Origin of the sequence: Pseudarthrobacter sp. R1 (genome assembly GCF_024494415.1) — a bacterium.
Taxonomy (GTDB): Bacteria; Actinomycetota; Actinomycetes; order Actinomycetales; family Micrococcaceae; genus Arthrobacter.
In genome coordinates, this window is record NZ_JAMKFI010000010.1 from 57,672 (window position 1) to 115,342 (window position 57,671).

Here is a 57,671-nt window from a genome sequence, read left to right on the forward strand (position 1 = left end):
CTGCAATGGTCCGGTGCGTGATCGAGCGGAGGGCCCGGTCGCCCGACGCGAAGTCAATGCCGGGTTCGCTGGCGACGTCCTGGGCCAGGCGCCAGGCGCGGGCCAGGAACTTCGCCGAACCGGACGGCGAGACGTCTGCCCAGTCGACGTCGTCCTCCGGCGGGGAGGCGAAGATCATGGTGAGGCGGACGGCGTCAACGCCGTACTTGTCCAGCTGTTCACCCAGGTCCACGCCGTTGCCCAGCGACTTGCTCATGGCCTTGCCGCCGTTGAGGACCTGCCCCTGGTTCAGCAGCGCACTGAAGGGTTCGGTGGCTTCGATCAATCCGAGATCGTTGATCACCTTGGTGAAGAACCGGGCGTACAGCAGGTGCAGGATGGCGTGCTCCACGCCGCCCACGTACTGGCCTACAGGCATCCAATCGTTGATTTTCTCCGGATCGAAGGGACCGTCCGTGTACTGCGGTGACACAAAGCGCAGGAAGTACCAGGACGAATCCACGAACGTGTCCATGGTGTCGGTGTCCCGCTTGGCCGGGCCTTGGCAGGAAGGGCAGTCGACGTTAACCCACGCTTCGGCTGCCGCCAAGGGCGAGGTGCCCTTCGGCGACAGGTCCTCACCGCGGAGGTCGGAGGGCAGCGTGACGGGCAGCTGCTCATCGGGCACGGGGACTTCTCCGCAGGACGGGCAGTGGATGATGGGGATGGGGGTGCCCCAGAACCGCTGGCGGCTGAGCAGCCAATCACGCAGCCGGAAGTTGACGAACTTCTCACCTGTGCCCTGGCGTTCCAGGATGGCGATCGCGGCCGGGATGGCCTCTGCCTTGGGCAGCCCGTCCAGGGCGCCGGAGTTGATCAGCGTGCCCTCTCCCGCGGTGGCGGTGCCGGAGACTGCGGGGTCTTCCTCGCCGGTATCCAGGACCGCCCGCACCGGGAGGTCAAACTTGCGGGCGAAGTCGAGGTCGCGCTGGTCGTGGGCCGGCACGGCCATGATGGCGCCGGTACCGTAATCGGCGAGGACGTAGTCCGCGGCCCAGACAGGAAGCTTCTCCCCGTTCAGCGGGTTCACGGCATAGCGGCCGGTGAAGACACCCGTCTTTTCGCGCTCGGTGGATTGCCGTTCGATTTCCGTGAGCGCCTTGACCTGCTCGCGGTAGTCTTCCAGGGCAGCAGCGTGTTCATCGGTGACGAGCTCCACGGCCAGCGGAGCGTCTGCGGCCACTACGAAGAATGTTGCACCGTACAGGGTGTCCGGGCGGGTGGTGAAGACCGTGACCTCTTTGGCGGGCTTGCCGCCGTCGGCCTCGATGACAAAGTTGACGTGCGCACCCTCGGACCGGCCGATCCAGTTCTTCTGCATCGCCAGGACACGCTCGGGCCAGTGGCCGCGCAGCTGTTCCATGTCATCCAGCAGACGGTCCGCGTAGTCCGTGATCTTGAAATACCACTGGTTGAGCGACTTCTTGGTGACAGTGGTGCCGCAGCGTTCGCAGGCGCCGTTGACAACCTGCTCGTTGGCCAGCACGGTCTGGTCCTTGGGGCACCAATTAACCGGAGAATCCTTCCGGTACGCCAGGCCGCGCTCGTAGAAGCGCTTGAACAGCCACTGGGTCCAGCGGTAGTACTCCGGGTCAGAGGTGTGCAGCCGGCGGGACCAGTCAGCGGAAATGGCGTAGCGCTTGAAGGACGCGGCCTGGGTTTCGATGTTGGCGTAGGTCCACTCGCTGGGGTGGGCGTTGCGCTTGATCGCGGCGTTCTCGGCGGGCAGGCCGAAAGAGTCCCAGCCGATCGGGTGCAGCACATCGAAGCCCTGCTGGCGGAGGTAGCGGGCCACAACGTCACCCATGGCAAACGCTTCGGCGTGCCCCATGTGCAGGTCGCCGGACGGGTACGGGAACATGTCAAGCACGTAGCGCCGCTCGCGGGACCCGTCATCGACAGGGGTGAAAACCTTGAGGTCTTCCCACACCTGCGGCCACTTGGCCTCCATGGCGGCAAAGCTGTACGTGCCCTCCTCGGGCACCTCCGCCGACACTGTTGCTGTTCCGGTCTCTGTCTCCGGCTGAACGCCCACTGCTGCCCTCTTCTGTTCTGTTACGGCATCTGTGCTGCCATAACGGCCTGATCCTGCTGCTGGCGGCCCGGAAACTGCCCCGGACACACAAAAGCCCCTCGCCATGGAGGGGCTGCCGCTCGGTTATCCGTCGTTTCGGATGCCGGGCGGCTAACTAAGCAGAAGGATCGCACGCATGAAACCACTTTAGCGCACGAAGCGGCCGGGCTGGTGTCGTGCCAACCTGTGCCGCCGCCGGTCCGCGTCACTAGACTTGAGCCGGGCAACCCGGCTACTTACCCGGCAGGTGACTCCTTGGGCATTGACGCGAGTGACATGGGCGATGACGCCGGTGCCGCAGTCAGCCCCAATCCCCCTCGCAGCGGCCCTTTCCTGCCGCTTGGCGGACACCTCACCCGGGCGGAGGCCGGCGGCAAGGCCGCGGCATTGTCGGACCTGAAATCCGCGGGTTTTCCCGTACCTTCCGGCTTCGTCGTCCCGCGCGCTGCCTTGGACGCACTTTTGGCTGAGGGGCAGGATACCTGGGACCGCCAATTGCAAAATGCGGCCCGGGCAGCCGGTCCCGGCCCCTATGCCGTCCGCTCCTCGGCGGCTGCCGAGGACCTGCCAGGCGCCTCCTATGCAGGGATGTATGAGAGTTATTTGGACGTGCCGGTCGAGGACCTCCCCTCGGCCGTCATCCGCTGTTTCGAATCGGCTCAAGCCGGCCGTGTCCGGACTTACCAGGAATGGCTGCCGCCGGCTGCCGCCCCGCCCGGCGGACCAAACGCCGATCCGGCCGCTGGTGACGAGGAACCCACCGGCGCCGGGCAGATGGCCGTCCTCGTCCAGCAGATGGTGGACGCCGCGGCCGCCGGCGTCGCCTTCACCGCACATCCCTTGACCGGCGCCCGGGACGAGACGGTGATCTCCGCTGTTAAAGGGCTCGGGGAAAACCTGGTGGGAGGTTCGGAACGCGGCGAAGAGTGGCTGGCGCGCGGCGGCTCAGTCGTCCCGCAGCATGGTGCCGGCGCTGTCCTCACAAAGAAAAGCGCGACGGCGGTTGCCGCCATGGCGGAGAACGTCGCACGGCATTTCGGCTGCCCCCAGGACGTGGAGTGGGTGGTGGACCGCTCCGGCCGCGTCCAGATTGTGCAGGCACGTCCGATGACAGCGGTTCCGGAGCCGGTGGTGTGGGTGGCGCCGGGAAAGGGCGCCTGGCTGCGGAACTTCCGGCTCGGAGAATGGCTGCCGGAACCGGTCACCCCGCTCTTTATGGACTGGATTGTTCCCTGCCTCGACTCCGCCTACAACGATGCCGTCTTCCGCTCGACCGGCCTTCGGGTTCCGATGGGCAATGCCACCGTCAACGGCTGGTATTACGTGGCCCCGCCGACACCCCGAGCACTCCCCCATCTGCTTTTCAGCGGCACGCCGAGCTCGCTGCCCTACTTCTTCAATTCCGTGGTCCGGCCGATGATCGATCCCGCTGGCGCAGACCATGCCGTCCTGCGGGATCTTGAGCTTGAGTGGCGCACCCAGCACCTGCCGGCATACCGCAGCCTCGTTGACAGCTACCGCGGCGTTCCGCTGCCGGCAACCCTGGCCGGGCTGACGGATCTCATTGAACAGCTGGCACGGGCCGCCGGAGGATATCTGTGGTTCTTCGCTGCCACAGGCGGGGCGGCCTGGAAGATGGAGATGGTGCTGGCCAGGTTCTGGCGCAGGCACCTTGCCACCGAATTTGCCTCCCGGCAGGAACAGGGACTGTACGACGGCGACGGCTACCAGGTGCTGCTCGGCGGCCTGTCCCCGGCCTTGCCGCCGAGGGTTCCGCACGCAGTCTACAGCCTCGACTGGTATCACCCGACGGCGACCGAGGAACCAGGCCCGGCTGAAGAGCCTGGCCCGGGTGCTCCCGTCGGCAGCAGTTCCCGGGGATCCGCTGCTGCGGCTGCCCGGCGGCGGATAACCGAAGAGGCGTGCCGCTCGATACTCAAGGACTCGCGCCTGCTGCGCCGGTTCGACCGTTTACTCGCTGTTGCCCAACACTATGCGCTGCTCCGGGAGGAACAGGTGCGGGATTTCACCCTCGGTTGGCCGTTGCTGCGCCGTTGTGCTGCAGGGATTGGGACGCAACTGGAACAGGCAAACGTCATCAGCAACAGGGACGACGTGTATTTCCTGACCTGGCAGGACCTGCGGCTCGACGCCCCGCCCCAGCAGGACACCGTGGCGGTACGCCGCGAGGACTGGCTCCGGCAACGGAAACTGGCCGCCCCGCTGATGCTGGGCAAGCTCCCGATGCTCGGCAACACGTTTGACCGGATGGCTAACACGGCACGAAGCACCGGTAACGTACCCAAAGGCGCCTTGGTTGGCCATCCAGCAAGCCCAGGCCGGGCCCGCGGCCGCATCCGCATCGTCGAAGGCCCCGAGGACTTTTCCACGTTCCAACCAGGCGAGGTGCTCGTGGCCAAGGCCACCGCACCGGCCTGGACTCCCCTCTTCGCCGACGCGGCCGCCGTCGTAACAGACGGCGGAAACCTGGCAGCCCACGCCTCCCTGATAGCCCGCGAATACGGCATCCCAGCAGTAGTAGGAACAGGCACCGCCACCCGGGACCTCTTCACCGGCCAACGTGTAACCGTAGACGGCAACACAGGAACTGTAGAACTCCACGAGGAGTAAGCGGTGGCCCACCACCGCGAGGATGGCGGCCCCACGAGGAGGTATGGTGCCCACCGCGACAAGCAAGGGAGGCGGCCCCCCGCCATGGTGTGGTGGGCACCCGTCGGGGCCCACTGCTGCGAGGGCCCCGACACGAGCTTGCGAGTGTTGGGAGCAGCAGGGGGCGGGCGGGCGGGGAGCCCCGGCCCTTTTTTGTGGCTCGTGAGAGTTACCGCACGTCCTCGTCCACCCAATCCATGGACTTCGTCACGGCCTTCTTCCACAGCCGCATCTGCCGGTCCTGCTCGGCGTGGTCCATCTGGGGTTCCCAGCGCTTGTCTTCGGACCAGTTGGATGACAGTTCGCCGAGGTCCTTCCAGAAGTCGACTGCGAGGCCGGCGGCGTAGGCGGCACCTAGGGCGGTGGTCTCCACCACCTTGGGCCGGATGACGGGAACGCCAAGGATGTCTGCCTGGAATTGCATCAGCGCGTCATTGGCCACCATGCCGCCGTCGACCTTCAACTCGGAGAGCGGTACGCCGGAGTCCGCGTTCACGGCGTCGAGCACCTCGCGGGTCTGGAACGCTGTGGCTTCCAGTGCTGCCCGTGCGATGTGGCTCTTGTTGACGAAGCGGGTGAGGCCCACGATGGCGCCGCGGGCATCGGAACGCCAGTATGGCGCGAAGAGCCCGGAAAACGCCGGAACGATGTACACCCCGCCGTTGTCCTTCACCGAAGCAGCGAGGGTTTCCACTTCCGGTGCACTGCTGATCATGCCCAGGTTGTCCCGCAACCATTGGATCAGGGAGCCGGTGACCGCGATGGAGCCTTCAAGGGCGTAATGGGGTGCCGCGCCGCCAAGCTTGTAGCCGACCGTGGTCAGCAGGCCGTTCTTGGAGTGCACGATTTCCTCGCCGGTGTTGAAAATCAGGAAGCAGCCCGTCCCGTAGGTGTTCTTGGCTTCACCGGTCTGGAACGCCGCCTGGCCGAACGTGGCTGCCTGCTGGTCGCCGAGGATGCCGGCCACGGGAACCTCGCGGAGAAGCTGCGAGGTGTGGACGGTGCCGTATACCTCCGAGGAGGACTTGATCTCCGGCATCATGGACCGCGGAACGCCGAAGACGCCCAGGATTTCCTCGTCCCACTGGAGTGTCTCCAGATCCATGAACAGCGTGCGTGAGGCATTGGTGACGTCGGTGACGTGGACCCCGCCGTCCACCCCGCCGGTGAGGTTCCACAGGACCCAGGCGTCGGTGTTGCCGAACACCAGGTCTCCGGCTTCGGCCCGCTGGCGTGCGCCGTCCACATTGTCCAGGATCCACTTGATCTTGGTGCCCGAGAAGTATGTGGCCAGCGGAAGGCCCACCTTCTGCTTGAAGCGGTCCGGTCCTCCGTCCCTGGCCAGTTCGTTCACGATGTCCTGCGTGCGCGTGTCCTGCCAGACGATGGCGTTGTAGACGGCTTCACCCGTTGTTTTGTCCCACACCACGGCGGTTTCGCGCTGGTTGGTGATGCCGACGGCGGCAATATCGTGCCGCGTCAGGTTCGCCTTCGACAGTGCTGAGGCTATGACCTCACGGGTGTTGTTCCAGATCTCGGCAGGGTTGTGCTCCACCCAGCCGGCTTTCGGGAAGATCTGTTCGTGTTCCATCTGACCGGAGGAGACGATGCTGCCGCTGTGGTCGAAGATGATGGCCCTGGTGCTGGTGGTTCCCTGGTCGATGGCGATTACGTACTGGTTCACGATGACGTCCTTGTCTTGAGGTGAGATTGTGAGCGGTGGTTAGGTGCGGGGTCAGGCTGCTGCTGTGGCGATGATTGGGACAATCCGGGCGACGAGGCCGCCCAGGGCACCGCCGACCAGCGGGCCGACTACGGGGATCCAGGAATAGCCCCAGTCGCTGGCGCCCTTGCCCTTGATGGGCAGCAGGGCGTGGGCGATGCGCGGGCCCAGGTCACGGGCGGGGTTGATGGCGTAGCCGGTGGGTCCGCCGAGTGATACGCCGATGCCGACAACGAGCAGTGCGACAGCCAGCGGCCCAAGGCCGGACGGGGTGCCGCCGAAGGTGAGGATGACGAAGACCAGCACGAAGGTGCCGATGATCTCGGTCACCAGGTTCCAGGAGCTGGAACGGATGGCCGGGCCGGTGGAGAAGACGCCCAACTTGCTGGCGGCTTCCTCTTCAACGTCAAAATGCTGCTTGTAGGCGAGCCAGCAAACCACTGCGCCGAGGAAGGCACCGAGCAGTTCTGCGCCGAAGTAGGTCAGCGTAGAGACGAAATCCACGGCAACACCGGGGGCGTATTCGCCGGCTCCGTTGGCGAGCAGTCCGAGCGTCACGGCCGGGTTCAGGTGCGCCCCGGACTGCGCGGCCACATAGACACCCGCGAAAACTGCGACACCCCACCCCCAGGTGACCATCAGGAACCCGCCGCTGTTGCCTTTCGTCCCCCGCAGGGCGACGTTGGCGACGACGCCACAACCCAGCAGGGTCAGCATCGCCGTTCCGAAGACTTCGGATAGAAAAACAATTCCAAGAGACATCTTTGACTCCTCTATTTTCTGTTGTCAGTCCTTCGCGGGTTGAAGGACCGTTGGGCCGGGACGGGTTGAGCGCCCCGGCCGACAGCCTGTCCTATGCGACCAGGCTGTGCGTTTCTACGCGGTGGAACCGCTGCAGCACGTCCTGCGCGTGCCGGATTTCCGCTGCACGTGCTGCGGCGTCCCATCCCAGCGGACCGGAGAGCACCTCCGTCACCTCGTTGAGTAGCTCGCCAGTGACGAGGCCCCGGAAGGCCAGGGAAGTGCGGCGGATAAGGACATCCACGAGGTGTCCAACCTGCTCATGGGCCGCCATGAACTCCAGTTCACGGGCACTCAGTTCCCGGGTGGAGCGCAGCAAGTGGTCCGTCCCGCCGTCGAGGTAGGCCATCACCGCCTCCGCCCTGGTTCCGTAGCGGGTGAGCAGGCCGGCGGTCCGGTCCGCGTCGCGGCCGGCAGTCATGTGGTCCTTGATCCACTTCTGCACACCCGCCTCGTCCGCGGGGAAACCGGCGCCGCCGCCGATGGCGAGCTGCGCCGTCGATACTTTGCGCTGCGCGCCCAGTTCGGCGAGGACGTCATTGGCCAGGTGTTCGGCCAGGGCCCGAAAGGTGGTCCATTTGCCACCCACCAGGCTGAGGACGACGGCGCCGGCACCGGAAGTGCTGCTCCCGGGGCCCCGGCGCTCGACCCGGTAATCCCGGGAAACGAAGCCGGGCTGGGTCGCATCGTGTCGAGGCAGCGGCCGCACGCCGGAGAAGGTGTAGACGATATGTTCGCGCTTGACGGGAACGTTCGGGAAGACGTGACCGATGAGTTCGAAGAAGTACTCGATTTCCGCGTCGGTGCAGACGGCATCCTGGGCCATGTCGGCATCAATGTCCGTGGTCCCAACAAGGACGCGGTCCCCCATTGGATAGATGAGCACGATGCGGCCGTCGGTGTGTTCAAAGAAGATTTCGCGTCCCCGGCAGGCGGCGAGGAGCTCCGGGTGGTCGAGCACGATGTGGGAACCCTTGGTGCCGCCCATAAAACTGGAAGCCGCTCCCATGGCTTCGTTGGTGAGATCCACCCAGGCGCCCGTGGTGTTAACGATGACGTCGGCAGTGAAATCGAATTCCTCACCGGTCAGCTCGTCCCGCAACCGGACGGTGCTTCCTTTGCCGGTGCCGCGGTTGGGCTCGCCGGTCATGGATTTCAGTGACAGGTAGTTACTGGCACGGGCCGTACTGCCCTGGGGGTTGGCGCCGGACGCGTGGCCTGCCTTTTCGCCGTCCTGCAGGACATCAAGGGTGAGCCGCTCGGGGTTGTGGACGGAAGCATCGAAGTAGGTGGCCGCGTACTTGACGTCGGGACGGAGGTCCGGCAGTTCAGCAAGGGCGCGTTTGTGTCCCCTGAACTGGTGGCGCGGCACCGTGCCGCCGTCGCGGGAAAACGCGTCGTACAGGCTGAGGCCGATCTTGATAAGGAAGGCGCCGCGTTCCTTGGGCTTGCCCTGCTGCTTGTGGGTGAGGAAGCGCAGGGGGGCCGCGAGCACTCCGGAAAAGGTGCTGAAGATGGGGATGGTGGTCTGCAGCGGTTTGACGTAGTGCGGTGCGATCCGGAGCAGTCTGTTGCGCTCCACCACCGACTCCCGGACCAGCCGGAACTCGCCGTTCTCCAGGTAGCGGATGCCGCCGTGGATCATGTGCGAGGAGGCGCCGCTGGCTCCCTGGCAGTAGTCACCGCGTTCCACAAGCGCCACGTCCACTCCCTGCAGGGCGAGGTCCCGGAAAGTCGCGACGCCGTTGATCCCGCCACCCACCACCAGCACTTTGGCGTGCGGCCGCAGCCGCAAATTGTGTACTGATGAGCGTTCGGCTCCCGCCTTTGGTGCGGCGGGGCGGGCGGGTGAATCCTTGGGTCCCAAAACAACTCCCTTGGGGCTTTGTGTGGCGCGGACACAGAAAAGTGATCCGCCGTTCTCAACTATTGTTTGGAGTAATGGAAAATGGAGTCAAGCACTATGCACAAACGTGCAGAATGGAGTCCAGGTGGACGCTTCCCGGCACGCTGATGCCCTTCGAGCTGCACAAATGTATTACCTGCAGGACCTCACGATGGACGCCATCGCCCGCGAACTCGGGACATCCCGCTCGACTGTTTCCCGGCTGTTGTCCTCGGCCCGGGATTCGGGGCTGGTCCAGGTCCAGATCCGCAATCCCCTGGACACTGGACCGGAGTTGGAGGGCCTGATTCGCCGCCGGTACGGAGTAGACGCACACGTTGTACCGGTGGTGGAAACACTCAACGAGGCCGAGACCCTGGACCGGGTGGCGATGCAGGCCGCCCGCACCATCGGGCCCCTGGTGGATTCCAACGCGATCATCGGGGTCGCCTGGGGTTCCACCCTCAGCGCCGTCAGCCGCCACCTGACGAGGAAAATTACCCACGACAGCGTCGTGGTGCAGCTGAACGGCGCAGGCAACATGCACACGACGGGCATTACCTACGCCAGTGACATCATGCGCCGCTTCGGCAGTGCCTACGGCGCGCGGGTGGAACAATTCCCCGTTCCGGCATTTTTCGACCACGCCGCCACCAAGACAGCCATGTGGAATGAACGCAGCGTGCAGCGGATCCTCGAACTTCAGGCAAAGATGAGCATCGCGATCTTTGGGGTCGGATCCGTCGATGCCGATTTCCCCAGCCACGTCTATGCCGGCGGTTACCTGGACGAGGGCGACCTCAACATCCTGGCAACGTCCGACGTCGTGGGTGACGTTGCGACGGTGTTCTTCCGCGCTGACGGTTCCTCCGACGGGATCGTCCTGAACGAACGGTCCACGGGCCCGGCCCTCGCCGAACTTCGGCGGGTAAGACGCAGGATCTGCGTGGTTTCCGGCGTATCCAAGATCAACGGGCTCAAGGGCGCCCTAGCGGCGCGGCTGGCTACGGACCTGATCCTCGACGAGGCCACAGCGCGCCGCCTGGTGGGTATGGAGGGCCTTGCCGTGGCGAGTAGGTAGAGTCATGGCTATGAGGACCTCCCCGCGGCTGAGCCTGAACAACGGCGTGCTGATCGACCAGCTGGGCTACGGCCTGTACAAGGTGCCGCCATCAGAGGCGGCGGGCCTTGTGGCCATGGCCCTCGGTTCCGGATACCGCCACTTCGACACTGCCGCCATGTACGGCAACGAGTCGGGGGTTGCCCGCGGCATCAGTTCCCAGCTCGGAACGCAGGCAGGCAGCGGTGGCTCCGGTGAACTTTTCCCGGCACCGGCCAGGGAGGACATCTTTGTTACCACCAAAGTATGGAACGACCACCACGGCTACGACGCCACCCTGCGTGCATTCGACAACTCCATGGTCAACCTGGGCCTCGACTATGTGGACATGTACCTCATCCACTGGCCCTGCCCCCGGCGCGGGCTGTACCCCGAAACCTACCGGGCCATGGAGACCCTCTACCGCGAGGGAAAAGTGCGGGCCATCGGCGTCAGCAACTTCCAGCCCGCCCATCTGGACCGGCTGATGCAGACCGCAGAGGTAACCCCTGCAGTCAACCAGATCGAGCTGCACCCCTGGCTCCAGCAGCTGGAGCTGCGGAAAATCCACGATGATCTCGGAATCAGGACCGAGGCGTGGAGTCCCCTGGGGCGCGGACATGTGCTTTCGGATCCTATAGTCCAGGCGTGTGCCGCCGAACACGGCAGGACGCCGGCTCAGATCATCCTCCGCTGGCACATACAACTGGGGAACATCGCCATCCCCAAGGCAAGCACCGAGGCGCGCATCCGCGAGAACCTTAACGTCTTCGGCTTTGAACTCTCGGCCAGGGACATGGATGCGCTCGCCGGCCTGGACCGGGGACAGCGGACCGGTTCCCACCCGGACAACGTCAATTAGGACTCCTATGGAAACAGCACACACCGGGCGATCCTCCACGCCCGCCTTCATCGGCCCGGACCTGGCCGGCCGCACCCATGCCTCCTCCGTGCAGCTGGCCGGCGGCAGTGTGGCTTTTTGGACCTATGAGCCAGTCCTGCAAACGGCTGAGACCCGGACCATCCTGGTGATCCACGGATTCCGCGGCGACCACCACGGACTCCTTCGGGTGGCTGACCAGCTTCCGGAGATGCGCATCATCATGCCGGACCTGCCCGGCTTCGGCAGTTCGGAAGCCTTCGCGCCAGCTGGACACACAGTTCCGGGCTACGGCGCATTCATCACGGAATTCATGGCGTCCCTCGGCCTGGGGCCGGATACGGTTCTGCTGGGGCACTCGTTCGGGTCCATCGTCGCCGCCCATTTCGTGGCCGCCCACCCCGGCGCCGTGAATCCGCTGATCCTCATCAACCCCATCGCAGCGCCTGCCCTCGAGGGCCCCAAAGGCGTGATGACCAGGCTGGCAGTGCTGTACTACCGCCTTGCCGCCCGCCTTCCCCGTCCGCTGGGGTTGGCCCTGCTGCGCAGCCCGCTGATTGTCCGGGTGATGAGCGAGGCCATGGCAAAGACACGCGACCGCGACCTTCGGCGCTTTATCCACGGCCAGCACCATGCGTACTTCAGTGCTTTTGCCAGCCGTGACAGCCTCCTCGAATCGTTTACTGCCTCAGTCAGCAGCCATGTGGCCGAGGTAGCCGGCAGCCTGGCCCTTCCGGTGCTCCTGATCGCGGGTGAGAAGGATGAAATCGCCACGCTTCCCGACCAGCACCGGCTCGTCGAACTGCTGCCGAACGGCAAACTCGAGGTCATTGCTGATGTTGGCCACTTGATCCACTACGAAACGCCGGAGCCGGCCGCCCGCTACATCCGCAGCTTCCTTAAGGACCACCCCGCGTGAAGATTGTCATCGACGCCCGGTTCACCCGGACTGACCACCACGACGGCATCAGCCGCTATGGCGCGAGCCTGATCGCGGCTGCCTCCAAGATCGCCGACGTTTCGATGCTGATCTCTGACATCCGCCAGCTGGCCCTGCTGCCGGATGTGCCGTACACATTGATCAACAGCCCCCTGTCCCCCGCGGAACTGTTCGTTGCCCGCAAGATCAACCCGCTCGGCGCGGACGTGGTGGTCTGCCCCATGCAGACGATGGGCACCTTGGGCCGCAAGTACGGCCTGGTCCTGACCCTGCACGACCTCATCTACTACGAGCACCCCGCACCTCCGGGATTCCTGCCGGCCCCGGTGCGGCTGCTCTGGCGCCTCTATCACAAGGCGTACTGGCCGCAGCGCCTCCTCCTAAACCGGGCCGACGTCGTAGCCACCATCAGCCGGACCACCGAGGCTCTGATGGCCAAGTACCGGCTGACGCGCCGTCCTGTCCGGATTATCAGCAATGCACCGCAGCCCGCCCAGGAGCCCCGCTCCCCGGAGGCCGGCGCCAAACCCTGCCTCGTGTATATGGGCTCATTCATGCCCTACAAGAATGTGGAAACCATGGTGGCGGGAATGGCTGGACTGCCCGGCTTCACGCTTCACCTGCTCAGCCGGATCACTCCTCAACGGCGTGCCGAGCTGGAGAAGCTCGTCCCGCCTGGAGCGAATGTGGAGTTCCACAACGGCGTCACTGACGAGGAATATGCCACGTTCCTGGAAACCGCAACCGCGCTGGTGAGTCTTTCCAGAGCGGAAGGGTACGGCCTGCCGCTGGTCGAGGCCATGGCGCTGGGCACGCCGGTCATCGCCAGCGACATCCCCATATTCCGGGAAGTAGGCGGCGATGCAGCCAGCTATGTTGACCCGGCATCGCCCCAGCAGTTTGCCCACGCTGTGAAGGAACTGGACGACCGTGAACGGTGGGAGGACATCTCGCGGCGCTCTGTTGCCCGTGCCCGCGAGTTCAGCTGGGAGGAATCCGCCCGCCAACTGGTGGACGTGGCACACGACATCGTCGCCCAGCGCCGGGGCAAAGTGACACAGCGCCGCGGCAGGCTTTAACAGCGGCCCCGGCAAGGAGGCTCCGCTACAGTACGTCCACTCCGTCCAGTCGCAGCTGGACGGGTTCCGCGCTTCGCTTTGCGGCCGTTGCCGCCCGGGTTGCGCGCAGGACGCGGGTCACCGCCGCTGCCTGTGCGTAGGGGAAGAAGATGAGTGTCCGGACGTCCTCCGCCGAGCGGCGGGTGGAGGGCGGACCGCTGAGAATGAGCGGCGCGGGGCCCGCGGTACGGAGGCGGACGCCTGTTTGTTCCAGTTGTGCCGCCACTGCACCTGAGAAATGCCCGACGGCGGCCCGGGGGCCGGTGATGGAGGCAATGCGCACCGCCGGTGGAAGCTGCAGTTCGGCCCGGAGGGAGAGCTCACGCTGGGCGTAACCTGCAGGATCCCATCTCAGCAGCGCGCCCACAGCTGCGGTGTCCGCTGCCGTAACCACCACGAGGCCGCCTTCGATGGCAGGCCTGACCAAGGCCCCGGCATTGAACCAGCGCCGCACTGTGTCCTCGCTGGCGCGCAGCGACTCGCGGCGCAGCAGGGAGTCACCGTCCAGCAGCAGGGCGGCGGCATATCCCCCTTCCGCTACAGGTTCGGCTCCCACTGTGGCCACCACCAGGGCCTTGCTGTTGGTTACGCGTGCCTTGACCTGGTCCCCGGAGGACGTGATGACGGTTTTGCCGGGGAAGGCCCTGCCCAGCTCCTCGGCTGTCCGGATTACGCCCGTTGCGCCCCTGCGGAGCTTCCGGCCGTTGCAGTGCGTGCAGTGCCAGTCGGGCGCCGGGGTGGAGCACCAGCGGCATTGCGGCAGGGCTGAGGTTCCGCTGGCCCCGGCCACGGCCAAAGGACCCTGGCAGGCAGCACAGCGTGCGGGCTCCCGGCAGTGGTCGCACACCAGCGACGGTGCGTAGCCGGCGCGGGCCACCTGGACCAGGACCGGTCCCCGTTCGAGTCCTTCCTTGGCGGCCCGCCAGGCAGTGCCGGGAAGGCGGGCGATCCTGGCGAGCGGGTCCCGCTCCTGTTCGAAGCTGTCGGCCGTGTTCACCACCCGGGGGACGGTGCGGCGGACCAGCGTGCGGTCCGCTTCCACGGGCAGGGCCCAGCCTGTCTCGGTGAGCCGCTGGACCTCCGTGCTGCGGGAATGGGCTGCCAAAAGGCAGGCAGCCCCGGACTGTTCGGCGCGCAGGAGCAGGACTTCGCGGGCGTGGGCGTAGGGCGCGCGCTGCTCAATGTGGAGGTCGTCGCCGTCGTCCCAGCACACCACGAGCCCCAGGTCCTTGACCGGAGCATAGGCAGCTGACCGGGTCCCGATGGCAACGCGCGCGGTTCCGGCGAGGATCCGCAGGAAGTTCTGGTAGCGGGGCGTGGGGCCGTCTTCCGCGGTGAGGCGGGCTACGGCTCGCTCCGGCAGCAGGGCTCCCACGGCCTCTTCGAGCCGGTCAAGGTCCCGGTTGTCCGGGACCACCACCACGGTTCCCCGCCCGGAAGCATGGGCTGCGGCAATGGCTTGGGCCAGCAACTGCGGCCAACCGGCGGGTCCGTAGCCTTGGAGGGGATTGAGGACCGCCCGTGGGGAACCACCGTCTTTTAGGTGGCGCAGGAAGGCCGGGCCGTTCCGGAAACTTACCCAGGCATCGTCTGCGCCGCGGTCCTTGGCTGCCGCGCTCTCAGCTGTCTCCGCCGGAGTTTCCGCGGAAGGGGGGTACGTTTTCTCCAGCCGGGCTACCCGCGGCGGGACGGCAACCCGGAGGACATCGCTGACGGTTCCCGCGTACCGGGAGGCTACGGCGGTGACCAGGGCGCGGACCTCGGGCGTCAGGACGGGAACCGGGGAAACGACTTTCGCCAGCGGCAACAGGGTGTGGCCGGCGTCGGACTCCCCCGCCCGTTCCATGATGAACCCGCTGAGGTCCTGGCCGTTGAACTTAACCTTGACCCTGACGCCGGGCTGGGCATCCTCATCCAGCCCGGCAGGAACACCGTAGTCAAAAGGCCGGTCCAAGTGGGGCAGCGAGGATTCCACCAACACCCTGGCTACCGGAAGGTGGTCCGCTAGCTGGGGGCCCGCCTGCTGTTTGCGGGAAGGGAAACCCTGCAGCAGGGACGGTTGTACCGCGGCCGGCAGATCCAGCAACGGTTGCGTGGAATCGTCAGCAACCACGTCGGCTACCTCCGTTCAGCATCACCGGGTGGACCTGGTCAGTAAACCAGCAGGCACAGACATTCCACCCGGCAACGGCATCCGCGCCCGGGTTCGGCCACGGCCACCGGCTAGGCGTTGAAGAAAGCCTTCAGGTCGTCCACACGGTCCAGGCGCTCCCAGGTGAAGTCCGGATCGTCCCGGCCGAAGTGCCCGTGGGCTGCAGTCTTGGCGTAGATGGGCCGCTTCAGGTCCAGGGCGTCGATGATGGCGCGGGGACGAAGGTCGAAGATTTCGGCGATGGCAGCGCTGATGCGGGCGGGGTCCACCGTTTCGGTGCCGAACGTCTCAACGTACGTGCCCACGGGACGCGCCTGGCCGATGGCGTAGGCAATCTGGATTTCGGCGCGTTTGGCCAAACCTGCTGCGACAACGTTTTTGGCAACCCACCGCATGGCGTATGCGGCGGAGCGGTCCACCTTGGACGGGTCCTTGCCGGAGAATGCGCCGCCGCCGTGGCGTGCCATGCCGCCATAGGTATCAACGATGATCTTCCGCCCGGTCAGGCCGGCGTCACCGACGGGGCCGCCGATAACAAATTCGCCGGCCGGGTTCAGGATGTTTGCGGCCCGGGAGATGTCCAGGTTGGCACCGGCCAGCACGGGCGCGATGACGATGGAGGCAAGGTCGGCGCGGAGCTGTTCGAGGCTTGCGCCTTCGGCGTGCTGGCTGGAGATGACCACGGTTTCGACGGAGACCGGCAGGTCCTTGTCGTAGCCTACGGTCACCTGGGTCTTGCCGTCCGGGCGGAGGTATGGCAGCTCCCCTGACTTGCGGACTTCGGTGAGCCGCTCCGAAAGGCGGTGTGCCAGCCAGATGGGCGTGGGCATGTAGGAGGGAGTTTCGTCACTCGCGTAGCCGAACATCAGGCCCTGGTCGCCTGCGCCCTGGAGGTCGTAGTCATCCTCCTGGCGGCCCTCACGGGCTTCAAGGGAGTTGAAGACGCCACCGGCGATGTCGTTGGACTGCTGGCCGATGGACACGGAAACGCCGCACCGGGCGCCGTCGAACCCGTTGGCCGAGGAGTCATAGCCGATGCCCAGGATGGTCTCGCGGACGATCTGCGGAATTTCCACGTAGGCGTCGGTGGTGACCTCACCGGCCACGTGGACCAGGCCGGTGGTGGCCATGGTCTCCACGGCGACGCGGGATTCCGGGTCCTTGTCCAGCAGGGCGTCGAGGATGGCGTCGCTGATCTGGTCGCAGATCTTGTCCGGGTGGCCTTCGGTGACCGACTCGGAGGTGAAGAGCCGGAGCGCGGAGGGCGTGGCCGCGTGGGACGGGGGAAGGTGCAGCGGTAAAGTCACTCAACTACCTTACTGGTTGGGATTCGTCCTCCCCGCAGGAGACCTCGGGAGATGTCCTCGTGCTAAGGAACGAAAGCCTGAAACACCTCAGGCGCGGGGGGAAACGTGATTCAGTTCAAAGCCGATGCGGCTGATGATGGCCGCCGAAACCTCAGTCTTGGTGCCGGCCGCCTCCTGTGGTTCGGAGCCGGACCGGGCCAGGATGACAACGGAATTCGTATCCTGGCCGAAGACCTTATCCGCGCCCACATGGTTCACCACCAGCAGGTCGCAGCCTTTACGCTCCAGCTTTGCTTTCGCGTAGGCCAGCACGTCACCGTGGCTGTCGCCGGTTTCGGCAGCGAAACCTACGATCAGCTGCTGCCTCTCCGCGTGGCCGCCGCTGTTCCGGAGTTCCACCAGTTCGTGCAGGATGTCCGGGTTGCGGACCAGCGTGATCACGGGGTCGGCGCTGTCATCGCGTTTCTTGATTTTGGTATCGGAGACTTCCGACGGGCGGAAGTCGGCCACCGCCGCGGACATAATCACGACGTCGGAATCCGCCGCTGCTGCCAGCGCGGCCTTCCGCAGCTGCAGGGCAGTCTCCACGGGCACCACTTCCACGCCTGCCGGCGGTGGAACTTCCATATGGGCTGCGAGCAGGCGGACCGTAGCGCCGGCATTGCGGGCGGCGACGGCCAGCGCCACTCCCTGCTTACCGGAGGACCTGTTGCCCAGGAACCGTACCGGGTCCAGGGGTTCGCGGGTTCCGCCGGCGCTGATGGTGACGGTGCGTCCCGCGAGCGGCAGCTGGTAGTCCGACTCGCCCTGGACCAGGGCCAGGGCGGCGTCGAAAATCACCTCGGGTTCGGGGAGCCTCCCGGGACCTGAATCAGAGCCGGTCAGCCTGCCGGTTGCCGGTTCCAGGACGGCCGCTCCGCGGCTCCGCAGCGTTTCCACGTTCGCCCGGGTAGCCGCGTGCTGCCACATCTCGGTGTGCATGGCCGGGGCGAACAGTACCGGGCCGTGGGCCATCAGCAAGGTGTTGGTGAGGAGGTCCCCGGCCTGTCCGGTAGCCGCTTTGGCCAGGAGGTCGGCAGTGGCCGGGGCGATGACCACCAGGTCCGCTTCGTGGCCCAGGCGGACGTGGTTGACCTGGTGGACGTCGTCGAAAACGCTGTTGCTGACCGGATTTCCGGACAACGCCTCCCAGGTGGCGGTGCCAACGAAGCGGGTGGCCGCCTCCGTGGGGATCACGGTGACGTGATGGCCGGCTTCAGTAAAAAGCCGGAGGAGCGATGCCACCTTGTAGGCGGCTATCCCTCCCCCGACTCCGAGGACTATGCGCACGTGACCTCCGTCAACAGCACGTCAGGCGGCAGTATTACTCTGCGGCTTCGATCGGCGTGGAGACCAGCTTGCCTTCGTTGATCTCGCGCAGGGCGATGGAAAGCGACTTTTCGTTCAGCTTGGTGTCTACCAGCGGGCCAACGTATTCGAAGAGGCCCTCGTGCAGCTGGGCGTAGTAAGCGTTGATCTGACGAGCGCGCTTGGCACCGAAGATCACCAGGCCGTACTTTGAATCCGCTGCTTCAAGCAGCGAGTCGATCGGCGGGTTGATGATGCCTTCAAGGTTCGTGGACACGAATTCTCCAAATTTCTAGCGGGCTGACCGTTCCGGCGTTCCGTGCGGATGCGGGGTCAGCCCCATGAGTGAAACAAGCTCGTCCGCTGCCCGGCGAACGTCGTCGTTAATGACGGTGTAGTCGAACTCCGGTTCAGCAGCAAGCTCCAGTTTAGCGGTTTCCAGCCGGCGCTGCTGTTCCTCGGGCGTTTCCGTGCCGCGGCCCACCAGCCGGCGGACCATTTCGTCCCAGCTCGGCGGCGCGAGGAAGACGAACTGGGCGTCCGGGACGGCAGCCTTGACCTGGCGCGCGCCCTGCAGGTCGATCTCCAGCAGTACCGACCGGCCCTCGGCGATCGCTTGGTTGACGGTGCTCTTGAGAGTCCCGTAGGTGTTTTGGCCGTGCACTACCGCCCACTCGAGGAATTCTCCTTCGGCGACGAGCCGCTCGAATTCCTCCTTGGCCTTGAAGAAGTAATGGACTCCGTCAATTTCACCTGGCCGCGGGGCGCGGGTGGTGGCTGATACGGAGAGCCAGACCTCGGGGTAGTTGTCCCGGATGTAGGTGGACACGGTGCCTTTGCCAACAGCCGTCGGACCAGCGAGGACTGTCAGTCCAGGTTTTTTGCTCACGTATTCCTTTATGCCGGAGTTCGGGGAAAGCGGGAAGTACCCGCTCTAGTTCTCGTCTATAAAATCTACCAGCGCCCGGCGCTGGTGGACGCCCAGGCCGCGGAGCCGGCGGGAGGCCGCGATGCCCAGCTGCTTCATGATGGCGGCGGCCCGGACTTTTCCTACTCCAGGCAATGCCTCCAGCAGTTCCGAAACCTTCATCCGGGCCATCGCTTCGTCCTCCATCGCGGAATTGATGATGTCCGCTGCGGAGCTCGCACCGTTCTTGAGGCTTTCCTTGGCCGCGGCCCGGGTAGCCCTGGCTGCCGCCGCCTTGTTCAAGGCATCAGTTCGTTCGGATGCGGATAAGGGTCGCAGCACCATGGTGGACACCCCCGGATCTGGGTGGATACGGCCAAAGGGCGGCCGCCCTTGGACATGTCCTGAAACTACCCTTTGGTGCTGCCCGAATCAATGCATCCGGGGAAACGGGCAGCTATTCGCCCCGCAGCCCGTCAAGGGTCAGTTGGGCGGCCTCCCGCAATGCGCGCGGCTGCGGTCCGGCTGAAAGGATATCCCTGCTCGAAGTTCCCAGCACCTGCGGGTAGGCGCTGCCGAAGGTGGCACGGAGATCGGCCGGCGTGGCCCCCTGCGCTCCCAGTCCCGGCGCCAGGATGGGCCCGCGCATGCCGGCGAGGTCCACATCAAGGTCCGAAAGGGCAGAACCGACGGTTGCACCGACTACCAGGCCGACCGAACCAAGCTCCCCAGGGTAGCGGCGGTTTTCCCCGCCGGCCGCCAAAGCGATCCTTCGTGCCACGGAGTCCGCTCCCCCCACATGCTGGACCGAGGCTCCCTCCGGGTTGGAGGTCAGGGCGAGGACAAACACTCCACGCCCCGTGTCGGCCGCCAGATCGAGGGCCGGACGCAACGACTCAAAGCCAAGGTAGGGGCTAAGCGTCACCGAGTCTGCGGCCAGCGGTGAACCGTCGCGGAGCCACGCGTCGGCGTAGGCCGCCATGGTGGATCCGATGTCCCCGCGTTTTGCGTCGGCAATGGTGAGTACAGCCTCGTCCCGGGCAACGGCAAGGACTTCCTCCAGCACAGCCATCCCCGCGGAACCGTGGCGCTCGTAGAGCGCCACTTGCGGCTTGACGGCGGCAGCGAGGGAAGCGACCGCCTCCAGGACCGTCAGGGAAAACGAGCGGAGGCCGTCGACGTCGTCCTTCAGCCCCCAGCCGGCCAGCAGGGACGGGTGGGGGTCAATGCCAACACACAGCGGACCGCGGGCGGCCATGGCCGCACCGAGCCGGGAACCGAAGGGCTCCCGGCCCTGCACTTCAGCGGATGCTGCTGCCTGCTCAGGCATGCTGCAGGGCCGCTTTCTGGGACTCGACCAAGGCAGCGGCGTGCTCCTGCAGGCTGGTGACCGACCATTCGTAGGTGCGCATCGCCTCGATGGCCTGGACGGCAGCATTGAACTCGGCCACCGTGGTGATGCACGGGATGCCGATGGACGTGGCGGCTGCACGGAGCTCGTAGCCGTCGCTGCGGGCTTCTCCGCCGGAGGGGGTGTTGAAGACCATATCGATCTCGCCCGCGATGACGAGGTCGGCGATGGTGCCTTCGCCTTCGGCGCTGCTGCCTTCTGCCACCTTGCGGACCGGCGTGGCCTGGATGCCGTTGCGGCGCAGGACATCGGCGGTGCCGCCGGTGGAGACGATCTCGAAACCGAGGTCGGAGAGCCGCTTGACGCCCATGATCACCGAGCGCTTGTCACGGTTGGCCACCGAGACGAAGATCTTGCCTTCGGTGGGCAAGGCGTTGTTGGCCGCTGCCTGGCTCTTGGCGAAAGCGGTATCGAAGTGCTTGTCGATGCCCATCACCTCGCCGGTGGAGCGCATTTCGGGTCCGAGCAGGGAGTCAACCACCTTGCCCTCAAGGGTACGGAAGCGGCTGAACGGCAGGACTGCCTCCTTGACGGACACCGGGGCGTCCAAGGGCAGGGTGGAACCATCGCCGACCTCGGGCAGCATCTTGTAGGCGCTGCGGAGCTGGCCGATGGTGACGCCGGTTCCGATCAGGGCGGCGGCCTTCGCCATCTGCACGCCGGTGGCCTTGGACACAAACGGCACCGTCCGGGAGGCCCGCGGGTTGGCTTCGAGGACGTACAGGACGTCGGAGGCAAGCGCGAACTGGATGTTGATGAGGCCGCGCACGCCCACGCCTTCGGCGATGGCCCGGGTTGCAGTGCGGACGCGTTCCAGGACGTTGGTGCCCAGGGTGATGGGCGGCAGGACGCAGGCAGAGTCACCGGAGTGGATGCCGGCTTCCTCGATGTGCTCCATGATGCCGCCCAGGTACATGTCGGTACCGTCGAAGAGGGCGTCGACGTCGATTTCGACGGCGTCCTCCAGGAAGCGGTCGATCAGCACCGGGTGGTCCGGGGTAATTTCCGTGGCATTGGCGATGTAGCGGGACAGGTTGGGCTCGTCGTAGACGATCTCCATGCCGCGGCCGCCGAGGACGTAGGACGGGCGGACCAGCACGGGGTAGCCGATCTCGTCCGCGATCTTCTTGGCGTCCTCGAAGGAAACCGCGGTGCCGTTCTTCGGGGAGATCAGGCCGGCCTTGTCCAGGACCCGCGAGAACGCGCCGCGGTGCTCGGCGAGGTCGATGGCTTCCGGGGAGGTGCCGAGGATGGGCACGCCCGCGTCGGCCAGTTGCTGTGCAAGCTTGAGCGGGGTCTGGCCGCCGAGCTGGACGAAAACGCCCATCACGCCGCCGGTACGTTCCTCCGCGGCGATAACCTCCAGCACGTCCTCAAGCGTCAGGGGCTCGAAGTACAGGCGGGTGGAGATGTCGTAGTCCGTGGAGACGGTTTCCGGGTTGCAGTTGACCATTACAGTCTCGTAGCCGGCCTTGCGCAGTGCCATCGAGGCGTGGACGCAAGAGTAATCGAACTCGATGCCCTGGCCGATGCGGTTGGGGCCGGAACCGAGGATCAGGATGGACGGCTTGGAGTGCAGCGCAACCTCGTCCTCCTCGTCATAGGCCGAGTAGTGGTACGGCGTGTACGCGGCGAATTCCGCGGCGCAGGTGTCCACGGTCTTGTAGACGGGACGGATGCCCAGTGCTTGGCGGACGCCGCGGACCACGGCCTCGGAGTTGTGGGTGAGGGCGCCGATCTGCTCATCCGAGAAGCCGTGGCGCTTGGCGCGCTTCAGCATGTCAGCCGTGAGTGCGCCGGCCTGGCGGATCTCGAGGGAGATCTCGTTGAGCAGCTGGAGCTGGTCCAGGAACCAGGGGTCGATCTTGGTTGCCTCGAAGAGGTCCTCCACGCTGGCGCCGCCCAGGAGGGCGCGCTGGACCTGGTGGAGCCGCTCCGTCGTCGGGCGCTTTGCCTTTTCGATGAGCTCAGCCACTTCCCATTCGGGAACGGAGCTGAAGTCCAGCTGGGAGCCCTTCTGCTCCAGCGACCGCAACGCCTTCTGCAGGGCCTCGGTGAAGTTGCGGCCCATGGCCATGGCCTCGCCCACCGACTTCATGGTGGTGGTCAGGGTGTTGTCCGCGGCCGGGAACTTCTCGAACGCGAAGCGCGGTACCTTCACCACAACGTAGTCGAGGGTGGGTTCGAAGGACGCCGGGGTCTTCTGGGTGATGTCGTTCGGGATCTCGTCCAGCGTGTAGCCCAGGGAGAGCTTGGTGGCGATCTTGGCGATGGCAAAGCCGGTTGCCTTGGACGCCAGGGCCGAGGAACGGGACACGCGCGGGTTCATCTCGATGACCACCACGCGGCCGGTGGCGGGATCGATGGCGAACTGGATGTTGCAGCCGCCGGTGTCCACGCCCACTTCACGGATCACGGCGATGGAGATGTCACGCAGCCGCTGGTATTCCCGGTCCGTCAGGGTAAGGGCGGGAGCCACGGTGATGGAGTCGCCGGTGTGGACGCCTACGGGATCGAAGTTCTCGATGGAGCAGACCACCACGACGTTGTCGTTTTTGTCCCGCATCATTTCCAGCTCGTATTCCTTCCAGCCGAGGATGCTCTCTTCGAGCAGCACCTCGCTGGTGGGGCTGTACTGCAGGCCCTGGCCCACGATGCGGCGGAGGTCGTCCTCGTTGTAGGCGAGGCCCGAGCCGAGTCCGCCCATGGTGAAGGACGGGCGGACCACCATGGGGTAACCGAGGTCGTCGGCGGCCTTCAGGGCCTCGTCCATGCTGTGGATGATGTGGCTGCGGGCAGATTCAGCGCCGCAGCGCTCCACCACGCCCTTGAACTTTTCGCGGTCCTCGCCGAGCTCGATGGCGGCGATGTTGGCACCGATCAGCTCCACGTTGTACTTCTCGAGCACGCCGTTCTTGTCCAGGGCGATGGCCGTGTTCAGGGCTGTCTGGCCGCCCAGGGTAGGCAGCACGGCGTCCGGGCGTTCCTTGGCGATGATCTTCTCCACCACCTCGGGGGTGATGGGTTCGATGTAGGTGGCGTCGGCGAACTCCGGGTCGGTCATGATGGTGGCCGGGTTGGAGTTGACCAGGATGACCCGCAGGCCCTCCTCCTTGAGGACGCGCAGCGCCTGCGTGCCGGAGTAGTCGAATTCAGCGGCCTGGCCGATAACGATCGGGCCGGAACCAATGACGAGGACGCTTTTGAGATCTGTACGTTTCGGCATTACTTCTTGTCCTCAGTCTTGTTGTCGTTTTTGTGTTCGGCGCCTGTGTTGTCCGCCTCCGCGGGATGTGCGGAGTCAACCGGGTCCTTGGACAGGTTGGCAGTCCTGCCGTCCCGCGTTCCCTCCATGAGGTCGATGAAGCGGTCGAACAGGTAGGCGGCGTCGTGCGGTCCAGCCGCCGCCTCGGGGTGGTACTGCACGGAGAAGGCGGGGATGTCCAGGCAGGCGAGGCCTTCCACGACGTCGTCGTTCAGGCTGACGTGGCTGACCTCGACGCGCCCGTAGCGTGCCTCGGGGGCCTGCGTGGCGCCGTCGAGCGGAGCATCGACGGCAAAGCCGTGGTTCTGGGAGGTGATTTCCACCTTGCCGGTGCGGCGGTCCATCACGGGCTGGTTGATGCCGCGGTGGCCGTAGCGCAGCTTGTAGGTGCCGAAGCCCAGCGCACGGCCCAGGATCTGGTTGCCAAAGCAGATGCCGAAGTAGGGCAGTTTTTCGTCCAGGACGGAGCGGAGCAGCTTTACCTGTGCGTCGGCGGTGGCGGGGTCGCCGGGGCCGTTGGACATAAAGAAGCCGTCCGGGTTGACTGCCTTGACGTCTTCCAGGGTGGCGGTGGCGGGGAGCACGTGGACCCGGACGCCGCGCTCGGCGAACCGGACGGGGGTCATGGCCTTGATGCCGAGGTCGACGGCGGCGATGCTGAAGCGGGCGTCGCCGTCCCAGCCGTGGTCCTTGGGTTCCACCACGTACGCCTCGTCAACGCTGACTTCCTCGGCCAGCCGGGCGCCTTCCATCGGGGCGCTGGCGAGCACGGCGTCCACCAGTTCCTTGTCCGTGGCCTGCGCGGCTTCGCCGGAGAAGATGCCGGCGCGCATGGTTTTGTGCTCGCGCAGGTGGCGGGTGATGGCGCGCGTGTCCACACCCTGGATGCCCACGATCCCCTGGGCCACCAGCTCCTCGTCCAGCGAACGCTCCGAGCGCCAGTTGGAGGGGCGGCGGGCGGCGTCACGGACGATGTAACCGGCAACCCAGATGCGGCGGGATTCGGCGTCGTCGCGGTTCACACCGGTGTTCCCGATGTGGGGGGCGGTCTGGACCACGAGCTGGCGGGCGTAGGAGGGGTCTGTAATGGTCTCCTGGTAGCCGGTCATGCCGGTGGCGAAGACTGCCTCGCCCAAGGCGGTTCCGGTGGCGCCGTAGCTGCGTCCGCGGAAGATGCGGCCGTCCTCAAGCACCAGCGCAGCTGGAGCGGAAACGGGAGCGGAAACTGGGGCCGATACTGCTGTGTTTGTTGTCACTGTCTTACTTTCCACTATTGGCATCAGCCGCGGGGGCCGAAGAAATCAATTCCTGAAGTGCTGCGAACAGCACGTTCCTGTCCTCTGCGCGGCGGGTGCGGAAGCCGGTGTCCAGCTCGTGGCTGCCGTGCATCCACGCCAGGACCAGGAGGCCGTCCTTTTCCACGAATTTGCCCGCCATGCCGCTGTCCAGCCGTACCCCGGTGAGGGAAGCCGCGGGAATGTACAGCGCCGGCGCCCCTGCCCGGTCAAAAAAGACGCCGTGCGGGTAGACCTCCAGCGTGGCGTTCGTCCGGATGCCGAGCCCGTGCACTGCGATCCGGTCCAGCCAGTCGCCGCCGGTGGTGGACGCGACGTACTGCCCCTCGGCGCTGGTGAGCGGCTCCCCCGGCGCCTCGGGCACCGACGGCAGCTGTTCGACGTCGGCCTGGCGGCGCAGGCGGTTCCGCCAGCCCAGCCAGATAAGGCCGAAGGCGGCGGCGATAAGGGCCAGGGTGATGACCAGCGAGAGCAGCTGGGTGTCCATCAGGCGGCGCCTACGGAAGCGGCGTGCGGGTACGGGCTGTTGAGGGCGCCGCCCAGGACAGTGGGGTGTCCCTTGAAGAACGTGGCAACAACCTTGCCGGGCAGTTCCATGCCCTTGAACGGCGAGTTCCGGCCCATGGTGGCCATCAGGGAAGGCTCAACCGTCCAGCGCGCGGCGGGGTCCACCAGGATGACGTTGGCGGGTTCGCCTGCTTCCAGCGGGCGGCCCTGGTCCTCCAGGCGGCCGATCTTTGCGGCAGCGGCGGAGGTCACCCGGGCAAAGTCTGCCCAGGTCATCAGGCCGGTTTCGATCATGGTGTGCTGGACCACGGACAGGGCGGTCTCCAGCCCGGTCATGCCCATGGCAGCCTGCGCCCACTCGCACTCCTTGTGCTCGCTGGGGTGCGGGGCATGGTCGGTGCCGACGACGTCGATGGTCCCGTCCGCGAGGCCGGCGCGCAGGGCCTGGACGTCGGCGTCGGTACGAAGCGGCGGGTTGACCTTGTAGACGGGATCGTAGCTGCGGACCAGGTCATCGGTCAGCAGCAGGTGGTGCGGGGTGACCTCTGCCGTGACATTGATGCCGCGTTCCTTGGCCCAGCGGATGATTTCCACCGAACCGGCCGTGGAGACGTGGCACACGTGGAGCCGGGAGCCAACGTGCTGGGCCAGCAGGACGTCCCGGGCGATGATGCTTTCCTCCGCCACTGCGGGCCATCCGGCAAGTCCCAGCACCGCTGACACTTCGCCCTCGTTCATCTGGGCGCCGGCGGTAAGCCGCGGCTCCTGGGCGTGCTGGGCCACCACGCCGTCGAACGCCTTGACGTACTCCAGGGCCCTGCGCATGAGAACGGGATCGTGGACGCAGATGCCGTCGTCCGAGAACATGCGGACCCGGGCGCGGGAATCGGCCATGGCGCCGAGCTCGGCGAGCTGCTCACCGGCGAGCCCCACGGTCACGGCGCCGACGGGGCGCACGTCCACCCAGCCGGCCTTTTGGCCCAGGCTGTACACCTGCTCCACCACGCCGGCAGTGTCAGCGACGGGAGTGCTGTTGGCCATGGCGTGCACGGCGGTGTAGCCGCCCAGGGCAGCAGCGCGGGTTCCGGTCTCCACGGTCTCGGCGTCCTCGCGTCCGGGCTCGCGCAGGTGGGTGTGGACGTCCACCATGCCCGGCAGCGCCACCAAACCGGCGGCGTCGATGACAGTGGGGCCTTCGCTCCGGCCTTCGGCAGCAAGGCCGGTTCCGGTTTCGGCGATGAGCCCGTCACGGATCAGCAGGTCCCCCTGCGCTCCACCCAGGATTGAGGCCCCGCGGATCAGATAGGTTCCGGTGTTGCCTGCCATCAGTTGCTCTCCTTGGTGGAATGGGTGCCGGTATACGCCAGGGCGGGGGTGGCGGCTGGTTCACGGGTGTCCCCGGAGAGCAGCAGGTAAAGGGCGGCCATGCGCACGGACACGCCGTTGCGGACCTGGGCCAGCACGGTGGAGCGGGGGGAATCGGCGGCGGCTGCGGAGATTTCCAGGCCACGGTTCATGGGTCCGGGGTGCATGATGATGGTGTCTTTCATGCCCAGTGCGTCCAGCGCCCGCAGCCGGTTGTCGTCAAAGCCCCACCGGCGCGAGTATTCGCGGGTGGTGGGGAAGAAGGATGCGTTCATGCGTTCGCCCTGGACACGGAGCATCATCACGGCGTCAACGCCCTGCTCGATGGTTTCATCCATGTTGTAGCTGACCTTGCAGGGCCACTTTTCGACGCCGATGGGCAGCAACGTGGGCGGCGCCACCAGGGTGACCTCGGCGCCGAGGGTCCGCAGGAGCCAGACGTTGGAGCGGGCCACCCGGGAGTGCAGGACGTCGCCGGCGATTGCCACGCGCATACCCTTCAGGTCGGCACCTTCGGAGCCGGTCCCGGCCAGGCGGGCCCAGTGCCGGCGCATGGTGAATGCATCCAGCAGGGCCTGGGTGGGATGTTCGTGGGTGCCGTCGCCGGCATTGATGACGGCGGCGTCGATCCAGTCAGTGGCAGCCAGCCGGTGCGGCGCACCCGAAGCCCAGTGCCGGATGACGACGGCGTCGGCACCCATGGCGGAGAGCGTCTGGGCTGTGTCCTTGAGGGACTCCCCCTTGGATACCGAGGAGCCCTTGGCGGCAAAGTTAATGACGTCTGCTGAGAGGCGCTTGGCGGCGGCTTCGAAGGAGATGCGGGTGCGGGTGGAGTCCTCGAAAAAGAGGTTCACCACTGTGCGGCCGCGAAGGGCGGGCAGCTTCTTGACCTCGCGGTCACCGACGGCGGCCATTTCCTCGGCGGTATCGAGGATGCGGATGGCGTTGGCGAGGCTGAGGTTTTCAGTGGAGAGCAGGTGCTTCACGAGCGGCCCTCAATCACTACTTCGTTGACCGGTGTGCCGCCGGGGGCGGTGTCGGTTTCCTCGAGCCGGACCCGGACTTTCTCCGCGGATGACGTGGGCAGGTTCTTGCCAACATGGTCTGCGCGGATGGGCAGTTCCCGGTGGCCGCGGTCGATCAGGACGGCGAGCCGGACGATGCGGGGCCGGCCCAGGTCCACGAGGGCGTCAAGGGCGGCTCGAATGGTGCGGCCCGAGTACAGGACGTCGTCTATGAGGACAACCACCTTGTTGTCGATGCCTGTACGCGGCAGCTTGGTGGGGTACGGCGGGCGTGTGCCCTGGTGGGACAGGTCGTCGCGGAACATGGTGACGTCCAACTGGCCAACAATCGCGGCGGCGTCCACGCTGGGATCAGCGGCGGCGATTTTTTCCGCTAGCCTCGCAGCCAGCGGGTAACCGCGGCGGGGAATGCCGAGAAGGACGAGGTCCTGGGACCCCTTGTTGGCCTCGAGGATCTCATGGGCGATACGAGTGAGGGCCCGGTCGATGTCCGCCTGGCTAAGGACTACCCTGGCTGGAACCGGTGCGCTGGTGACAGAAGTCAACGCTCGTCTCCCCTTTCCCCGCCTCACAGGACGGAATTAAAAAAGGATCATGTGCGTTCCAAAATTACCACATGGGCCTGGCGGGACCCGTCCCGGGACAGCGCGGTGATGGTCACACTCGCGGGCCCACGTGCCGCGGGTCCTTGGACGCGTGGCGTGAGCCACCTAGGCTTTCGGGTATGTCGATGCATCCCCGCTACCCTGCGTCCGGGCCGCCCGAAGATCCCTTCCGGGGAGCGGGCGCCCCGCTCCCGCACGAAGCCAACCCAAGCTGGATGGGGCACGTGCAGCCGGAGAACTACCGCCCGGCGCCGGGGCATCAGGGCCGGCCCGTGGATACAGTGGTGCCGCCGCAGGTCCAGGGAACCGTGGTTCATGCCGGCCGGACCCGCAGCGGCGGGTTATTGGGGCTGACTATCGGCGGCAGCGCACTGGCTTTCCTCAGCCTCTTTCTGGTGGTGCCGTTCCTGCTCTCGAACACGGGGCCGGCCGGCTTCCTGGTGGGTTTCCTGGCCTCGCTCATTCCCCTGTCGGTGGTGCTCCTGGCCGTGTATGTCATCGACAAGTGGGAACCTGAGCCCAAGCGGCTCCTGTACTTCGCCTTCACCTGGGGCGCTGCGGTATCCATCGCGGTCACCCTGCTCATCCAGCCGTTTTTTGTGCTGGGGTTCCAGCTGTCCGACGGAGCGGACCTGCAGACCTACATGGCTACAGTGCAGGCGCCCATCGTGGAAGAGTTCGCCAAGTCCTTGGGACTGCTGCTTCTGCTCCTGCTGGCGAGGAAGCACTTCGACGGACCTGTGGACGGAGTGGTTTTCGCCTTCACTATCGCCGGCGGCTTCGCCTTCACCGAGAACATCCTGTATTTCGGCCGGGCCATCGCGGAATCGGCTGACCCGGCCGGCAACTTCGCCCAGGTGTTTTTCCTCCGCGGTGTGATGTCCCCCTTTGCCCACGCCGTCTTCACCGGCACCACCGGGCTCATCATGGGCTTCGCCGCGCGGCGCTGGCACGCGGGCGCTTCGGTAGCCGCCTTCTTCGTGGGGCTGCTGCCGGCCATGTTCCTGCACAACCGCTGGAACAGCATGGGCCAGGGCTTCCTGGTGGACTACATCCTGGTCCAGGTTCCCATCTTCTTCCTTGCTGTGGCGGGCATCATCCTCCTGCGCGTGGCGGAGAAGCGGCTGACGCGCCAACGCCTGCTCGAATACTCCGCCGCCGGCTGGTTCACCCACGCCGAGGTGGAGCTCCTGGCCACGTTGGGCGGCCGCCGAACAGCCTTGAACTGGGCCGGCAGCTACGGCAGGAAACGGCAAATGAAGGAATTCCTGAAAGCGGCCACCCAGCTGGCAAATACCCGCCAGCGCATCCTCAGCGGCCGGGACGTCCAGTTGCACCAGGCTGAAGAGCGCCAGCAGCTGCAGCGCATCCTGGCCCTGCGGGCCGCCGTCGCCCGTTGAACGCTGCTGCCCCCACCTGAAGGCATTCGCAGGCCGTTAAACAGCGAGGGGCCGGCCCCCACACCCGTGGAGGCCGGCCCTTCGTGGTTCCTGCCGGCTAAGCGAGCAGGGAAGGCTTCAGCTGCTGCAGCCGGCCCAGGAGGCCGTTGATGAACTGCGGCGACTCGTCGGTGGACAGCGTCTTAGCCAGCGCAACCGCTTCGCTCACCGCCACGCCGTCCGGGACGTCGTCGTTGTACAGGAGTTCCCAGGTACCGATCCGGAGGATGATGCGGTCAACAGACGGCATCCGCTCCAGGCTCCAGCCCTGCGAGTACGTTTCGAGGAACTCATCGATGGCTGCCTGCTGGGAAAGCACGCCCTCAACGATTTCCAGGGTGTACGGGTTGACGATCTGGTCAGTCTTCTCCCGGCGCGCCCGGAGCACGTCGAAGGCCGAAACAGAGCGCTGCTCTGCTTCGAAAAGAACGTCCAGGGCCCTGTTTCGGGCTTTACCGCGGGCGCTCACTACTCGGTGACCCGGCCGAGGTAGCTGCCGTCGCGGGTGTCTACCTTGACCTTGGTGTTGTTCTCGATGAACAGCGGAACCTGGATCTCGTAGCCGGTTTCCAGGGTCGCGGGCTTGGTGCCGGCCGAGGAGCGGTCGCCCTGCAGGCCAGGCTCGGTGTAGGTGATCTCGAGGACAACGCTCGGCGGCAGTTCGATGTACAGCGGGGTGCCCTCGTGGATGGCGATGTTGACCATCTGGTTTTCGAGCATGAAGTTGGTGGCGTCGCCTACCGTAGCTCCGGAAACCGTGATCTGGTCGTAGTCGGAGGTGTCCATGAACACGAAGTCCGCGCCATCCTGGTACAGGTACTGGTAGTCGCGGCGGTCCACGGTGGCGGTCTCGATCTTGAGCCCGGCGTTGAACGTCTTGTCCACGACCTTTCCGGACATCACGTTGCGCATCTTGGTACGAACGAAGGCGCCACCCTTGCCCGGCTTGACGTGCTGGAATTCGATGATGTTCCAGAGCTGGCCCTCGAGCTTCAGGACCGTTCCGTTCTTGATGTCGTTAGTGGTTGCCACTGGTTTCCTCTGGTTTCTTTGTCTGCTCGCGTGCTCAGACGTCGTATGCCGGGCAGGCCTGCCAAGCGGCCTGCCAGCGCGTGTTTGTCAAAAATCGGGTCTTGGAAAAATTCAAGAACTATTCTACCGGTAAAACGGCGGGCACCTTCCGGACCGTGCCCGCCGACGGCGTCAGCAGGCCAGGTCCAGGACCTCCCGGGCACGCTGCAGCGCCACAGTGGACGAGTAAATCAGGGCTGCATCTGCGGACTCGGCCACCCGCAGGTCCAGCGCGCGGGCGAAGGATTCAACGGCCGCCGACGTTTGTCCCGCGCTGTACTGGGTCTTGCCCAGGAACTGCAGGACCAGCGCCTCGCGGGGCGTCCCCTGCACCTCGGCGAGCAGCTGCCGGAACAGCTCCACTGCCCTGTCCAGCCGGTTGGAAACCCTCAGCACTTCGGCCTCAAAGGCCCGCAGCCTGAAGGACTCGGGGTCTCTGAAGCGCGCCTCGGCCAGCAGTTCCGCCGCCTCAGCCGCGTGCCCTTCCACCAGCAGGACAAAGATGTGGTCCGCGGGGTCGGTGGACACTGCCAGCGCCTCCCGGCAGGCGTCCTCGTTCACAATCTGCGGCAGCAGTGATTCAGGGTTGATGCGGATACCCGGGAAGCCTGCCTCCGGCCAGTCCGCTGTTCCCGCCATGTCGCCGAGCATCAGGAAGCAATCTCCTGGTAGGCGGCGAACAGCAGAGAGGTGTCCGGGACGTCGAGGATCCCCGGCTTGGCTATCCCGTCGAGGACAACGAAGCGCAGCAGGTCGCCACGGGATTTCTTGTCCCGGCGCATCCCGTCCAGCAGGCCCTGCCACCTGTCGCGGCGGTAGGTGACGGGAAGGCCCAGTGTCTCCAGGATGGTGCGGTGCCGGTCGGCATCGGCGTCGGTAAGCCTGCCGACGCTGCGGGCAAGTTCGGCAGCGAACATCATGCCCACGGAGACGGCGGCACCGTGGCGCCAGGAGTAGCGTTCCACCAGCTCGATGGCGTGGCCCAGCGTGTGGCCGTAGTTCAGGATCTCCCGCAGGCCCGACTCCTTGAGGTCCTCGGAGACCACCTTTGCCTTGACGGCGATTGCCCGCTCAATGAGCTCACGGAGGACGGCCGACTGCGGGTCCACCACCGCCTCCGGGTCCTTTTCGATGAGGTCCAGGATGGTGGGGTCTGCGATGAAGCCGCACTTGATGACTTCTGCCATTCCCGAGATGATCTCGTTTTTGGGCAGGGTGTTCAGCGTGTCCAGGTCCGCCAGCACGGCCGCCGGAGGGTGGAAAGCGCCCACCAGGTTCTTGCCTTCGGCGGTGTTGATGCCGGTTTTCCCGCCCACTGAGGCGTCCACCATGCCGAGCAGGCTGGTGGGCATGTGAATGACCTTGATGCCGCGCAGCCAGGTTGCGGCGACGAAGCCGGCCACATCCGTGACGGCACCTCCCCCGACGGCGACAATCGCGTCGGAGCGGGTGAAGTCGTTCTGCCCGAGGACCTGCCAGCAGAAGGCGGCAACCTGGATGTGCTTGCCTTCTTCGGCGTCGGGAATCTCCGCCGTCAGGGACGTGAACCCTGCTTCCGCAAGCTCGTCCCGGACGGTGTCGCCGGTGAGCCGCAGGGCCCGTGGGTGGATCACCAGGACCCGCCGGACGCGCTCACCGAGCAGGCCGGGAAGGTCCCCCAGCAGTCCCCGCCCCACCACGACGTCGTAGTTGTTATTGGCGGATTCGCCGGTGACCTTGATAACTGTTGATTCCGCGCTCACTTTTCAACTTCCTGTTTGGCAGCTGCGTAGTCCCGCAGTGCTGCTTCCAGCCGGCGTCCCAGCTCGGAAACCGAGCCGTGACGCACGTCCAGGGTGATATCTGCCAGCCGCTCGTACACCGGCTTGCGGGTGGCGAACATGGCCGTCCATCGGCCCATTGCGTCCCCCGCCAGCAGCGGCCGCCCCGAATTCCGGCCGATGCGGCCGGCAACCGTCGTGGCGTCGCATTCAAGGTACACAACGGTGCAGCGACCGATCAGCTGCTGGGTACCTGAGTCAAGAACAGCGCCGCCGCCAAGGGAGATGACGGTGGGCGTGCCTTCCGCCGCTTCCACGACGTCGGCCACTGTCCGCGCCTCTATCTCGCGGAAGGCGTGCTCGCCGCGTCCGGCGAAGATATCGGAAATGGAGCCGTGGGCTGCCACGATGACGGCGTCGGTGTCCACGAACGGGGCACCAAGCTGCTGGGCAAGCTGCTGCCCGATGGCGGATTTGCCGACGGCCATGGGCCCGATGAGGACCACCGGGCCGCTCAGGGACGCGGTTTTGTTGCTGTGGGGCACTTACTGGCCGATCGAGTCCAGGGACGCCGGAATGCTGTCCAGGTAACCCTTGATGTTGCGCGCGGTTTCCGCCACGGAGTCGCCGCCGAACTTTTCCGTGACCGCTTCAGCCAGGACAAGTGCCACCATGGCTTCCGCCACCACACCCGCGGCCGGGACGGCACAGACGTCGGAGCGCTGGTGGTGCGCCTTCGCGGGTTCTCCGGTGCTGACGTCGATGGTCTTCAGTGCGCGGGGAACCGTAGCGATGGGCTTCATGGCCGCGCGGACGCGCAGCACATCGCCGATGCTCATGCCGCCTTCGATGCCGCCCGCACGGTTGCTGGTGCGGACAATGCGGCCGTCAGCGTCCCGGACGATCTCGTCGTGGGCAGCCGAACCGCGGCGGGCAGCGGTCAGGAAGCCATCGCCGACCTCGACGCCCTTAATTGCCTGGATGCCCATCAGCGCGGCCGCGAGGCGGGAATCGAGCCTGCGGTCCCAATGCACGTAGCTGCCAAGTCCCGGGGGAAGTCCGTAGGCGAGGACTTCAACCACGCCGCCCAGGGTTTCGCCTTCCTTGTGCGCCGCATCCACCTCGGCCACCATCGCGTCGGACGTTTCCCGGTCGAAGCAGCGCAACGGATCCGCGTCCAGGGCCAGGACGTCGGTGGGAACAGGCAGCGGACGCCCTTCAGGCACGGTGACGGTCGCGATGGAGACGGTGTGGCTGACGAGTTCGATGCCAAGGTGCTTCAGGAACTGCGCTGCCACCGTTCCCATGGCCACGCGGGTCGCAGTTTCGCGGGCGCTGGCGCGTTCCAGGACGGGGCGGGCCTCGTCAAAGCCGTACTTCTGCATTCCGGTGAAGTCGGCATGGCCGGGCCGCGGGCGGGTCAGCGGCGCGTTGCGGGCCTGGTCAGCGAGCAGCTCCGCGTCCACCGGATCGGCAGACATGATCTGCTCCCATTTGGGCCATTCTGTATTGCCCACCTGGATGGCGACGGGGCCACCCTGGGTGCGTCCGTGCCGGACTCCGCCGAGGATTGTCACAACGTCCTGTTCGAACTTCATGCGTGCGCCGCGCCCGTAGCCCAAGCGCCGGCGGGCCAGTGAATCGGCGATGTGCCCGCTGGTGATTTCAACACCGGCGGGGACGCCTTCAATAATTCCCATCAGGGCCGGACCATGGGATTCACCGGCAGTCAACCAACGCAACATATTTTCCATCCTGCCACGTATGGCGGTTACAACGCCCGTCGGGGAAGGCCGACTGCGTCACACATCACATCTATGACGGATGCGTTAACTTCCTCTTCGAGGCGGCTGAACAGTCGTACCTGTTCCACCGCTTGGTACAGCAGCATTTCGAGGCCGGGCACCACGGCGCCGCCGCCGGCCTCCCACACGGACGCGATCAGGCTGGGCCAGGGATCGTAGGCCACATCCAGCAAAACGCCGGGCGTGGAGGTCTTCAGCGCCGCGATTTCGGATGCCAGCCCGTCTGCCGCGCGCGGCGGCAGCGTGGAAATGACGACGTCGGCAGCGGCCGTTGCTTTCGCGGCCTCGGTGAGTGGGCGGATTGCAAGGGAAAGGCCAAGGCTTTCTCCTGCGGCGCGTACTTCGGCCGTGCGTGCGGGGTCGCGGACGAAGATCCGGGCGGAGCCGGCCCCCAGCTCGGACAGGGCTGCAACGGCCGCGGCCGCTGTGCCGCCCCCACCCAGGATGACCGGGGCCGAAGGCGTGCGGGCGCCGGCGTGACGGACCGCATTGACGATTCCTGCGACGTCGGTATTGAACCCGACGGCACGGGTACCGTCCGCGTGCTCCTCGAAGCACACGGTGTTCACCACACCAAGGGCCTTGGCCACGCCGCGGACTTCGTCCACCTCGCCGACCATGGCGGTTTTCAGGGGCATGGTGACCGAAAGGCCGCGCCAGCCCGGCTGTCTGCGGAGCTGCCGCATCAGCGACGGCAGCAGTTGTTCAGTGACGTCGATGGCCGTGTAGCTGATGCCGATGCCCAGCCGGCTGTACGCCGCGTGATGCAGTGCCGGGGACTTCGAATGGCTGATCGGGTGGCCGAGGACCGCTGCCCGAAGGCTCATGTGCAGCGGCCGACGTTCGCCATGCACCAAGCGTTGTACTGGTCAACGTAGCCGTTATGTTCAGCCAGGGTGCGGGAGAACTTCGTCTCCTTGGTGTCCAGGTTGATGGTTACCCAATACAGGAAGTCGTTGGACTTGGGCTTGGCGGCAGCATCAATGGCTGTCTTTCCCGGTGAACCAATGGGCCCAGGGGGCAGGCCCGGATTCGCATAGGTGTTGTACGGGTTGGACTTGTCCTGGCGCTGTTCTTCGGTGAAGTTATAGCTCTTCGTTCCCAGGCCGTACGTGACAGCCGAATCCACCTGCAGGAACCCGTTGGTCTGGTCGTTGGGCTTGAGGCGGTTGTAGATGGCTCCGGCTACGTCCCCGTATTCTGCCTGGCCCCCTTCCGCCTGCACGATGCTGGCCACGATGACGGCCTCATACTGCTTGGCAGGATCAGTGATCCCTTGAGCCTCCAGCTCGTCAACGGTGATCTTGACCAGAGACTGGAGGATGTCCTTTGCGGGCGTGCCAAGCGGGTAACGGTGCTCGCCCGGGGCCAGGTACCCTTCCAGGTTCTTGGCCGTTGCGGGCAGGCCGAACTGCGCGGGCTGATTGCTGAGGGCCTGCAGATCCTGGACGGAAATGCCGGAACCTTCCGAAATGGCCTGCAGCGACTCACCGATACGCAGGCCGGCGCTCAGGGCGAAGTAGATCACTTTCGCCTGGTCCTTGCCGAGCAGGACGTTGACGGCGTCGGAGTTCTTCATCTGCGTCTTGAAGGTGTAGTCCCCCGGCGCCAGGACCCCGCCGGAGGCGTTGAATTCCTGGAGGAAGGTATCGGAGTTCGCCACGACCTGCTCACCCTCCAGCTTGGTGGCTACGGAACGGGTGCCTTCCCCGTTCTCGACCGTCACCATCACCTCGCCCGAACCGGGGCCAGGGTAGTCGCTGGGCTTATCGTTGCCCAGCAATGGCTTCAAGAACTGGGCGCCGACGGCGACGGCCGTCACGAATACCGCAAGCGTGAGGAACAACGCCAGCAACCGACGGCGGCGGCGGACCTTTTTCGAGGGCTTTGCCACTACGGGCGCTGCCGCAGCCCCGGGCAGGAACTCGTGGTGTCCCGCCTCGTGATGCGTATCGTCGTACTGCCCGTGGTCATAGTGCCCCTCGTGGTGGAGGGCGTCGTCATGCTGCACGCCCTCCTGGTAGTGATGCCCCTCCGCATATTGGGCATCGTCTTCATAATGCCCACCTGCTGAATGCTGGTGTCCGGCGAGGGCAGGCTCAGGAAAGGACGCATGCTCGTCGTGGTAAGGAACGTCGTCGTGCAGGGGCTGCGGCTCATCAGGAACGTCCTGGATGGACGGCGGTGCTTGAGGAGCGGCCGGAATGGAGTGCTCTTCAGGGGCCGAAGGAACCGGGGACGCCGCAGCGGCCGGTGGCTCAGAAGGCGGCGGCGGAACGTCGTGCCCCGTTTCGTAGGCCTGCTCGGGCACTGCGCCCTGGAGTCCTGTGTCAGAGGTCTTTTCGCGCGCCCGGATTTCCTTGCGGGTCAGCGGCCGCGCCGCCCCGGCATCCAAGGGGCCGGAAGCGTCGTCAATATTGGCAGGACTCACTGTTGCCTTCCATCTGAAAATCGGTCCGTGTCCGTGGTGGCGCGGACGGACTCATCCACCTCGCCGACCCCCGGGTCCACGGAAGGGGAGGGCGCGGTCACGCGTCGACCGACATCCGATCCCCTGGCTTTCTGCATGTCGAGGGCGTGCTGAAGGATACCTGCCGCCGCGACCTGATCAACTACTTTACGGTGATCCCGGCTGCTCATGCCAGCTTCATGCAGGTTGCGGTGGGCCGTAACGCTGCTCAAGCGCTCATCCACCAGGTTCACCGGCACAGCCAGGGCACGTGTTGCCAGCTCTGCGGCCAGCAGCTCGGCGTACTCGGTGGCCATCCTGGCCGACGCGTGCTCTTCGCCCTTCATGGTCCGGGGCAGGCCCACGAAGACCTGCACTGCGCCAAGTTCCTCGACCAGGTTGGCGATGACCCGGACATCCGAGTTTTTCTTTGCGTTCCGGTCCAGCGTCTTGTACGGCGTGGCCAGGATTGAGTCGCGATCGCAGATGGCCACACCCACCCGGACCGTGCCGACGTCAACCCCCAGTTTGATGCCCTGGGGGCTGCCGCCGGCCGCTGTTGGATTGGTCATAGGAGGTTTATCGCCCTGAAATGGCGTCCACGACGGCTGCGAGGGCAGGGGCCACCTTACCGGCGTCCGTCCCGCCGCCCTGGGCTACGTCGTCCTTGCCGCCACCACCGCCGCCGAGGATGCCTGCGGCGAGCCGTACCAGGGCACCTGCCTTGACGCCGGCTTCCCGCGCGGCCTCGTTCGTGGCGACCAGGACCATGGGACGGTCATTCGCGACGCCGGCAACAGCCACCGTAGCGGCAGCCGAACCCAAGCGGTTCCGCAGGTCCAGCGCCAGGCCGCGGAGGTCGTCCGCGCCGCTGACCTGCCCGGCGTCGTGCGCAATGACGCTGACCCCGGAGGCATCCTTGGCGCTGTTGACGAGCTGGGCGGCGGAAGCAGCCAGTTGTTCCTTGCGGAGCCTGTCGAGCTCCTTCTCCGTAGCCTTGAGCTTGGCGAGGGTGGCGGCGATCCTGTCGGCCAGCTGGCCGGAGGGGACCTTGAGCAAATCGGTGAGCTCGGTCACCAGTGCACGCTCAGCGGCGAGGTGGCGGAACGCGTCCATGCCAACAAAAGCCTCGACGCGCCGGTTACCCGAGCCGACCGACTGTTCACCCAGGAGTGAGAGGCTGCCGATCAGCGAGGTGTTGGCCACGTGCGTTCCGCCGCAGAGCTCACGGGACCACGCGCCGTCGATCTCCACCACGCGGACTTCGCTGCCGTAGTTCTCCCCGAAGAGGGCCATGGCGCCCAGGGCCTTGGCCTCGGCCAGTCCCATCACCTTGGTCTCCACTGCGTAGTTGTTCCGGATTGCGAGGTTGGAGACCTCTTCGATCTCCGAACGGGTGGCGGTGCTCAGGCCCTCGCCCCAGGCGAAGTCGAAGCGCAGGTAGCCAGCCTTGTTGTAGGAACCGCGCTGGGTGGCTTCCGGCCCCAGGATCTGGTGCAGGGCGGCGTGCACGATGTGCGTGCCCGTGTGGGCCTGCTCGGCGGCGTGGCGGCGGTCGCGGTCGACGGCGGCGCGCACCAGTGAGTCTGCGCCGATTTCGCCTTCCCGGACAATGGCCTTGTGGACGCTAAGGCCCTTGAGGGGGCGCTGGACGTCGAGGACCTCGACGACGAACCCGTCACCGGTGATCAGGCCGGTGTCGGCTGCCTGGCCGCCTGCCTCTGCATAGAACGGGGTCTCGGAGAGCACGAGCTCGATCTCGTCACCCGTGGAAGCCTGCTGTACCGGCTGTCCTCCGGTGAGGATGCCCCGGACGCGGGATTCGCCGTCGAGCTCTGTGTAACCGGTGAAGACCGTCTCGCCCTGGGCAATGATCTCCTGGAAGGCACTCAGGTCAGCATGGCCGCCCTTCTTGCCCTTCGCGTCAGCCTGGGCACGCTTGCGCTGCTCCTGCATGAGGCTGCGGAAGGCTGCCTCATCCACCTGGAGCCCGGCTTCCTCGGCCATTTCAAGCGTGAGGTCGATGGGGAAGCCATAGGTGTCGTGCAGGGCGAAGGCATCGGCGCCGGAAAGCGGCCTGTTGGCAGCCTTGGATTCCTTGACGGCATCCTCAAGGCGGGCGGTGCCGGAGGCGATGGTGCGCAGGAAGGCCTTTTCTTCGGCGTAAGCGATGCGGCTGATGCGGGCAAAGTCGGTGTCCACTACCGGGTAGACACCCTTCATGGCGTCCCGGGAGGCCGGCAGCAGCTCCGGCAGGCAGGCCTGCTCCACGCCCAGGAGGCGCATGGAACGCACCGCACGGCGGATGAGCCTGCGCAGGACGTAGCCGCGGCCCTCGTTGGAGGGGGTCACTCCATCCGAGATCAGCATCAGTGCCGAGCGGATGTGATCGCCCACGACGCGCATACGCACGTCATCCGTGTGGTGGGGATCATCCGGTGTTTCGGCGGACGTGTATTCCTTGCCCGAGAGCTCGGCAGCCTTGTCGATAACGGGACGGACCTGGTCGGTCTCGTACATGTTCTCGACGCCCTGCAGGATCATGGCGAGGCGCTCCATGCCAAGGCCCGTATCGATGTTGCGCTTGGGCAGTTCACCCACAACGTCGAAGTCTTCCTTGGAACGGACGTTTTCGATCTGGTACTGCATAAACACGAGGTTCCAGATCTCGATGTACCGGGTCTCGTCAGCCAGCGGGCCGCCCTCCACGCCGTAGGCGGGTCCGCGGTCGTAGTAAATCTCCGAGCACGGACCGGCCGGACCTGGCTGGCCAGTGTGCCAGTAGTTGTCGGCCTTGCCCATTCTCTGGATGCGCTCGGCCGGAACGCCGGTGTTCTTCAGCCAGAGTTCCTTGGCCTCGTCGTCCTCTTCGTAGACCGTCACCCACAGCAGTTCGGGCGCGAGGCCGTAGCCGCCGTCGTCCACGCTTGTGGTCAGCAGTTCCCAGGCGAACTTGATGGCGTCTTCCTTGAAGTAATCGCCAAAGGAAAAGTTTCCGCACATCTGGAAGAAGGTGCCGTGCCGTGCGGTCTTGCCCACTTCCTCGATGTCGCCGGTGCGGATGCACTTCTGCACACTCGTGGCGCGGGAGTAGGGCGGTTCTTCGCGTGCGGTGAGGTACGGGATGAACGGAACCATGCCGGCAACCGTGAACAGCAGCGAGGGGTCGCTGGAGACCAGCGATGCGGAGGGAACCGCGGTGTGGTCCTTGCTGACAAAAAAGTCCACCCAGCGCTTAGTGATCTCCTGCGACTTCATGAGCTGTTTACTTACCCTTCTTGGTCCGCGCACATGCGCGGAAGTTCGTTCGCTTGGCAGTTCCGTAGGCACGGTTGCTGCCGGTTAGTTCTGACGTGCCGGGCCGGGCTGCGGCCTGCCGGGTCAGCGGCGGACCAGTTCTCCGGAGTCCACCCCGAGGGCGGCGCGGAGGTCTGTTTCCCGTTCACGCATTCCGTCCCGGATGGCGTCCGCGAAGTCGTAGACCCCATCGGCCAGCCGGCCCACAGCCCGGTTGAGGCCCTGGGGCCCCAGCGTGGACTGCATGGTGGCCTGCGCTTCGGTGACTTTACGGAAGGAGATAACTCCGATCGCCACGCCGATTCCCATCCAGACAAGTCGTTTCATTTTAGGTTCTCCGAAGTTCAGCGGCTGCGGCGGCCGGCAGCGGGTTTCTTGCGGTTGGCCAGTGCGGTGCGGACGCCGTAGCTGAATGCTGCCACCTTAATGAGCGGCGACCCAACGGTGGCGGCCACCAGCGAGGACAGTGCCGACAGGTTCGCTGACGCGTCAGAGACGTTGGAGGAGATTCCATCCACCTTCTTCAGCTGCTGGTTGGTGGTGGACACGGTGGCCGTGACCTCGTCCATCAGCGGCGTGGCGCCGTCGCTCAGGGACCTGATGGAGGTGCGGACCTCGTCAAGGACTTTGCCCAGCTTCAGGATGGGCACGGCAAGCAGCAACACCAGGAGCGCAAACACTCCGGCAGCGATCAGGCCGGCAATATCGCCACCAGACATAGACGTTCATCTCCTCGAAATTCTGTGGTTCATTCCACCTGCCGGATGCGTCGTGAAGCGCATTGCCGCAGATGTCCCCCAAGTACCTTACATACAAAGAAGCCCGCGGCGCTTGCCACGGGCTTCTTTGGATACGCTGCTGGAATTTAGCGTGCGTAGAATTCGACGACCAGCTGCTCTTCGCAGGTCACGGGGACCTCGGAGCGCTTGGGACGGCGGACCAGGCGTGCCTGGAGGGCTTCCAGCTTGACGTCCAGGTATGCCGGAACGGCGGGCAGGACGTCGCGGTGGGCGCCGGCTGCTGCAACCTGGAGCGGAACCATGGTTTCGCTGCGGCTGTGGACGTGGACCAGCTGGCCCTCGCCGACGCGGAACGACGGGCGGTCAACGCGGACGCCGTCAACCATGATGTGGCGGTGCACAACCAGCTGGCGGGCCTGGGCGATGGTGCGGGCGAAACCGGCACGCAGGACCAGGGCGTCAAGACGCATTTCGAGCAGTTCGATGAGGTTTTCACCGGTCAGGCCCTTGGTGCGGCGGGCTTCTTCGAAGGCACGGGTCATCTGTGCTTCGCGGATGCCGTACTGGGCGCGCAGGCGCTGCTTTTCGCGCAGACGTACGGCGTAGTCGGAGTCCTGAAGCGAGCGGGCACGGCCATGCTCACCGGGGCCGTACGGGCGGCGCTCCATGTACTTGGCGGCCTTGGGGGTCAGAGCGATGCCGAGGGACCGCGAGAGGCGGGCCTGACGGCGAGCACGAGTGTTGTTAGCCACTTGTGTCCTTCCAATATCTGCGGTGTGTCAGTGTTACTGGCCTCCACGATGGAGAGCATCGGCCAACCGCTGCCTTTTGCTACTGGGCGCAGGCATAACCTTCTCAACGTGAAATTGGGGAGATTGTGCGTCCGCGCCTTGCCAGACAAACATCTATCCTACCACGGCGCCTACTTGCCCCGGACGATTTTCCGCAGCCGTTCCAGCCGCACCGCGATGTCCCGCTCCGCGCCGTTGGCGGTGGGCTGGTAGTAGTCCCTTCCCACCAGGTCATCGGGCGGGTACTGCTGGGCGGCTACTCCGTGGGGAGCGTCGTGGGCGTACTTGTAGCCAAGGCCGTGGCCCAGCTGCTTGGAACCCGGGTAGTGCGCATCCCGCAGGTGGGCGGGGATGCCGTTCCCCAGCCCTGCCCGCACATCGGAGATGGCCTTGTTGATGCCCATGTACGCGGCGTTGGACTTTGGCGCCGTGGCCAGGTGCACCACGGCTTCGGCCAGGATGATCCGGCCCTCGGGCATGCCGATCAGCTGCACCGCCTGCGCCGCGGCCACTGCGGTCTGCAGGGCGGTGGGATCAGCCATCCCCACATCCTCGGCGGCAGAGATCATGATCCTGCGGGCGACGAAGCGCGGGTCCTCCCCCGCTTCAAGCATCCGGGCAAGGTAGTGGAGGGCAGCGTCCACGTCGGAGCCGCGGATGGACTTGATGAAGGCACTGATGACGTCGTAATGCTGGTCGCCGGCGCGGTCGTAGCGAACGGCTGCGACGTCCAGCGCGCGTTCGGTGTGTTTAAGGTCGACGGCGACCGGCCCGTCGCCGGCATCGTCCGCGTCCCCGAATGCCACTCCGGCAGCCGCTTCCAGGGCGGTGAGGGCACGGCGCGCATCGCCCCCGGAAAGCCTGACGAGGTGCTCGAGGGCTTCCGCCGTGAGGTCCACCTTCCCGTTCAGGCCGCGGGGATCTTCAACGGCGCGCTTCACCAGTCCTTCAATGTCCGCATCTGTCAGCGGACGGAGCGTGAGCAGGAGCGAGCGGGACAGCAGCGGTGAGACCACCGAGAACGAGGGGTTTTCCGTGGTGGCGGCGACCAGCACCACCCACCGGTTTTCGACCCCCGGCAACAGGGCATCCTGCTGGGCCTTGTTAAACCGGTGGATCTCATCCAGGAACAGGACGGTGGTGGTTTTGTACAGGTCGCGGGCGGTCAGCGCCTCGTCCATAATGCGCCGCACGTCCTTGACGCCGGCTGTGATGGCGGAAAGCTCGACGAACTTCCTCCCGGGTCCGCGCGCGATCACGTGCGCCAGGGTGGTTTTGCCGGTTCCCGGCGGGCCCCAGAGGATCAGTGACGTGGGTCCCGCAGGGCCGGATGTGTCCGCGCCGGCGCCGGCAGCGAGCTGGCGCAAGGGCGACCCCTGGCCGAGGAGATGCTGCTGCCCCACTACCTCATCGAGGGTGCGGGGACGCATCCGGACGGCGAGCGGACCGCGCGGGGAAGCCTTGCCGCCTCCCCCGGCACTCCGGCCGGCGGTCGGCGCACCGTCGTCGCCGTCGTCGTCATTACCGGGCCCGTGCCCGAAGAGATCATCCACATAGATAGGCTACTTCGAGTTCACTTCCGGATTTCGCCCGGGAGTCCGCCCGGCCAGAAAAGGATTGCCACTATGTCCGCACGCAGTACCGGCGGAGCCAAACCGCCGTCCGTGCGCACTGCCTTCATCCCTGGCAGCCGCCTGCCCGGCTGGGCGGAGAGGTTCGGCGCGTCGCACGGCGGTTTCCAGGTGCGGGATGACGATGACGGGCTGCGCCTCCTCGCTGACGACGGCGCCGAAGCGCTCCTGCAGGCGCCCTGGCCCAGTGACGGCAGGCCGGGCCGCGGCGCCGACGCGCTGGAACGGCTTGCCTCCCTCGCGTCGCAGCCGCGCCGGCTCGGCCTCCTCCTCGTCCGGCGTGGAGGTTACGGGGTTGCGGTGGTCACTGAGGGCGTGCCCTTGGCTTCGAAGGTCGGCTCCACCTACGTGCAATCCCGGACCGCCGCGGGCGGCCAGTCTCAGCAGCGGTTTGCGCGGCGGCGGTCCAACCAGGCGGACGCACTCGTGGAGGCTGTAGCCGATCAGGCCCTTCGGGTCTTCAGCGCTGAGCCGTTCGAATATTTGGTTCCCGGCGGCGACCGGGCCTTGGCGGGCTTTGTCCTCGACCACCCGGCCTTGAAGGACTATGCCGGGCTGCCCCGTCTGGCCTACCTTGACGTTCCGGACCCCAAGGCCGCGGTGCTGAAGAAGGCAGCAGCGGACGCCTGCTCGGTGCGGATCCAGGTCATCGACCCGCAGTAGCAATGCCGGGACGAGGGCCCTAGGGTGACAAGGGCCCTTGACACCCCTTGGGCGACGCCGCAGAATTGACACATGACAAGCAAACTTGACAGCAATGACCACAGCGCCGGCGACCGGGCAGTGGCCCGCTCCTATCAGCTGGATTTCTGGCCCGGCATCGCGGCCTACGCCGTGGTGCTGACTGCAGTGCTTCTCTGGGGCGACCTGGAGGGGAGCAGCCCGTGGCGCTTTGTTTGGGCCGTCCTGCCGGTGATACCCAGCCTGTGGATCGTCCGGGCCGTGCTCCGGCATGCAAAGCGCGTCGACGACTACCAACGCCTTCTGCTGCTGCAGGCGCTCGGAGGCGGCTTCGCCGTTGCCATGGTTGCGTCTGTGACCGTCGCCTTCCTGGAGATCGCAGGCATGAGCTTCGTGGGGATCGGCTGGATCATCTACGGCGCAGGCATGCTGGGCTGGATCGCCACAAGCACCGTGGTGGCGCGCCGGTGAACAACCACCTGAAGGCGCTTCGTGAATCACGCGGGTGGACGCAGGGGAATCTTGCCGATCAGTTGGGCGTTTCGCGGCAGACGGTCAACGCGCTGGAGACCGGCCGCTACGACCCCGCCCTTCCTTTGGCCTTCCGCATCGCACGGCTTTTTGACAAGCCCATCGAGTCGATCTTCATTCCCGACGATGCGGACGTAACAACCGAGCGTTAAGCTCAGCAGCCCGTCAGGGCACGCCGGGGCCGCTGCTGCCGGTAGAGGTAGCGGCCCGACTCCTCGAACCCGGCCTGGCTGTATAGCTGCTGGGCTGCATGGTTGGCGGCTGTGACCAGCAACCAGGTGCTGGCAAGGCCGCGCGCGTCCCCTTCGCACAGCAGCGCCTGCAGTACCGTCGAAGCGTAGCCCCGCCTCCGGTGGGACGGTGACGTGGCCATACAGTAGATGCCGCCGGTTCCCTCCACCAGGGCGAGGCGCCCGACGGCGGCCGGCCCGCCGTCGTCGTCCCTCGCCAGGGCATAGAGCGAAGGGCACCCAGCCAATATGGTTCCCGCCGTCTCCCGTTCGGCTTGGCCGCCCCGGCCGTCCACGCTCCACCAAAGGTCCAGCCATTCCTCGTCCGGCTGGTCCCGGATTTCAACCTTCCCAGTTGCCGCTGGGCTCGGAGGGTCACCACCGGCCGGCCGGGCCATAACGAGCGTCTCGGACTGCCGCGTGAAGCCCTGCGCGTCCAAATAGTCGTTCAGCCCGGCGTTGGCAGGCGTGTCCGTTATCTGGAAGATCAGGGGAAGGCGCCGCTTCCGGTACCACTGGACCGCCTCGCGCAGCGCGGCCTGGGGCTCCGCGGCGGCCTCCCGCGGCCACACCGAGTTGGCCCGCTGGGTGACGCCGGCGGCAGCCCGGAGGACCCACTCCCCCGTGTCATGACGCTCAACGGCAGGCCAGGCAGCATCCATGAGCGGCTCGTAATCCACGAGCGTGTCGAAGGCGCGGGGCTGCTGCCCAGGGAAGCTATGGACCACAAGGACTCCTGTCTGCGGATAAGCCTGAAGGCCCTCCCTTCCGGGGAGAGCCTTCAGGTGGATCAGCGGTGCTTTACTTGCCTTCTGCCGGTTTGGCCTCCGGCTTGAAGTCCACGCCGGCTTCCTTGCGCTGCTGCGGCGTGATCGGGGCCGGGGCCGCCGTCAGGGGATCGTAACCGTTGCCGGTCTTCGGGAAGGCAATAACGTCGCGGATGGACTCCACGCCGGCCAGCAATGCCACCACGCGGTCCCAGCCGAAGGCGATGCCGCCGTGCGGAGGGGCGCCGTACTTGAAACCCTCCAGCAGGAAGCCAAACTTGGTCTGGGCATCCTCGCGGTCGAGGCCCATCAGTTCGAAGACGCGTTCCTGGACATCGCGCTCGTGGATACGGATGGAACCGCCGCCGATTTCGTTGCCGTTGCAAACGATGTCGTAGGCGTAGGACAGGGCCGACTCCGGATCCTGGTCGAACGTGTCCAGGAACTCGGGCTTGGGCGACGTGAAAGCGTGGTGCACAGCCGTCCACTTGCCGGCGCCGACGGCCACATCCCCGGACGCCACCGCTGCTGCGGCGGGTTCGAACATGGGCGCGTCCACTACCCAGCAGAAAGCCCAGGCCTTGGGGTCGATCAGGCCGGTGCGGTGCCCGATTTCGACGCGGGCAGCACCGAGGAGGGCGCGGGCAGCTGACTTCTCGCCAGCCGCGAAGAAGATGCAGTCGCCGGGCTTGGCGCCTACTGCATCCGCGAGGCCTGCCCGCTCGGTCTCGGTAAGGTTCTTGGCAACCGGGCCGGCGAGCTCGCCATCTTCCTTGAACAGGACATAGGCAAGGCCCTTGTGCCCGCGCTGCTTGGCGAATTCCTGCCAGCCGTCCAGCGTGCGGCGGGGCTGGGAGGCACCACCGGGCATCACCACGGCGCCCACGTACGGAGCCTTGAAGACGCCGAAGTTGGTGTCCTTGAAGAACTCGGTGAGCTCCGTCAGCTCCACGCCGAAGCGGAGGTCGGGCTTGTCCGAGCCGTACCGTGCCATGGCGTCAGCGTAGGTGATGCGCTGGATGGGAGTCGGGATCTCGACGTCGATCAGCTTCCACAGCGCCTTTACGATGTTTTCGCCGAGGGCAATGATGTCGTCCTGGTCCACGAAGCTGGCTTCGATGTCCAGCTGGGTGAATTCCGGCTGGCGGTCGGCGCGGAAGTCTTCATCGCGGTAGCAGCGGGCGATCTGGTAGTACTTCTCGAAGCCGCCCACCTGCAGGAGCTGCTTGAAAAGCTGCGGTGACTGCGGCAGTGCGTACCACGAACCCGGGGCCAGGCGCGCGGGGACCACAAAGTCACGGGCGCCTTCCGGCGTCGAACGGGTCAGCGTGGGGGTTTCGACCTCCACGAAGCCGTCCTGGTGCAGCAGCTCACGGGCCACGCGGTTTGCCTCCGAGCGCAGCCGGAGGTTGCGGGCGGGGCCGGGCCGGCGGAGGTCCAGGTAGCGGTGCTTCAGGCGTGCTTCCTCGCCCACTTCAACGTGCTCGTCGATCTGGAACGGGAGCGGCTCGGAGGTGTTGAGGATGACCACCTTGTCCGCCATGACCTCGATCCCGCCGGTGGCCAGCGCCGGGTTCTCATTGCCCTCGGGCCGCTTGGAAACGGTGCCGGTAACCTGCAGGACATACTCGTTGCGCAGGCCGTGGAAAACTTCTTCCTCGCGGACCACAACCTGTGCCACGCCGGAAGCATCGCGCAGGTCCACGAAAGCCACACCACCGTGATCACGACGGCGGCCCACCCAGCCAGCGAGGGTTACGGTTTGTCCAATGTGCTCGGAACGAAGGGATCCGAGGTCATGTGTGCGCAGCACAGCACGCCTTTCTGCGGGGTAACACGGGAAGTCATACGGAAAAGTTAAATAGGATCGTTCGGGGAACGATCCCGTTCGAGTTTACCCGCTGCAAAGGGACTGTCACCGCATGAGCGCGCACCAGCAACTGCATCGAAGGCTTGGCACCTTCGATGCCACCGTTATCGGCCTTGGCTCCATGCTGGGCGCGGGAGTGTTCGTCGTCTTCTCCCCCGCCGCCGCGTTGGCGGGAAACCTGCTGGTCCTTTCGGTGGTCATTGCCGGGGCTGTCGCGTACTGCAACGCCGTCGCATCAGCTGCCCTGGCAGCGAAGTATCCCACCAGCGGAGGGACGTACGTCTACGGACGCAAACAGCTCGGTGAGTGGCCGGGGTTCCTCGCCGGCTGGAGCTTCGTCACCGGAAAAACCGCCTCGTGTGCAGCGATGGCACTGACATTCGGCAGCTATGTGGCCGGTGCTTATGCAGTGCCGGTGGCCATCGCGGCGGTGGTGGCGTTGACCGCAGTCAACCTGCTGGGGATCACCAGGACGGCCCTGCTGACCCGCGTCCTGCTGTGCGTGGTGCTGGCCACCCTGGTATTTGTCGCCGTCGCGGCAATTGTTGGGCGGCACCCGTCAGCGGACGGACCCCTGGCTGGTTCCTCGGGCGGACCCGGAGGCGTGCTGCCGGCCGCCGGGCTGTTGTTCTTCGCCTTCGCGGGCTACGCCCGCATTGCCACGCTGGGTGAGGAAGTCAAGGACCCGTCCCGCTCCATACCAAGGGCCATCCTCGCCGCACTGGCTGGTGCCTTCACCATCTACCTGGCGCTGGCATTGCTGCTGCTCAACCACCTTCCCGGCGGAGAACTGGCAGCCACACAGACCCCGCTGTTGGAAGCGGTCCTGCAGTCACGGCTGGCGGCCGGCGCGCCGCTGGTGCAGGCTGGCGCGGCGGCTGCGTGCCTCGGCGCGCTCCTTGCCCTCATTACCGGCGTGGGACGCACCACTTTGGCCATGGCGCGTGAACGGGACCTTCCCCGGCCGCTGGCCCGGGTGGGCGGCAAGCACACTGTTCCGTACGCTGCAGAACTGGCCGTTGCCGCCGTCGTTATCCTGCTCCTGCTGACCACGGACGTCATGACTGTGGTGGGCTTTTCAAGTTTCGGCGTGCTCCTGTACTACGCAGTGGCCAACGCCTCTGCCTACACACTGGCATCGCACCCCGGGTACGCACCCAAGTGGCTCAACGCGGTGGGCTTCGTCGCATGCCTTCTGCTGGCCTTCACCCTACCCGCCGCCTCGGTGCTGACCATGACGGCGGTCCTGGCTGCCGGTGTGGCGGGTCGATGGCTGGTGCTGCGGCTGCGGGCCGGCACGGCGAGCGATGCGTGAGGGACTGCCCGCTTCGATGGCTGCCTAGCTTCGTAGAAGGTCAGTTCCCTAAACCGCGGATGCCACCGGCACTGTTGAGGCCACTTGAACCGTCAGATCCTCCGACGGCGGGGTCCAGGTTTCCGGGAAAGCGACAACCTGTTCGCCCGTGCGGATGTCCTTCACCTGGTGGGTGCCCTCGTCGTCCGTGAACCAGACGAAGGGGATGCCCCGGCGGTCGGCGAACTTGATCTGCTTGCCGAACTTCTCCGCCTTTGCCGCCACCTCGGTGGCGATCCCGCGGCTGCGGAGCTGGGCTGCAACGTCCTGCGCCGCACTCCAGCTGTCGTCGGAGGTGAGGGAAACCAGGACCGCTGTCGGAACGGAGCGCGAGGCCTTGGCCAGGTCCTGGCTGAGGATACGGGAGACCAGCCGGGTGACGCCGATGGAAAGGCCCACCCCCGGGAACTTCCGGTTGCCCTTCGAAGCCAGCGCGTCGTAACGGCCGCCGGAGCAGATGGACCCCAGCTGCTCGTGGCCCACCAAAACGGTTTCCACCACGGTGCCGGTGTAGTAGTCCAGTCCGCGGGCGATGCTGAGGTCAGCCACCACCTTGCCGGGGGCACGCTGGACAGCCGCTTCGATCACCTGTTCCAGCTCGTTCAAGCCTTCATCCAGCAGGTCGTTGCTGACCCCCAGCGCCTGAACCTGTGCCACGAAGGATGTGTCCTCCGTGCGGATCGCAGCCAGCTGCAGCGCCTTCTGCGCCTGTTCGTCGGTGGCGCCCAGTTCCGCCTTGAGCAGGTCCGCCACCTTGTCCGGGCCGATCTTTTCGAGTTTGTCGATACTGCGCAGTACGCCGGCCGTGTCCTCGAGCCCGATGCCTCGGTAGAAGCCCTCCGCGAGCTTGCGGTTATTGATCCGAAGGCGGAAGTCCGGGATGGGGAGGGCGCTGAGGGCCTCGGCAATCACCAGCGCTATTTCGACGTCGTACCGGAAGGGCAGGTCGCCGTCCCCCACCACGTCGATGTCCGCCTGGGTGAATTCACGGGCACGGCCCTCCTGGGGACGCTCACCGCGCCAGACCTTCTGGATCTGGTACCGGCGGAACGGGAAGGCGAGGTAGCCGGCGTTCTCCACCACATAACGGGCAAACGGGACGGTGAGGTCAAAGTGCAGGGCAAGCGCGTGCGGATCGGCCTTGCCTCCCTTGACCGGATTGTCGCTCTCGTCCTCCTGCAGCCGGCTGAGGCCGTACACTTCCTTGTCAATCTCACCCTTGCGCAGCAGCTGGCCAACCGTTTCCACTGCCCGCGTCTCGATGGACGAGAAGCCATGCAGCTCAAATACCCGGCGGAGCGTGTCCAGCACATGCAGCTCCACCAGCCGCTCCTCGGGAAGCCACTCGGGGAATCCGGACAGGGAGGCGGTGCGTGCCATGGTGGATTTTCTCCTCTTAGGTGTTGTGCTTGGGACTTGCCCGGCATCCCAAAACGGGCCAGGAACGGCGGCAGTCCAGCCAGTCATGCATAAACTATGTGCGGCAGTCAGTTTATGCGTCATCCGCCGGCATCTCTAATGCGGCGGACCGGCAGGGCTCGGCCGTCAGACAACTGCGCCGGAGGCCTCACGCCACGCTGTGCAGCAGCCCGACAATAAGGAGGACCCTTGGCGGCCAGTTCACGCAGCGCCCGCGAAGCAAAGCGCCGCATCCAGCAGATGGAAGCCAAGCGCGAGCTGCGGCGGGACCAGGAGAAGCGTCGTAAGCGGGACAACGTCATCGCCGCCGGTGCCGGAACCGCCGCCGTTGTCCTCGCCGTCGTACTCCAGCTCACAGCTTTTTCCGGAAATCCGACCGAGGAGGAGTTCGCCGCCGCCGAGGCCGGGCTGACCAGCCCGTCTGCGTCGGCACCTGCGAGCCCGACTGCCCAGGCCACCAACGGCCCGAATATCCCGGCTGCCGAGACCGCTGCGGGCAAGACGTTCACCGGAGACCTGGTCCTCAATGGGAGCGCCCTCGCTGTGGAGCTTGACGGGACAACCGCCCCGCAGGCCGCCGCTGTTTTCAAGTCCCTCAGCGATGAGGGCTACTACAACGGGAAATCCTGCCACCGCCTCACCACCGGTGAGACCTTCGGTTTGCTGCAGTGCGGCGCCTCCGGCCCTGAAGGCCAGGGCGATCCTGACTACACCTGGGGACCGCTGGAGAACACCCCCGCTGACAATACTTATCCCGCCGGAACTGTCGCCGTAGCCCGTACGGCCAATAACGCCTTTGGGAACGGAAAGCAGTTCTTTATTGTCTACAAGGACACGGTCATCCCGGCCGATACCGCCGGCGGGTACACGGTGGTGGGAAGGGTGACCTCCGGGCTGGATGTGGTGTCGAACATAGCTGCCTCCGGAATTACGCCGGGCAGCAGCGACACAGACGGCGCACCTGTGGAACCAGTCACGATAGACTCGTTTTCTCTGAAGTAGGAGGCCCGGCCCCGGCGGCTGCGGCGCAGGACCTGAGTATTTTCCTCCAAGCGAAAGACTTTTAGCGGTGACAGACAGTCAGAAATCCGACGAAACAGCAACAGACCTGACCGAGGCGACGGCATCCGCCGCCGTCGATGCAGCATCTGAAGCAGCCACCACCACGGCAACGGAAGCCCCCGTGGACGACGCAGCGGAGAGCAGTGCCCCAGAGAGCAACGAAGCGGAGAGCAGTGCCCCGGCAGCGGAAGCCCCCGTGGACGACGCGGAGAGCAGTGCTCCAGCAGCGGAAGCTCCCGTGGAGAGCGCAACGGAGAGCAACGAAGCGGAGCTCAACCCCGCACCGGCGCCCCGCCCGGCGCCCTCCCCGGCTGCTTTTGCCTCCCGCCCCAAGCCCGCTGCCGCACCTGCCGCAGCACCGGTCCCCGCAGCACCGTCCACTTCGCTGGCGGAAGCCTCAAAGTGGGGACGAGTTGAGGGCGACGGACACGTCTTCTTGACCATCGACGGCGCCGAGCACACTGTCGGCCAGTACCCGGACGTCAGCGACGACGAAGCCCTGGCGTACTTTGCCCGGAAATACGACGACGTAGTGGCCCAGATTGTGCTGCTCGAGCAGCGCGTCAGCTCCAAGGCCCCGAGCACCGACATGCAGAAAACCGTCACGCACCTCCGCGAGCAGCTGGCCGAACGGAATATGGTGGGAGACCTCCGGTCCGCCGAGGCGCGCCTCGACGAGCTCTCCACCCAGATTGCTGAGCTGGAAAAGGCGGAAAAGGCTGAGCACGACGCCGTCCGCGCCTCCGAGCTCGCCGCACGCGAGGCGATCGTTGCCGAAGCGGAGCAGATTTCCGGCCAGGACCCTGCCCAGACGCAGTGGAAGACCTCCAGCGCCAGGATGAACGAACTCTTCGAGAGCTGGAAGGCTGCCCAGAAGAGCGGAGTCCGGTTGGGACGCAGCAATGAGGACGCCCTCTGGAAGCGTTTCCGTGCCGCGCGCACCGTCTTTGACCGGCATCGCCGTGCCTACTTCTCGCAGCTGGACAGCAACAACTCCGCTGCCAAGTCGGCCAAGGAAAAGCTGATCGCCGAAGCGGAAGCGCTGTCCACCTCTACTGACTGGGGTTTCGCCGCCGGCGAGTACCGCCGCCTGATGGACCAGTGGAAGGCCTCCCCGCGGGCCAGCCGCAAGGACGACGACGCCCTGTGGGCACGGTTCCGCGCCGCCCAGGACGTCTTCTTCACAAACCGCCAGGCCGCTAATGACGAGATCGACCAGGAGTACTCGGCAAACCTCACGGTCAAGGAAGCCCTCCTGACCGAGGCCAACGCGATCCTCCCCGTGAAGGACCTCGGGGCCGCCAAGAAGGCCCTGCAGTCCGTTCGGGACCGCTGGGAAGAGGCCGGCAAGGTCCCCCGTGCAGACATGGGACGCATTGAAGCAGGACTGCGCAAGGTTGAGGATGCAGTGCGCCACGCTGAGGAAGAACAGTGGCAGCGGTCCAACCCTGAGCGGAAGGCACGCACCAACAGCGCCCTTTCCCAGCTGGAATCCGCTATTGCCGGGCTGCAGGACGACCTCGCCAAGGCCGAAAAAACCGGCGACCAGCGCCGGATCAAGGCCGCGCAGGAAGCTCTTGAAGCGCGGCAGGCATGGCTTGACCAGATCCAGCGCTCAGCCAGCGAGCTGTCCTAGGCTTATCGCCTGGCCCATAAAGCCGCCACTAATTGCAGGCCCGGCCCCGGTTATCCACATACCGGGGCCGGGCCTGTGCCTGTTAAGCGCAGGCGCGGCAGGATGGGTGGATGGCGATTCCATCACCTCCTCCCTCCGCCTCCTCCGGCAGGGATCTTGTCCAGGGCGGAGAAGCAGCACCCCGTTTTCCTGAGTTGTACGCCCCTGGCATGCCTTTTGCGTCGCCGGAGCTGCAATCCCTGGCCTCGGACGGCCTGCTGGAACGTTTCCATCAGCACGGCTACACGTTGCCCGGCGCCACAGCCTCCCCGCAGTTGCGGGCACGGGCTGCAGCGGGGGCCGTCCCCGCGTCTGTCCGCCAGCGGGTAGTCGCCGGCCGTATGACAGCAGCATGGATTTACGGCTGCGCGGGCGAACCGGACCGGATTGCCCTCCTGGTGGACGCGAAGCGGCGGGTTTCAAGCCTCCGGAACACCAGGGGCTGCACCCTGCATGAGGTGAAGCTTGGGCCCTTCGACGTCGTCAGCCTCGGCGGCCTGATGGTCTCCAGTCCCCTGCGCACCGCCCTTGATGTCGCCCTCCACGTGGAGGCCGAACGGGCCATTCCCACGCTCGAGGGGCTGCTCGCACGCCCGCAGAACGATGTGCGCCTGCGTTTGCTGGTGCTTGCCATCGAGGCCAGCCCCCGCGTTCCGCATAAGAAAGCAGCGCTGGAAAAGTTGGCCCGGCTAGCTCCGGCGCTTGTTCCCGGTGGTGCGGTAGACGTCGAAAACCCCGTCAATGCGACGGACGGCACTCAGGACGTGGTGAAGGTACTTGGGGTCCCCCATCTCGAAGGCGAACTTTGAGATGGCCACCCGGTCCGTGGAGGTATGGACGCTGGCTGCGAGGATGTTCACGTGGTTTTCGGACAGCACACGCGTCACGTCGGAGAGCAGCGATTTGCGGTCCAGCGCCTCCACTTGGATCTCCACCAGGAACACGCTGGACTGCGTGGGCGCCCAGTCCACGTCAACGATCCGGTCCGGCTGGTCCTTCAGGTCCGAGATGTTGGTGCAGTCGGTGCGGTGTACTGACACCCCCGAGCCCCTGGTCACGAAGCCGAGGATGGGATCCGGCGGCACCGGAGTGCAGCAGCGGGCAAGCTTTACCCAGACGTCACCGACTCCGCGGACCACAACGCCCGAATCGGAGAACCGCGCCTTCGTGACCTGGGTTGGGACGCTGACTTCGGTGATGTCGTCGTCGGTGCTTTCATTGCCGCCAAGGCTTTCAACGAGCTTCTCCATGACCGACTGCGCGGAGGTGTGCCCGTCGCCCACGCCGGCGTACAGGCCGGAAATGTCGACGTACTTGAATTCCTGCGCTACTGCGGCCAGGGCCTCGTGCGTCATCAGGCGCTGCAGGGGAAGGTTCTGCTTCCGCATGGCCCGGGTCAGCAGTTCCTTGCCGCGGTCGATCGCCTCTTCGCGGCGTTCCTTGCTGAACCACTGCCGGATCTTGTTGCGGGCCCTGGCACTCTTGACGAAATGCTGCCAGTCCTGGCTGGGTCCGGCGCCTTCGGCTTTGGAGGTGAAGATCTCCACCCAGTCGCCGTGGTTCAACTCGCTGTTGAGCGGAACCAGCTTCCCGTTGACCCGGGCGCCGATGGTGCGGTGCCCCACCTCGGTATGGACGGCATACGCGAAGTCCACCGGAGTAGATCCGGCCGGCAAGGCCATAACCTCACCCTTGGGCGTGAAAACAAACACCTCACGGGCGTTGATCTCGAACCGCAGCGAGTCAAGGAACTCGCCGGGATCCGACGTTTCCTGCTGCCAGTCCACCAGCGACCGCAGCCAGCCCATGTCGCCGTCGCGGGGGCTGCCCGGGCCCACGGCAGTCCGGTTGGGCTGGTCCTTGTACTTCCAGTGTGCCGCGACGCCGTATTCGGCGCGGCGGTGCATCTCGTGGGTCCGGATCTGGATTTCCACCGGCTTCCCGCCCGGGCCGATCACGGTGGTGTGCAGCGACTGGTACATGTTGAACTTCGGCATCGCGATGTAATCCTTGAACCTGCCGGGCAGCGGGTTCCACCGCGAATGCATGGTACCAAGGGCCGCGTAACAGTCCCGGACCGAGTCCACCAGGACACGGACCCCCATGAGGTCGTTGATGTCGTCGAAGTCCTTGTCGCGGACAATCATCTTCTGGTAAATCGAGTAGTAATGCTTGGGGCGGCCCGTGATGGTGGCCTTGATGCGGGCAGTGCGGAGGTCCTCCGTGATCTGGTCGCGGATGACACTGAGGCTCTTCTCCCGCTCAGGGGTCCTGTCCCCCACCATGCGGACAATCTCTTCGTAAACCTTCGGGTACAGCGCCGCGAAGGAGAGGTCTTCCAGTTCCCACTTGATGGTGTTCATACCCAGGCGGTGTGCAAGCGGGGCAAAGATTTCCAGCGTTTCCCGGGCCTTGCGGGCCGAAGATTCGGCCGACACGAAACGCCACGTGCGGGCGTTGTGAAGCCGGTCCGCCAGTTTGATCATAAGGACGCGGATGTCCTTGGCCATGGCCACGACCATCTTGCGCACTGTCTCGGACTGTGCTGCTTCCCCGAAGCTGACCTTGTCCAGCTTGGTCACGCCGTCGACGAGCATGGCCACTTCGGGGCCGAAGTCGCGCTTCAGGTCGGCGAGAGTGTAGGGGGTGTCCTCGACGGTGTCGTGGAGGAGCGCCGCTGCCAGGGTTGTTCCGCTCAGTCCCAGTTCGGCAAGGATGGTCGCCACCGCCACCGGGTGGGTGATGTAGGGATCGCCGCTCTTGCGCTTCTGCCCCCGGTGGCTTTGTTCCGCCACGTCGAAGGCGCGCTGGATCAGGTCGAAATCCTCTTTGGGATTGTTGGCCCTCACCGTCCTCAGCAGCGGCTCGAGGATGGGCGAATAATTTGCCGCGCCGCGTCCTGTCAGGCGGGCAAGCCTGGAGCGGGTGCGCTCCCTGCGGCCCGGGAACGTGGGGCGGGACCCGGAGTTGTCCACGGGAACCAATGAACCCGGACGTGCGGAAGCAGCCGCCCCGGTCTGCAGACCGGAAGGACTTTTATCTCCCTGTGCCGTTGGCACCGACGCCGAACGTTCTTCCAATGAAGCACCCCTCACCACCGTTTAATTACTTCAGTCTATTCCTCCGCCGGGGGACTTATTAAACCGGCCTTTAAAACAGGACGGGCCGGGTAGCGTCAAGGTTCTGACACTGCCCGGCCCGGCACCAGCGGCTCAGGATTGGGCCGGCTCTACCGCCGTTGCTCCAGACCTGGAAGCAGCCTCGGCCCGGCGGTGCTCCACCCGCTTGGCCTGCCTGACCAGATCGGGTTCGTTCTGGCGCAGCCAGGCGTACATGGGGGCCGCGACGAAAATCGTGGCTGCGGTTCCAATCAGGATGCCGACGAACAGCGCAAGCGAGAGGTCGCGCAGGGTTCCCGCGCCCAGCAGGCCTGCACCAATGAACAGGATGGCACCCACGGGGAGGATTGCCACCATCATGGTGTTGATCGAGCGGACCAGGGTCTGGTTCACCGCCAAATTGACTTCCTCAGCAAAGGTACGCCGGGTTGAGGCGTCCAGGTCCGCGGTGTTCTCGCGGATCTTGTCGAACACCACCACGGTGTCGTACAGCGAGTAGCTCAGGACGGTCAGGAACCCGATAATGGCGGACGGGGTGACTTCGAAGTCGCTGAGGGCGTAAACCCCTGCTGTGACGAACATCGTTACCACCATGCCGGCGATTGCCGAGAGTGACATCTTCCAGGTACGGAAGTACAACGCCATCAGCACGGCGGCCAGGAGCACAAAAATCACCAGGCCGATCAGTGCCTGCTTGGTTACGTCCGCACCCCACGTCGGACCCACAAACGTTGACGTCACTTCGTTGTCCGTGACGCCGTAGGCCGCGGTGAGGCCCTCCTTGATGCGAAGGGTCTCGTCGTCGGTGAGTTTGTCGGTCTGGATCCGCATGGTGGTCCCGGCCACGTTGGCTACGCGTGGAACGCTGCCCTCCACCACATCGGTGACGGCCTTTTCGCCCACGGCCGCGTCAGTTGTTTGGACGTTTGAGACGGTGAATTCGGACCCGCCGCGGAACTCGATGCCGAGGTTGAACCCGCCCTTGGCCACCGGAATAAGGATGGACAGGGCAACGGCAACGGCCGCAATGATGAACCAGATCTTTTTGGCGCCCACAAAGTTGTAGGAGCGTTTGCCCGTGTAGAGCTCGTTGCCGAAATTAGCGAAGCTTGGCATTACTTGTTCTCCTTCGCTGCAGACTTCGAGGAGCCTGCAAGCTGCTCCTGCTTCTGCGCCATCCGGCGCTCGGCAATGGTCATCCGGCGCTCTGCCTCGGCCGCAGCACCGGCGTTCTTGGCGCGCACCATGGCGGCAGGCTTATCTTCGGGCGTACGGATACGGCCTGCACCACGGTAGAGCGGCACAGCGCCCAGACGCTTGGGGTCGAGGCCGGACAGCCGGTGGCCCTCACCAAAGAACCTGGTGCGTGCCAGCAGCTGCAGGGTGGGGTGCGTGAACATAAACACCACAATGAGGTCGGCGATTGCGGTGAGGCCAAGGGTGAAGGCAAAGCCACGGACGTTGCCCACCGCTACGAAGTACAGGACAAGGGCTGCAAGGAGGTTGACGGCCTTGGAAGCGAGGACGGTGCGCTTTGCCCGCTTCCAGCCGTTTTCGACGGCGGA

The 57,671-nt window shown here is 65.7% G+C and carries 50 protein-coding genes (2 of these 50 cut by a window edge); 13 read left to right on the top strand and 37 right to left on the bottom strand.

Going from position 1 to position 57,671, the window contains the following annotated elements:
* Nucleotides 1-2,074 carry the 5' portion of a leucine--tRNA ligase gene (leuS, locus tag M8J71_RS20565; RefSeq protein ID WP_256249683.1) on the bottom strand. The gene continues 452 nt to the left of window position 1, outside the view, so 2,074 of the gene's 2,526 nt are visible here — the first part of the coding sequence; its start codon is at nt 2,072-2,074; its stop codon lies beyond the left edge, outside the window.
* A gap of 294 nt (nt 2,075-2,368) precedes the next feature.
* Between leuS and M8J71_RS20570 the strand changes: the two genes are divergently transcribed.
* Nucleotides 2,369-4,744 carry a PEP/pyruvate-binding domain-containing protein gene (locus M8J71_RS20570; protein ID WP_256249684.1) on the top strand — a complete coding sequence of 792 codons (2,376 nt, stop codon included), beginning with the start codon at nt 2,369-2,371 and terminating at the stop codon, nt 4,742-4,744.
* 208 nt (nt 4,745-4,952) lie between these two features.
* Here the strand turns inward: M8J71_RS20570 and glpK are convergent, their stop codons facing one another.
* From glpK to M8J71_RS20585, 3 genes are all read right to left on the bottom strand, one after another.
* A complete protein-coding gene (gene glpK, locus M8J71_RS20575; RefSeq protein WP_256249685.1) occupies nt 4,953-6,467 on the bottom strand; it encodes a glycerol kinase GlpK in 1,515 nt (504 codons plus the stop codon).
* 51 nt (nt 6,468-6,518) lie between these two features.
* The gene (locus tag M8J71_RS20580; protein WP_256249686.1) at nt 6,519-7,268 is read right to left on the bottom strand and encodes an MIP/aquaporin family protein; all 750 of its coding nucleotides are present in this window, start codon (nt 7,266-7,268) and stop codon (nt 6,519-6,521) included.
* A 91-nt stretch (nt 7,269-7,359) separates the two neighbouring features.
* Complete coding sequence (locus tag M8J71_RS20585; RefSeq protein WP_256249687.1) at nt 7,360-9,174, bottom strand: glycerol-3-phosphate dehydrogenase/oxidase; 1,815 nt, start codon at nt 9,172-9,174, stop codon at nt 7,360-7,362.
* Nucleotides 9,175-9,340: 166 nt separating this feature from the next.
* On the opposite strand from M8J71_RS20585, the gene M8J71_RS20590 reads away from it, so the two are divergent.
* From M8J71_RS20590 to M8J71_RS20605, 4 genes are read left to right on the top strand one after another with little or no spacing between them, the layout of a single operon-like run.
* The gene (locus tag M8J71_RS20590) at nt 9,341-10,273 is read left to right on the top strand and encodes a sugar-binding transcriptional regulator (protein WP_374114880.1); all 933 of its coding nucleotides are present in this window, start codon (nt 9,341-9,343) and stop codon (nt 10,271-10,273) included.
* Between the two features lie 10 nt (nt 10,274-10,283).
* Nucleotides 10,284-11,153: an aldo/keto reductase gene (locus M8J71_RS20595; protein ID WP_256249689.1), complete on the top strand. Its 870-nt coding sequence runs from the start codon at nt 10,284-10,286 to the stop codon at nt 11,151-11,153.
* A gap of 7 nt (nt 11,154-11,160) precedes the next feature.
* Nucleotides 11,161-12,090, top strand: coding sequence for an alpha/beta fold hydrolase (locus tag M8J71_RS20600; protein WP_256249690.1), 930 nt, complete (start codon nt 11,161-11,163; stop codon nt 12,088-12,090).
* Nucleotides 12,087-13,190, top strand: coding sequence for a glycosyltransferase family 4 protein (locus M8J71_RS20605; RefSeq protein ID WP_256249691.1), 1,104 nt, complete (start codon nt 12,087-12,089; stop codon nt 13,188-13,190). The genes M8J71_RS20600 and M8J71_RS20605 overlap by 4 nt, the downstream gene beginning before the upstream one ends.
* A gap of 25 nt (nt 13,191-13,215) precedes the next feature.
* Here the strand turns inward: M8J71_RS20605 and M8J71_RS20610 are convergent, their stop codons facing one another.
* The 13 genes from M8J71_RS20610 to pyrR form a co-directional block, all read right to left on the bottom strand.
* Nucleotides 13,216-15,342 carry a primosomal protein N' gene (locus M8J71_RS20610; RefSeq protein WP_256249692.1) on the bottom strand — a complete coding sequence of 709 codons (2,127 nt, stop codon included), beginning with the start codon at nt 15,340-15,342 and terminating at the stop codon, nt 13,216-13,218.
* A 110-nt stretch (nt 15,343-15,452) separates the two neighbouring features.
* Nucleotides 15,453-16,688, bottom strand: coding sequence for a methionine adenosyltransferase (gene metK, locus M8J71_RS20615; RefSeq protein WP_256249693.1), 1,236 nt, complete (start codon nt 16,686-16,688; stop codon nt 15,453-15,455).
* Nucleotides 16,689-16,775: 87 nt separating this feature from the next.
* Nucleotides 16,776-18,017 (bottom strand): bifunctional phosphopantothenoylcysteine decarboxylase/phosphopantothenate--cysteine ligase CoaBC, encoded by a 1,242-nt coding sequence (coaBC, locus tag M8J71_RS20620; RefSeq protein WP_256249694.1) that lies wholly within the window; start codon nt 18,015-18,017, stop codon nt 16,776-16,778.
* Between the two features lie 34 nt (nt 18,018-18,051).
* Nucleotides 18,052-18,312, bottom strand: a complete 261-nt coding sequence (gene rpoZ / locus M8J71_RS20625) for a DNA-directed RNA polymerase subunit omega (protein WP_003800778.1) — start codon at nt 18,310-18,312, stop codon at nt 18,052-18,054.
* Between the two features lie 15 nt (nt 18,313-18,327).
* A complete protein-coding gene (gmk, locus tag M8J71_RS20630) occupies nt 18,328-18,924 on the bottom strand; it encodes a guanylate kinase (RefSeq protein ID WP_256249696.1) in 597 nt (198 codons plus the stop codon).
* 45 nt (nt 18,925-18,969) lie between these two features.
* Entirely contained in the window at nt 18,970-19,287 is a 318-nt protein-coding gene (gene mihF / locus M8J71_RS20635; protein ID WP_256249697.1) for an integration host factor, actinobacterial type, read from the bottom strand.
* A 112-nt stretch (nt 19,288-19,399) separates the two neighbouring features.
* Entirely contained in the window at nt 19,400-20,272 is an 873-nt protein-coding gene (gene pyrF, locus M8J71_RS20640) for an orotidine-5'-phosphate decarboxylase (protein WP_256249698.1), read from the bottom strand.
* Nucleotides 20,265-23,579, bottom strand: coding sequence for a carbamoyl-phosphate synthase large subunit (gene carB, locus M8J71_RS20645; RefSeq protein WP_256249699.1), 3,315 nt, complete (start codon nt 23,577-23,579; stop codon nt 20,265-20,267). The genes pyrF and carB overlap by 8 nt, the downstream gene beginning before the upstream one ends.
* Nucleotides 23,579-24,898 (bottom strand): glutamine-hydrolyzing carbamoyl-phosphate synthase small subunit, encoded by a 1,320-nt coding sequence (carA, locus tag M8J71_RS20650; RefSeq protein WP_256249700.1) that lies wholly within the window; start codon nt 24,896-24,898, stop codon nt 23,579-23,581. The genes carB and carA overlap by 1 nt, the downstream gene beginning before the upstream one ends.
* The gene (locus M8J71_RS20655) at nt 24,879-25,400 is read right to left on the bottom strand and encodes a PH-like domain-containing protein (RefSeq protein WP_256249701.1); all 522 of its coding nucleotides are present in this window, start codon (nt 25,398-25,400) and stop codon (nt 24,879-24,881) included. Before M8J71_RS20655 ends, carA begins: the two co-directional genes overlap by 20 nt.
* A complete protein-coding gene (locus M8J71_RS20660; RefSeq protein WP_256249702.1) occupies nt 25,400-26,746 on the bottom strand; it encodes a dihydroorotase in 1,347 nt (448 codons plus the stop codon). Before M8J71_RS20660 ends, M8J71_RS20655 begins: the two co-directional genes overlap by 1 nt.
* Nucleotides 26,746-27,771 carry an aspartate carbamoyltransferase catalytic subunit gene (locus tag M8J71_RS20665; RefSeq protein ID WP_256249703.1) on the bottom strand — a complete coding sequence of 342 codons (1,026 nt, stop codon included), beginning with the start codon at nt 27,769-27,771 and terminating at the stop codon, nt 26,746-26,748. Before M8J71_RS20665 ends, M8J71_RS20660 begins: the two co-directional genes overlap by 1 nt.
* Nucleotides 27,768-28,355, bottom strand: coding sequence for a bifunctional pyr operon transcriptional regulator/uracil phosphoribosyltransferase PyrR (gene pyrR, locus M8J71_RS20670; RefSeq protein WP_104044538.1), 588 nt, complete (start codon nt 28,353-28,355; stop codon nt 27,768-27,770). Before pyrR ends, M8J71_RS20665 begins: the two co-directional genes overlap by 4 nt.
* 179 nt (nt 28,356-28,534) lie before the next feature.
* Here pyrR and M8J71_RS20675 point away from each other — a divergent pair, with 179 nt between their 5' ends.
* Complete coding sequence (locus M8J71_RS20675; protein ID WP_374114877.1) at nt 28,535-29,815, top strand: PrsW family intramembrane metalloprotease; 1,281 nt, start codon at nt 28,535-28,537, stop codon at nt 29,813-29,815.
* A gap of 97 nt (nt 29,816-29,912) precedes the next feature.
* Here the strand turns inward: M8J71_RS20675 and nusB are convergent, their stop codons facing one another.
* The 14 genes from nusB to M8J71_RS20745 all read right to left on the bottom strand — a co-directional run bounded on the left by nusB (nt 29,913) and on the right by M8J71_RS20745 (nt 43,320).
* Entirely contained in the window at nt 29,913-30,323 is a 411-nt protein-coding gene (nusB, locus tag M8J71_RS20680; RefSeq protein WP_163163910.1) for a transcription antitermination factor NusB, read from the bottom strand.
* Nucleotides 30,323-30,886 carry an elongation factor P gene (gene efp / locus M8J71_RS20685; RefSeq protein WP_050054941.1) on the bottom strand — a complete coding sequence of 188 codons (564 nt, stop codon included), beginning with the start codon at nt 30,884-30,886 and terminating at the stop codon, nt 30,323-30,325. Before efp ends, nusB begins: the two co-directional genes overlap by 1 nt.
* Nucleotides 30,887-31,057: 171 nt before the next feature.
* Nucleotides 31,058-31,576: a tetratricopeptide repeat protein gene (locus M8J71_RS20690; protein ID WP_256249705.1), complete on the bottom strand. Its 519-nt coding sequence runs from the start codon at nt 31,574-31,576 to the stop codon at nt 31,058-31,060.
* Nucleotides 31,576-32,667 (bottom strand): 3-dehydroquinate synthase, encoded by a 1,092-nt coding sequence (aroB, locus tag M8J71_RS20695; RefSeq protein WP_256249706.1) that lies wholly within the window; start codon nt 32,665-32,667, stop codon nt 31,576-31,578. Before aroB ends, M8J71_RS20690 begins: the two co-directional genes overlap by 1 nt.
* A complete protein-coding gene (locus tag M8J71_RS20700) occupies nt 32,664-33,173 on the bottom strand; it encodes a shikimate kinase (protein ID WP_256249753.1) in 510 nt (169 codons plus the stop codon). Before M8J71_RS20700 ends, aroB begins: the two co-directional genes overlap by 4 nt.
* A gap of 57 nt (nt 33,174-33,230) precedes the next feature.
* The gene (aroC, locus tag M8J71_RS20705; RefSeq protein ID WP_256249708.1) at nt 33,231-34,430 is read right to left on the bottom strand and encodes a chorismate synthase; all 1,200 of its coding nucleotides are present in this window, start codon (nt 34,428-34,430) and stop codon (nt 33,231-33,233) included.
* A gap of 26 nt (nt 34,431-34,456) precedes the next feature.
* Nucleotides 34,457-35,317, bottom strand: coding sequence for a shikimate dehydrogenase (locus M8J71_RS20710; RefSeq protein WP_256249709.1), 861 nt, complete (start codon nt 35,315-35,317; stop codon nt 34,457-34,459).
* The gene (gene mltG / locus M8J71_RS20715; RefSeq protein WP_256249711.1) at nt 35,314-36,921 is read right to left on the bottom strand and encodes an endolytic transglycosylase MltG; all 1,608 of its coding nucleotides are present in this window, start codon (nt 36,919-36,921) and stop codon (nt 35,314-35,316) included. The genes M8J71_RS20710 and mltG overlap by 4 nt, the downstream gene beginning before the upstream one ends.
* Complete coding sequence (gene ruvX / locus M8J71_RS20720; protein ID WP_256249713.1) at nt 36,918-37,511, bottom strand: Holliday junction resolvase RuvX; 594 nt, start codon at nt 37,509-37,511, stop codon at nt 36,918-36,920. Before ruvX ends, mltG begins: the two co-directional genes overlap by 4 nt.
* A 7-nt stretch (nt 37,512-37,518) precedes the next feature.
* Nucleotides 37,519-40,197 (bottom strand): alanine--tRNA ligase, encoded by a 2,679-nt coding sequence (gene alaS / locus M8J71_RS20725; protein ID WP_256249714.1) that lies wholly within the window; start codon nt 40,195-40,197, stop codon nt 37,519-37,521.
* 123 nt (nt 40,198-40,320) lie between these two features.
* Nucleotides 40,321-40,563 carry a hypothetical protein gene (locus tag M8J71_RS20730; protein ID WP_256249715.1) on the bottom strand — a complete coding sequence of 81 codons (243 nt, stop codon included), beginning with the start codon at nt 40,561-40,563 and terminating at the stop codon, nt 40,321-40,323.
* Between the two features lie 17 nt (nt 40,564-40,580).
* Nucleotides 40,581-40,955 (bottom strand): DUF948 domain-containing protein, encoded by a 375-nt coding sequence (locus M8J71_RS20735; protein WP_050054932.1) that lies wholly within the window; start codon nt 40,953-40,955, stop codon nt 40,581-40,583.
* A 146-nt stretch (nt 40,956-41,101) separates the two neighbouring features.
* The gene (gene rpsD, locus M8J71_RS20740; RefSeq protein ID WP_256249716.1) at nt 41,102-41,728 is read right to left on the bottom strand and encodes a 30S ribosomal protein S4; all 627 of its coding nucleotides are present in this window, start codon (nt 41,726-41,728) and stop codon (nt 41,102-41,104) included.
* A 170-nt stretch (nt 41,729-41,898) separates the two neighbouring features.
* The gene (locus M8J71_RS20745; protein WP_256249718.1) at nt 41,899-43,320 is read right to left on the bottom strand and encodes a replication-associated recombination protein A; all 1,422 of its coding nucleotides are present in this window, start codon (nt 43,318-43,320) and stop codon (nt 41,899-41,901) included.
* Nucleotides 43,321-43,392: 72 nt separating this feature from the next.
* Here M8J71_RS20745 and M8J71_RS20750 point away from each other — a divergent pair, with 72 nt between their 5' ends.
* From M8J71_RS20750 to M8J71_RS20760, 3 genes are all read left to right on the top strand, one after another.
* Nucleotides 43,393-44,061, top strand: coding sequence for an acVLRF1 family peptidyl-tRNA hydrolase (locus tag M8J71_RS20750; protein WP_256249720.1), 669 nt, complete (start codon nt 43,393-43,395; stop codon nt 44,059-44,061).
* 72 nt (nt 44,062-44,133) lie between these two features.
* Entirely contained in the window at nt 44,134-44,550 is a 417-nt protein-coding gene (locus M8J71_RS20755) for a hypothetical protein (protein WP_256249721.1), read from the top strand.
* Nucleotides 44,547-44,762, top strand: coding sequence for a helix-turn-helix transcriptional regulator (locus M8J71_RS20760; protein WP_256249722.1), 216 nt, complete (start codon nt 44,547-44,549; stop codon nt 44,760-44,762). Before M8J71_RS20755 ends, M8J71_RS20760 begins: the two co-directional genes overlap by 4 nt.
* A gap of 2 nt (nt 44,763-44,764) precedes the next feature.
* On the opposite strand, the gene M8J71_RS20765 is transcribed toward M8J71_RS20760, so the two are convergent.
* On the bottom strand, nt 44,765-45,502 hold the full coding sequence (locus tag M8J71_RS20765; protein ID WP_256249754.1) for a GNAT family N-acetyltransferase: 738 nt from the start codon (nt 45,500-45,502) through the stop codon (nt 44,765-44,767).
* A 139-nt stretch (nt 45,503-45,641) separates the two neighbouring features.
* Nucleotides 45,642-47,420: an aspartate--tRNA ligase gene (gene aspS / locus M8J71_RS20770; RefSeq protein ID WP_256249723.1), complete on the bottom strand. Its 1,779-nt coding sequence runs from the start codon at nt 47,418-47,420 to the stop codon at nt 45,642-45,644.
* Nucleotides 47,421-47,529: 109 nt separating this feature from the next.
* Here aspS and M8J71_RS20775 point away from each other — a divergent pair, with 109 nt between their 5' ends.
* Nucleotides 47,530-48,792 (top strand): APC family permease, encoded by a 1,263-nt coding sequence (locus M8J71_RS20775; RefSeq protein WP_256249724.1) that lies wholly within the window; start codon nt 47,530-47,532, stop codon nt 48,790-48,792.
* Between the two features lie 48 nt (nt 48,793-48,840).
* Here M8J71_RS20775 and hisS read toward each other — a convergent pair whose 3' ends face one another.
* Nucleotides 48,841-50,211, bottom strand: coding sequence for a histidine--tRNA ligase (gene hisS / locus M8J71_RS20780; protein WP_256249725.1), 1,371 nt, complete (start codon nt 50,209-50,211; stop codon nt 48,841-48,843).
* A gap of 228 nt (nt 50,212-50,439) precedes the next feature.
* On the opposite strand from hisS, the gene M8J71_RS20785 reads away from it, so the two are divergent.
* From M8J71_RS20785 to M8J71_RS20795, 3 genes are all read left to right on the top strand, one after another.
* Nucleotides 50,440-51,252, top strand: coding sequence for a peptidylprolyl isomerase (locus tag M8J71_RS20785; RefSeq protein ID WP_256249726.1), 813 nt, complete (start codon nt 50,440-50,442; stop codon nt 51,250-51,252).
* A 67-nt stretch (nt 51,253-51,319) separates the two neighbouring features.
* Nucleotides 51,320-52,948 (top strand): DUF349 domain-containing protein, encoded by a 1,629-nt coding sequence (locus M8J71_RS20790; protein WP_256249727.1) that lies wholly within the window; start codon nt 51,320-51,322, stop codon nt 52,946-52,948.
* A gap of 110 nt (nt 52,949-53,058) precedes the next feature.
* Nucleotides 53,059-53,796, top strand: a complete 738-nt coding sequence (locus tag M8J71_RS20795; protein WP_256249728.1) for a type IV toxin-antitoxin system AbiEi family antitoxin — start codon at nt 53,059-53,061, stop codon at nt 53,794-53,796.
* Here the strand turns inward: M8J71_RS20795 and M8J71_RS20800 are convergent.
* From M8J71_RS20800 to secD, 3 genes are all read right to left on the bottom strand, one after another.
* A complete protein-coding gene (locus tag M8J71_RS20800; protein WP_256249729.1) occupies nt 53,677-56,067 on the bottom strand; it encodes a RelA/SpoT family protein in 2,391 nt (796 codons plus the stop codon). The two genes, M8J71_RS20795 and M8J71_RS20800, sit on opposite strands and share 120 nt — an antisense overlap.
* A 132-nt stretch (nt 56,068-56,199) precedes the next feature.
* A complete protein-coding gene (gene secF, locus M8J71_RS20805) occupies nt 56,200-57,222 on the bottom strand; it encodes a protein translocase subunit SecF (protein ID WP_256249731.1) in 1,023 nt (340 codons plus the stop codon).
* Nucleotides 57,222-57,671, bottom strand: the 3' portion of a protein-coding gene (secD, locus tag M8J71_RS20810) for a protein translocase subunit SecD (protein WP_256249732.1). Its footprint extends 1,311 nt past the window's final position; 450 of the gene's 1,761 nt are visible here — the last part of the coding sequence; the start codon falls outside the window, past its right edge; it ends in the stop codon at nt 57,222-57,224. Before secD ends, secF begins: the two co-directional genes overlap by 1 nt.

What these genes read in the sequence shown, in the direction of transcription:
- M8J71_RS20600 (WP_256249690.1), top strand. Translation starts at nt 11,161, where the DNA reads ATGGAAACAGCACACACCGGGCGATCCTCCACGCCCGCCTTCATCGGC.
- M8J71_RS20765 (WP_256249754.1), bottom strand. Translation starts at nt 45,502, where the DNA reads ATGGATGCTGCCTGGCCTGCCGTTGAGCGTCATGACACGGGGGAGTGG.
- M8J71_RS20710 (WP_256249709.1), bottom strand. Translation starts at nt 35,317, where the DNA reads ATGAGCCTTCGGGCAGCGGTCCTCGGCCACCCGATCAGCCATTCGAAG.
- aroC (WP_256249708.1), bottom strand. Translation starts at nt 34,430, where the DNA reads ATGTTGCGTTGGTTGACTGCCGGTGAATCCCATGGTCCGGCCCTGATG.
- M8J71_RS20730 (WP_256249715.1), bottom strand. Translation starts at nt 40,563, where the DNA reads ATGAAACGACTTGTCTGGATGGGAATCGGCGTGGCGATCGGAGTTATC.
- alaS (WP_256249714.1), bottom strand. Translation starts at nt 40,197, where the DNA reads ATGAAGTCGCAGGAGATCACTAAGCGCTGGGTGGACTTTTTTGTCAGC.
- M8J71_RS20655 (WP_256249701.1), bottom strand. Translation starts at nt 25,400, where the DNA reads ATGGACACCCAGCTGCTCTCGCTGGTCATCACCCTGGCCCTTATCGCC.
- M8J71_RS20590 (WP_374114880.1), top strand. Translation starts at nt 9,341, where the DNA reads ATGTATTACCTGCAGGACCTCACGATGGACGCCATCGCCCGCGAACTC.
- M8J71_RS20795 (WP_256249728.1), top strand. Translation starts at nt 53,059, where the DNA reads ATGGCGATTCCATCACCTCCTCCCTCCGCCTCCTCCGGCAGGGATCTT.
- M8J71_RS20755 (WP_256249721.1), top strand. Translation starts at nt 44,134, where the DNA reads ATGACAAGCAAACTTGACAGCAATGACCACAGCGCCGGCGACCGGGCA.
- M8J71_RS20750 (WP_256249720.1), top strand. Translation starts at nt 43,393, where the DNA reads ATGTCCGCACGCAGTACCGGCGGAGCCAAACCGCCGTCCGTGCGCACT.
- M8J71_RS20775 (WP_256249724.1), top strand. Translation starts at nt 47,530, where the DNA reads ATGAGCGCGCACCAGCAACTGCATCGAAGGCTTGGCACCTTCGATGCC.
- secF (WP_256249731.1), bottom strand. Translation starts at nt 57,222, where the DNA reads ATGCCAAGCTTCGCTAATTTCGGCAACGAGCTCTACACGGGCAAACGC.
- M8J71_RS20690 (WP_256249705.1), bottom strand. Translation starts at nt 31,576, where the DNA reads ATGCTCGGCGACATGGCGGGAACAGCGGACTGGCCGGAGGCAGGCTTC.
- pyrF (WP_256249698.1), bottom strand. Translation starts at nt 20,272, where the DNA reads ATGCCTGAGCAGGCAGCAGCATCCGCTGAAGTGCAGGGCCGGGAGCCC.
- M8J71_RS20700 (WP_256249753.1), bottom strand. Translation starts at nt 33,173, where the DNA reads ATGGCCGTCGGCAAATCCGCCATCGGGCAGCAGCTTGCCCAGCAGCTT.
- M8J71_RS20735 (WP_050054932.1), bottom strand. Translation starts at nt 40,955, where the DNA reads ATGTCTGGTGGCGATATTGCCGGCCTGATCGCTGCCGGAGTGTTTGCG.
- carA (WP_256249700.1), bottom strand. Translation starts at nt 24,898, where the DNA reads ATGCCAATAGTGGAAAGTAAGACAGTGACAACAAACACAGCAGTATCG.
- M8J71_RS20595 (WP_256249689.1), top strand. Translation starts at nt 10,284, where the DNA reads ATGAGGACCTCCCCGCGGCTGAGCCTGAACAACGGCGTGCTGATCGAC.
- M8J71_RS20660 (WP_256249702.1), bottom strand. Translation starts at nt 26,746, where the DNA reads ATGGCAGGCAACACCGGAACCTATCTGATCCGCGGGGCCTCAATCCTG.
- hisS (WP_256249725.1), bottom strand. Translation starts at nt 50,211, where the DNA reads ATGGCACGCACCGCCTCCCTGTCCGGATTCCCCGAGTGGCTTCCCGAG.
- M8J71_RS20580 (WP_256249686.1), bottom strand. Translation starts at nt 7,268, where the DNA reads ATGTCTCTTGGAATTGTTTTTCTATCCGAAGTCTTCGGAACGGCGATG.
- ruvX (WP_256249713.1), bottom strand. Translation starts at nt 37,511, where the DNA reads ATGACCAATCCAACAGCGGCCGGCGGCAGCCCCCAGGGCATCAAACTG.
- mihF (WP_256249697.1), bottom strand. Translation starts at nt 19,287, where the DNA reads ATGGTGCTGCGACCCTTATCCGCATCCGAACGAACTGATGCCTTGAAC.
- carB (WP_256249699.1), bottom strand. Translation starts at nt 23,579, where the DNA reads ATGCCGAAACGTACAGATCTCAAAAGCGTCCTCGTCATTGGTTCCGGC.
- M8J71_RS20675 (WP_374114877.1), top strand. Translation starts at nt 28,535, where the DNA reads ATGTCGATGCATCCCCGCTACCCTGCGTCCGGGCCGCCCGAAGATCCC.